At 46.4% G+C, this 57,671-nt stretch carries 50 protein-coding genes (1 of these 50 running past the window's edge); 30 read left to right on the top strand and 20 right to left on the bottom strand.

The window, feature by feature from the left end; genetic code table 11:
- The 4 genes from HMPREF0673_RS12785 to HMPREF0673_RS12770 form a co-directional block, all read right to left on the bottom strand.
- On the bottom strand, nt 1–2,969 hold the 5' portion of the coding sequence (locus tag HMPREF0673_RS12785) for an Eco57I restriction-modification methylase domain-containing protein (RefSeq protein ID WP_007903274.1). Its footprint begins 577 nt before the window's first position; the window shows 2,969 of its 3,546 coding nt (coding positions 1–2,969); its start codon is at nt 2,967–2,969; the stop codon falls past the left edge of the window.
- A 41-nt stretch (nt 2,970–3,010) separates the two neighbouring features.
- Complete coding sequence (locus tag HMPREF0673_RS12780) at nt 3,011–3,913, bottom strand: hypothetical protein (RefSeq protein WP_007903271.1); 903 nt, start codon at nt 3,911–3,913, stop codon at nt 3,011–3,013.
- Nucleotides 3,913–4,485, bottom strand: a complete 573-nt coding sequence (xpt, locus tag HMPREF0673_RS12775; RefSeq protein WP_007903264.1) for a xanthine phosphoribosyltransferase — start codon at nt 4,483–4,485, stop codon at nt 3,913–3,915. Before xpt ends, HMPREF0673_RS12780 begins: the two co-directional genes overlap by 1 nt.
- A gap of 98 nt (nt 4,486–4,583) precedes the next feature.
- Nucleotides 4,584–5,441 (bottom strand): GNAT family N-acetyltransferase, encoded by an 858-nt coding sequence (locus HMPREF0673_RS12770; RefSeq protein ID WP_172633669.1) that lies wholly within the window; start codon nt 5,439–5,441, stop codon nt 4,584–4,586.
- 226 nt (nt 5,442–5,667) lie between these two features.
- Here HMPREF0673_RS12770 and HMPREF0673_RS12765 point away from each other — a divergent pair, with 226 nt between their 5' ends.
- Entirely contained in the window at nt 5,668–6,438 is a 771-nt protein-coding gene (locus HMPREF0673_RS12765; RefSeq protein WP_007903259.1) for a Rossmann-like and DUF2520 domain-containing protein, read from the top strand.
- Nucleotides 6,439–6,470: 32 nt separating this feature from the next.
- Nucleotides 6,471–6,989 (top strand): KdsC family phosphatase, encoded by a 519-nt coding sequence (locus HMPREF0673_RS12760; protein ID WP_007903255.1) that lies wholly within the window; start codon nt 6,471–6,473, stop codon nt 6,987–6,989.
- A gap of 40 nt (nt 6,990–7,029) precedes the next feature.
- On the opposite strand, the gene HMPREF0673_RS12755 is transcribed toward HMPREF0673_RS12760, so the two are convergent.
- Complete coding sequence (locus tag HMPREF0673_RS12755) at nt 7,030–7,461, bottom strand: Fur family transcriptional regulator (RefSeq protein WP_007903253.1); 432 nt, start codon at nt 7,459–7,461, stop codon at nt 7,030–7,032.
- 152 nt (nt 7,462–7,613) lie between these two features.
- Here HMPREF0673_RS12755 and HMPREF0673_RS12750 point away from each other — a divergent pair, with 152 nt between their 5' ends.
- The 22 genes from HMPREF0673_RS12750 (at nt 7,614) to HMPREF0673_RS12645 (ending at nt 31,841) form a co-directional block, all read left to right on the top strand.
- Complete coding sequence (locus tag HMPREF0673_RS12750; protein WP_007903245.1) at nt 7,614–8,681, top strand: bifunctional 3-deoxy-7-phosphoheptulonate synthase/chorismate mutase type II; 1,068 nt, start codon at nt 7,614–7,616, stop codon at nt 8,679–8,681.
- A gap of 9 nt (nt 8,682–8,690) precedes the next feature.
- Complete coding sequence (locus HMPREF0673_RS12745; protein ID WP_007903243.1) at nt 8,691–9,263, top strand: Maf-like protein; 573 nt, start codon at nt 8,691–8,693, stop codon at nt 9,261–9,263.
- Between the two features lie 141 nt (nt 9,264–9,404).
- Entirely contained in the window at nt 9,405–10,400 is a 996-nt protein-coding gene (locus HMPREF0673_RS12740; protein WP_007903242.1) for an AAA family ATPase, read from the top strand.
- Nucleotides 10,401–10,410: 10 nt separating this feature from the next.
- Complete coding sequence (locus tag HMPREF0673_RS12735) at nt 10,411–11,283, top strand: DUF58 domain-containing protein (protein ID WP_007903241.1); 873 nt, start codon at nt 10,411–10,413, stop codon at nt 11,281–11,283.
- A 3-nt stretch (nt 11,284–11,286) separates the two neighbouring features.
- Nucleotides 11,287–12,357, top strand: coding sequence for a BatD family protein (locus HMPREF0673_RS12730; RefSeq protein WP_007903240.1), 1,071 nt, complete (start codon nt 11,287–11,289; stop codon nt 12,355–12,357).
- 35 nt (nt 12,358–12,392) lie between these two features.
- Nucleotides 12,393–13,391 (top strand): vWA domain-containing protein, encoded by a 999-nt coding sequence (locus tag HMPREF0673_RS12725; RefSeq protein WP_007903239.1) that lies wholly within the window; start codon nt 12,393–12,395, stop codon nt 13,389–13,391.
- A 65-nt stretch (nt 13,392–13,456) separates the two neighbouring features.
- A complete protein-coding gene (locus HMPREF0673_RS14950) occupies nt 13,457–14,476 on the top strand; it encodes a VWA domain-containing protein (protein WP_007903238.1) in 1,020 nt (339 codons plus the stop codon).
- A gap of 12 nt (nt 14,477–14,488) precedes the next feature.
- Complete coding sequence (locus HMPREF0673_RS14945; protein WP_007903237.1) at nt 14,489–15,160, top strand: tetratricopeptide repeat protein; 672 nt, start codon at nt 14,489–14,491, stop codon at nt 15,158–15,160.
- Nucleotides 15,161–15,185: 25 nt separating this feature from the next.
- The gene (locus tag HMPREF0673_RS12710) at nt 15,186–17,795 is read left to right on the top strand and encodes a BatD family protein (RefSeq protein WP_007903236.1); all 2,610 of its coding nucleotides are present in this window, start codon (nt 15,186–15,188) and stop codon (nt 17,793–17,795) included.
- A 16-nt stretch (nt 17,796–17,811) separates the two neighbouring features.
- Nucleotides 17,812–18,507 (top strand): phosphatase PAP2 family protein, encoded by a 696-nt coding sequence (locus tag HMPREF0673_RS12705; protein ID WP_007903235.1) that lies wholly within the window; start codon nt 17,812–17,814, stop codon nt 18,505–18,507.
- 390 nt (nt 18,508–18,897) lie between these two features.
- Nucleotides 18,898–20,118, top strand: coding sequence for an S-adenosylmethionine:tRNA ribosyltransferase-isomerase (locus HMPREF0673_RS12700; RefSeq protein ID WP_007903233.1), 1,221 nt, complete (start codon nt 18,898–18,900; stop codon nt 20,116–20,118).
- A gap of 100 nt (nt 20,119–20,218) precedes the next feature.
- Nucleotides 20,219–21,421 carry a DUF2027 domain-containing protein gene (locus HMPREF0673_RS12695; protein WP_007903232.1) on the top strand — a complete coding sequence of 401 codons (1,203 nt, stop codon included), beginning with the start codon at nt 20,219–20,221 and terminating at the stop codon, nt 21,419–21,421.
- Nucleotides 21,422–21,513: 92 nt separating this feature from the next.
- The gene (locus HMPREF0673_RS12690) at nt 21,514–23,442 is read left to right on the top strand and encodes an NAD(+) synthase (protein WP_040597042.1); all 1,929 of its coding nucleotides are present in this window, start codon (nt 21,514–21,516) and stop codon (nt 23,440–23,442) included.
- A gap of 9 nt (nt 23,443–23,451) precedes the next feature.
- Nucleotides 23,452–25,374: a dipeptidyl-peptidase 3 family protein gene (locus HMPREF0673_RS12685; RefSeq protein ID WP_007903230.1), complete on the top strand. Its 1,923-nt coding sequence runs from the start codon at nt 23,452–23,454 to the stop codon at nt 25,372–25,374.
- Between the two features lie 20 nt (nt 25,375–25,394).
- Entirely contained in the window at nt 25,395–26,009 is a 615-nt protein-coding gene (locus tag HMPREF0673_RS12680; protein WP_007903229.1) for a DNA alkylation repair protein, read from the top strand.
- 47 nt (nt 26,010–26,056) lie between these two features.
- Nucleotides 26,057–26,554: a Fur family transcriptional regulator gene (locus HMPREF0673_RS12675; RefSeq protein WP_007903228.1), complete on the top strand. Its 498-nt coding sequence runs from the start codon at nt 26,057–26,059 to the stop codon at nt 26,552–26,554.
- Nucleotides 26,547–27,821: an adenylosuccinate synthase gene (locus HMPREF0673_RS12670; protein WP_007903227.1), complete on the top strand. Its 1,275-nt coding sequence runs from the start codon at nt 26,547–26,549 to the stop codon at nt 27,819–27,821. Before HMPREF0673_RS12675 ends, HMPREF0673_RS12670 begins: the two co-directional genes overlap by 8 nt.
- A gap of 81 nt (nt 27,822–27,902) precedes the next feature.
- On the top strand, nt 27,903–29,264 hold the full coding sequence (gene hisS, locus HMPREF0673_RS12665; protein ID WP_007903226.1) for a histidine--tRNA ligase: 1,362 nt from the start codon (nt 27,903–27,905) through the stop codon (nt 29,262–29,264).
- Between the two features lie 58 nt (nt 29,265–29,322).
- Nucleotides 29,323–29,952 (top strand): deoxynucleoside kinase, encoded by a 630-nt coding sequence (locus HMPREF0673_RS12660; protein WP_040597041.1) that lies wholly within the window; start codon nt 29,323–29,325, stop codon nt 29,950–29,952.
- An 8-nt stretch (nt 29,953–29,960) separates the two neighbouring features.
- Entirely contained in the window at nt 29,961–30,575 is a 615-nt protein-coding gene (locus HMPREF0673_RS12655; protein ID WP_007903215.1) for a deoxynucleoside kinase, read from the top strand.
- 215 nt (nt 30,576–30,790) lie between these two features.
- Entirely contained in the window at nt 30,791–31,144 is a 354-nt protein-coding gene (locus HMPREF0673_RS12650) for a CidA/LrgA family protein (protein ID WP_040597046.1), read from the top strand.
- A 4-nt stretch (nt 31,145–31,148) separates the two neighbouring features.
- The gene (locus HMPREF0673_RS12645; protein WP_007903213.1) at nt 31,149–31,841 is read left to right on the top strand and encodes an LrgB family protein; all 693 of its coding nucleotides are present in this window, start codon (nt 31,149–31,151) and stop codon (nt 31,839–31,841) included.
- Between the two features lie 201 nt (nt 31,842–32,042).
- On the opposite strand, the gene rlmH is transcribed toward HMPREF0673_RS12645, so the two are convergent.
- Nucleotides 32,043–32,513, bottom strand: coding sequence for a 23S rRNA (pseudouridine(1915)-N(3))-methyltransferase RlmH (gene rlmH, locus HMPREF0673_RS12640; RefSeq protein ID WP_007903212.1), 471 nt, complete (start codon nt 32,511–32,513; stop codon nt 32,043–32,045).
- Nucleotides 32,503–32,811, bottom strand: a complete 309-nt coding sequence (locus tag HMPREF0673_RS12635) for a DUF4491 family protein (protein WP_007903211.1) — start codon at nt 32,809–32,811, stop codon at nt 32,503–32,505. The genes rlmH and HMPREF0673_RS12635 overlap by 11 nt, the downstream gene beginning before the upstream one ends.
- A gap of 150 nt (nt 32,812–32,961) precedes the next feature.
- Between HMPREF0673_RS12635 and infC the strand changes: the two genes are divergently transcribed.
- From infC to rplT, 3 genes are all read left to right on the top strand, one after another.
- On the top strand, nt 32,962–33,651 hold the full coding sequence (gene infC, locus HMPREF0673_RS12630) for a translation initiation factor IF-3 (protein WP_007903210.1): 690 nt from the start codon (nt 32,962–32,964) through the stop codon (nt 33,649–33,651).
- Between the two features lie 87 nt (nt 33,652–33,738).
- Nucleotides 33,739–33,936, top strand: a complete 198-nt coding sequence (gene rpmI / locus HMPREF0673_RS12625) for a 50S ribosomal protein L35 (RefSeq protein WP_022430121.1) — start codon at nt 33,739–33,741, stop codon at nt 33,934–33,936.
- Nucleotides 33,937–33,973: 37 nt separating this feature from the next.
- On the top strand, nt 33,974–34,318 hold the full coding sequence (rplT, locus tag HMPREF0673_RS12620) for a 50S ribosomal protein L20 (RefSeq protein ID WP_007903208.1): 345 nt from the start codon (nt 33,974–33,976) through the stop codon (nt 34,316–34,318).
- Between the two features lie 115 nt (nt 34,319–34,433).
- Here rplT and HMPREF0673_RS12615 read toward each other — a convergent pair whose 3' ends face one another.
- The 3 genes from HMPREF0673_RS12615 to ispE form a co-directional block, all read right to left on the bottom strand.
- Nucleotides 34,434–35,123 (bottom strand): DnaJ domain-containing protein, encoded by a 690-nt coding sequence (locus HMPREF0673_RS12615; RefSeq protein WP_007903207.1) that lies wholly within the window; start codon nt 35,121–35,123, stop codon nt 34,434–34,436.
- Between the two features lie 99 nt (nt 35,124–35,222).
- Nucleotides 35,223–36,119 (bottom strand): RluA family pseudouridine synthase, encoded by an 897-nt coding sequence (locus HMPREF0673_RS12610; RefSeq protein ID WP_007903206.1) that lies wholly within the window; start codon nt 36,117–36,119, stop codon nt 35,223–35,225.
- An 86-nt stretch (nt 36,120–36,205) separates the two neighbouring features.
- Nucleotides 36,206–37,051 (bottom strand): 4-(cytidine 5'-diphospho)-2-C-methyl-D-erythritol kinase, encoded by an 846-nt coding sequence (ispE, locus tag HMPREF0673_RS12605; protein ID WP_007903205.1) that lies wholly within the window; start codon nt 37,049–37,051, stop codon nt 36,206–36,208.
- Nucleotides 37,052–37,249: 198 nt separating this feature from the next.
- On the opposite strand from ispE, the gene HMPREF0673_RS12600 reads away from it, so the two are divergent.
- Together HMPREF0673_RS12600 and HMPREF0673_RS12595 are read left to right on the top strand one after the other, a co-directional pair.
- Complete coding sequence (locus tag HMPREF0673_RS12600) at nt 37,250–38,767, top strand: DUF4301 family protein (RefSeq protein WP_007903204.1); 1,518 nt, start codon at nt 37,250–37,252, stop codon at nt 38,765–38,767.
- A 121-nt stretch (nt 38,768–38,888) separates the two neighbouring features.
- Nucleotides 38,889–40,898 carry an Ig-like domain-containing protein gene (locus HMPREF0673_RS12595; protein ID WP_007903203.1) on the top strand — a complete coding sequence of 670 codons (2,010 nt, stop codon included), beginning with the start codon at nt 38,889–38,891 and terminating at the stop codon, nt 40,896–40,898.
- Nucleotides 40,899–40,980: 82 nt separating this feature from the next.
- Here the strand turns inward: HMPREF0673_RS12595 and lpdA are convergent, their stop codons facing one another.
- The 10 genes from lpdA to HMPREF0673_RS12545 form a co-directional block, all read right to left on the bottom strand.
- The gene (gene lpdA / locus HMPREF0673_RS12590; RefSeq protein WP_007903202.1) at nt 40,981–42,342 is read right to left on the bottom strand and encodes a dihydrolipoyl dehydrogenase; all 1,362 of its coding nucleotides are present in this window, start codon (nt 42,340–42,342) and stop codon (nt 40,981–40,983) included.
- Between the two features lie 99 nt (nt 42,343–42,441).
- On the bottom strand, nt 42,442–43,902 hold the full coding sequence (gene gcvPB / locus HMPREF0673_RS12585; protein WP_007903200.1) for an aminomethyl-transferring glycine dehydrogenase subunit GcvPB: 1,461 nt from the start codon (nt 43,900–43,902) through the stop codon (nt 42,442–42,444).
- On the bottom strand, nt 43,899–45,227 hold the full coding sequence (gene gcvPA, locus HMPREF0673_RS12580; RefSeq protein ID WP_007903199.1) for an aminomethyl-transferring glycine dehydrogenase subunit GcvPA: 1,329 nt from the start codon (nt 45,225–45,227) through the stop codon (nt 43,899–43,901). Before gcvPA ends, gcvPB begins: the two co-directional genes overlap by 4 nt.
- A 59-nt stretch (nt 45,228–45,286) precedes the next feature.
- A complete protein-coding gene (gene gcvH, locus HMPREF0673_RS12575; protein WP_007903197.1) occupies nt 45,287–45,670 on the bottom strand; it encodes a glycine cleavage system protein GcvH in 384 nt (127 codons plus the stop codon).
- A 120-nt stretch (nt 45,671–45,790) separates the two neighbouring features.
- On the bottom strand, nt 45,791–46,879 hold the full coding sequence (gcvT, locus tag HMPREF0673_RS12570; RefSeq protein WP_007903195.1) for a glycine cleavage system aminomethyltransferase GcvT: 1,089 nt from the start codon (nt 46,877–46,879) through the stop codon (nt 45,791–45,793).
- Between the two features lie 31 nt (nt 46,880–46,910).
- A complete protein-coding gene (locus HMPREF0673_RS12565; RefSeq protein ID WP_007903193.1) occupies nt 46,911–47,888 on the bottom strand; it encodes a lipoate--protein ligase in 978 nt (325 codons plus the stop codon).
- Nucleotides 47,889–48,233: 345 nt separating this feature from the next.
- Nucleotides 48,234–51,077, bottom strand: a complete 2,844-nt coding sequence (gene uvrA / locus HMPREF0673_RS12560) for an excinuclease ABC subunit UvrA (RefSeq protein WP_007903191.1) — start codon at nt 51,075–51,077, stop codon at nt 48,234–48,236.
- Nucleotide 51,078: 1 nt separating this feature from the next.
- A complete protein-coding gene (gene rho / locus HMPREF0673_RS12555; RefSeq protein ID WP_007903189.1) occupies nt 51,079–53,100 on the bottom strand; it encodes a transcription termination factor Rho in 2,022 nt (673 codons plus the stop codon).
- 232 nt (nt 53,101–53,332) lie between these two features.
- Nucleotides 53,333–55,105, bottom strand: a complete 1,773-nt coding sequence (gene rpsA, locus HMPREF0673_RS12550) for a 30S ribosomal protein S1 (RefSeq protein WP_007903187.1) — start codon at nt 55,103–55,105, stop codon at nt 53,333–53,335.
- Nucleotides 55,106–55,225: 120 nt separating this feature from the next.
- Entirely contained in the window at nt 55,226–56,428 is a 1,203-nt protein-coding gene (locus HMPREF0673_RS12545; RefSeq protein ID WP_007903186.1) for an MltF family protein, read from the bottom strand.
- 110 nt (nt 56,429–56,538) lie between these two features.
- Here HMPREF0673_RS12545 and HMPREF0673_RS12540 point away from each other — a divergent pair, with 110 nt between their 5' ends.
- Nucleotides 56,539–57,567 carry an aminotransferase class I/II-fold pyridoxal phosphate-dependent enzyme gene (locus tag HMPREF0673_RS12540; RefSeq protein ID WP_040597045.1) on the top strand — a complete coding sequence of 343 codons (1,029 nt, stop codon included), beginning with the start codon at nt 56,539–56,541 and terminating at the stop codon, nt 57,565–57,567.
- Nucleotides 57,568–57,671 lie beyond the last annotated feature (104 nt).

Here is a 57,671-nt window from a genome sequence, read left to right as displayed (position 1 = left end):
GCTTTCACCTTGTGAATGAGCGAGAGCGCACCATTGTTGCGCACGAAGATGTTGAATTCGTCGAGTTTGCGAGGCAGTGTGTTGGCGTTGCCACCAAAGTGGTTCGTAAACTGGCAGGTTGTCTTGTGCTTCGCGTCCCACAGGAAATAGCTTACGCCTCCGGAGATGTCTACGGTAGGGAAGCAGTCCTTTGAGTCTACATAGTCGAAGATGGCGCGTATGCGTGTGTCGCCAAGCATTGATTGACGGAACTGATCGAGTCCGCGTCCGCCCGTGAACCATCGTGAAGGGGTAATCATTGTGATGAATTGTGGGCGCATCTGACGGGCGATATCTACAAATTGGTTGTAGAGAGGTATGCCGTAGTTGTCTTTCTTCTCACCGATGTTCATCTGATATGGTGGATTGCCAATGATTGCGTCGAATTTCATTTGCTGATTGGTGCTTAAATTGGGATAGTTTTGTGGGTCGCTGATGGTGCTTGCGAGCTTCGCTTTGTACACAATTACCTGACTGTTGAGGTCGGGTATGGTGAGTATGTTTGGTCGTACATTGCTATCGAAGCCAACGAGAGTGCGGCGTGTTATGCTGGCTGCCATAGCAGTCTTGCAGACAGCAAAGATGTTATGCTCAACGATTTCCTTCCACATCGAGCACGACTCTTGGTCGGACAGCATGTCGAACAGACCTTGCGACTGACTGCTGCGCACCTTATATAAAGAATAAGCTACGTAAAGCGAGTAAAGACCAGTTTTTGAGCAGATGTCGAGTATCTGTGCGTTGGGGTTCATCAGCGTGCGGTTGGTCACGCCTTCGTTGTAAACAAAGCGTGGTTGAGCAAGTGGCTTCGTAAACTTATCGTCAAAGAAGCAGTAGCCACCGAGTGTGTCAGAGAGATGACGATTTACGACATTCCATGGTGTGAGGATAGTTTCGCGATCTGGGTAAGAGAAGTCGGAGAGGATGCTCGCAATCTCAGCAATGCGGTTGTCTGGGGGAAGTGTATCGGCATGACGCAAGCGTGCAACAATAGCCTTGGCTGTTGCTACAAAGATGTCCTCGCGATAGAGATGCTTAAGGCGCTTGAACAGCTGAATGGTGATGCCACGTGGCATGAAATGACGCCACGACTCTGCATCGATGTTGCGCAAGAATGAGTCGATAGTCAATCCTTCGATATTATCCACCGTGCCATATATCATGATAGGGAAGCGAGTGGATATCTGACTGAGTATGGCAATGGCACGCTGACGCGGTGTGAGGCGAGTTATGCCTGCATTTTCTCTTGCCTGCGTGTTAGGAATGTCATTCTGCTTTGCCGCATCTTCAGCCGTCTTGTCTTTTGCTTTCTTCGTCTGTTTCTTGGCAGACTGTATGTCGTTATTCCTCTGACGACGCTCTTCAAGTACTGCATTAGCCATAGCTTCTGCCACCTCGTCGAGCAGACGGAGGTCGTTTTTGCCGAGATTGTTCAGGTCGGTGTACAGACAATCGCCGTGGAAACCATTGCGGATGAGGCTTGTAGAGTAAGAGGTGTTGATGTGTCGGATGAATGTATCCGTGTCCATTCGGTTGCGTTTGCCACCATCGATAACGATAGTAGGGCAGTAGTGCAGGAATTCAGTGAGCTTCTGCACACGTGCTTCGTGCTCAGTAGATGCAAGATTGTTGCTGATATATTGGTCGATGGCGGTGAGTGTTCGTGTCGGTGAGAAGTCGAATGTGTAACACTCTGCTTTTATGCCCTCGCGATACGGACTCTGGCAGCGGAAGATTGTCTGGAAGTAATGAGCGCAACCAGTGTCGGCAGAGCCAGCGAGCATGAATACGGCAGTCCATTCTGGTACAGAGACACCAGTAGTGAGTCGTCCGCACGATAATGTTATTGTGCGTTCATTAGTGCTGATAGCGGTTCTTACCTCCTCAAGAGGAGATGTTTGAGAAGAAACGCTATCACCGGCAACATTTACGACCTTATAGTTACGGAACGGATTATCTGCAGTTGGCTCAGCGAGTATCTGTGCAAGACAATGAGCCGCGTTGACACCAGGCACATACCAAAGAGTATGGCATAACGATTGGCCCATCGCTTCATCGGCGAATGGATACAGCGGAGCGGTTGCGAGAAGGTTTACGAATTTTCTTACGTCGGCTTCGTGCACAAAGCACGTCTGCGCCTCGTCAACACGAAAGAACTCGGAAAAGTTAAAGCCTTCGTTGTCTGTAAGGAAATAAGGTGCGAAGGTGTTGCGCAGATTATAAGTGACGATGTTCATACGTGCCATATTTGCATACGGGTTGGCTGCACCGCTGTTAGAGATATCCCACTGCTCCTTTGCACGTTGCTCCATGCAATAGTCCCAGTTGTACACGTCTGTGGTGTCGAAGGTCTGGCGGATGCTGTAGGGTGTGCCCGAGAGATAGAGCGTGCGCAGACTACGGCGTTTCTGTAGTTCGGCGATAACGTCGTTGCCAAGGCGTGTTGTGATACCCTCGTGTGCTTCGTCAACAATAAGAAAATCCCACTTTGCAGAGAATACATCATCGTTCTTCACAATACCTTTCTGCTGGTTCACGCGCTTTGAAGAGCGTAAGTCCTGCATTGATGCGAAATAGACGTAGTGGGTTGCAGGGTCTTTGGCTATGTCTTCAAGTTCGGCAAACGACGCTCCGCGACGTTTGCGTTCCTCTTCGGGCATAGCAGATGTTGTCTTGCTGCCGTACAGCCAGCCTTCAAGCTGCAGTTTTTCAATAGAGTCAAACCACTCTTGTCGCACAGCAGGGCGATGAGTGAGCACGAGTGTGCGTCTGTACCCAAGACGATGTGCTGCTTCGATGGCGCAAAGCGTTTTACCGAAGCGCATCTTTGCATTCCAAAGTACCTTACGTGAGCGTTTTAGTGTCGTCACGGTGAAGTTGATAGCTTCTTCTTGTTCGGTTCGGAATACTATGTTTTCTGTTGATATCATTCTTGTTTTGTATTTTAGTTGTGACTATTATAGTCGTAAGCCTATTTCATAATGTCTTTGTAAGTCATTTTCTTGCCACTCAGTGGTTCGGTATTGTGCCATTCCATGATTATGGCGTAATGGTCGGAGTTGGGAACGTTGAAGTTCAGTCCATCCATTTGCCAAATGTTCCACGAAATGATTTCTGCAGCCTTCAATACGGCATCGCGGTGTGGGTGTCGATGCCAACGTTCGGTGTAGTATTCACAGAACGAAAGGAATAGTGACTCACGTGTAAGAAAGACGTTGTCGCCCTGACTGTCGAAGCCATATATCGACTGAAGTGCTTGGTAAGCTTTGCGTATCCATTGACGTTTGTTAGCCTTTGTCGGCTCGGAAGGGGTATTCTCGTTTATTATGCGAAACTTGCGGTCCAACATACCAATACGTTCGCTGATAGGAATTAGTCGACCAGTGGTGGCATCATAGCGCGAAATAAGATACGGCCCTTCTCCGCAAGTTATCTCCATGCGTCTTGCCCTCACGTACGACATCCATGAGCGTTTTGCCGGAAACACGATAGGTGGCTTGGATGTTAGCCATCTGTGTTCGCCTTCCTCATTTATATATTCGGTATTGAATACATCTTTTCTGCCAAACCATTGTTCGTCGATAAGGTTGTTCTGTGCATTACATATCCATGCAGGAGTGAACACTTCAGCACGCGACTTCGAGCGAGAAGTCTGCATGGATGGTTGCTTCTTTATACGTGGTTGTATAAGATCCGGGTGGCTACTGATTAACTCAGGAGTGATTTGTGCGTTAAACGCAAATGGGCTATTGTCGTCCATCTCGTCAGTGACGCAATAATCGTCAGTTGCCCATGAAATATATGTGTTTTCATTGGGCAAACTGAGCGATTGGTCTTTTAGGAGCAGTTCGAGGAGTTGGATGTCGTTCCTCATTATGCGTTTTTAATCTTTATCTCGCAGTTCTCAAGCGATTCGATTATAGCAAGCGACTCTACACGCACACCTTGTTCGCGCAGATATTGTCCACCGTCCTGGAATGCTTTCTCGATAATGAATCCCATGCCCTCGAGTGTGGCTCCCGACTGCTTGCAGAGGTCGATGATACCCTTTGCTGCGTTGCCATAAGCAAGGAAATCGTCGATGAATATGACATGGTCATCGGGGCAAAGATAATCGCGTGAGATAACCACGTCGTAGTCGCGCTGCTTAGTGAACGAAGTGACCTTCGTGGCAAGCATGTTGTCAAGCGTGTTAGGCTTTTTCTTCTTTGCAAACACTACGGGAAGGTTCATCAGAAATCCCATCATTATAGCTGGTGCAATGCCCGATGCCTCAATAGTAAGAATCTTGTTCACCTTTGTGCTTGCAAAGCGACGTATGAACTCTACGGCGATGTCCTTCATTAAGTTAGGATCCATCTGGTGATTAATGAATTTGTCTACTTTGAGGATGCCACCAGGGTAGCATTTGCCATCTTTCAGAATTCTGTCTATGAGTGCTTTCATTGTTATTGAGTTTTTATTTTTGTTTATCTAATTGATTATATTTAAATGTTTCAAAGTCGATGGTGTTATCGTATAGTACAACGAGCTCTTTGCTCTTGCTACTCGTTGTAGAACCAATCCATGAATTTTCCAATCCAAGGAATCTGTATTCGGAACCAACGATATTCTGCAACTTGTTTGCCACCGAAGTTTAAGATGAACTCTCGCATAGGGTTGCGTTTGAAAGGCAGACCGGCATCGAGGAAGTACATATGTGCAAAGCCTTGTTCGTGTGCATACTTCAGCGCAGACCATACCGTATATGAAGCAGGGTAGAGCATCATAAAGCTCTTACGGAGTGAAGCCAACTGCCACATATAGGCGTTGCCGCCGAAAAAGAAGCATACGCAGGTGCCTATGACGCGATTTTTGTATTTAGTTGCGAATATCTTGCATTGCTTGCTTGTAGCTAAATGCTCGAAGAGTTTTGAATTACGCACCGTGCGGCGAGGTTTTAGTCTGAAATAATGGCGCATGAGTTTCACTGCTTGTTGCAGCTCTTTGCTATCTGAGTTTACGATTTCGGCTTTCGCACCTCGTTGTTCGGCTATAGATAGCTTGTCGCGCAATTTCTGCGGTAGACGCTTGTAGGGGGATTTGGAGTGTAGCGAGTTGTGTATCTTTTGCCATTGTATAGGAAAATATCCATTCTCGCGCAGTTTGGCATATCCGAACATCTTACTACTCAAGTCGCTTATTTCAATAAAAAGGCATAGCTTATGAGTAAGTTCGTCGGTTATCGCCTTCACGAACAGCGAGAAAATTTCCTCTTTATTTTCCACTTCTGGTGCATAAACACCTTCGCCATATATGTGACAATGTGAATAAGCAAATGGGGGTAATAGCAAGTGGTGATAAGACACTACTGCCAAGAGATGTGCCACGATACGTCCTTGCCCGTCAATTGCTAATGCCATGTATGGTTTCTGTTTTGGCGTGACTTCAAGTATCTTGAATAGCTCCACGCTGTGAAAGAAATCATCGCATATAATGTCGGGCAAATCGGATGCTTTAGTAATCAGACTAACACTTACCTCTTCTTTCATGTGGCAAAAATAGCAAATCTTTTTTAAAAATCGACTCGTTTGCTGTGCTTTTTCTGCGAGTTTGTTTACTTTTGTAGCTACAACAGGAAAAGAACTTATGAAAATAGTAATGATAGGTGCTGGCAATGTGGCTACCAATATTGCCAAGACTCTTGCCAATATAGGTGAAACACCGGTGCAGATATGGAGCAGAACGCTTGCTTCTGCAGAAACACTTGCAAATGCTGTAGGTACTTGTGCAACAAGTGATTGGGACTCTGTGGTAAAAGATGCCGATGTATATATCGTGGCGGTTAAAGACGATGCTATGCTTAATGTGATAGATTTGCTTTGTGCTCATTGCAAGCATGGGGTTTTTGTTCATACCGCAGGCACAATGTCGATGAGTATGTTCACGGGTAAAGCGGAACATTATGGCGTGCTTTATCCGATGCAGACATTCTCGAAGCAAAAAGAGGTGGACTTCCGGACTGTTCCGTGTTTCGTTGAGGCTTCCGACAAACATACTTTGGACATAATAATGGAGTTGGCGCGACTTCTCTCTGATAATGTTCGAGAGCTTGCGGAGTCTGAACGCAAATGGCTTCATATAGCAGCAGTTTTCTCCTGCAACTTTGCCAATGTGTGCAACGCTATGGCTGCACAAATACTTGAACGTCACGGACTTAGCTTTGATGTGATGCTTCCACTTCTCGACGAAACGGTGGCAAAGCTTCACCGACTCCATCCAAGGGAAGCGCAGACCGGTCCGGCTTCAAGAGGAGATGTGGGAGTGGTGAGCAAGCATCTTGCTATGCTCGAAGACAACAAGGAACTGAGCGAGGTCTATAGCGTTCTGTCGAATTATATCTTGAAGAATAGAGAATAGGCACTTTGTGTTTAACTATTTAGGTTAGAAGAATGATTGATTACGATTTGAAAAAGATACGTGCTGTAATATTTGATGTAGACGGCGTGTTATCTTGCGATACTGTTACCGTCGATACTACGGGCGAACCTCTGCGTACTGCCAATCTGAAGGATGGCTATGCCATACAGTATGCTTGCAAGATTGGTCTGATTGTCTGCATCATTACGGGTGGAAATACCGAGGCTGTGCGCAAACGTTATGAAATGCTCGGCGTGAAGGAACTGTATATGGGTTGTAGCGTGAAGGTGAAAACCTATAAAGAATTCAAGGCTAAATATTCACTATCTGATGATGAGATTATATACGTCGGCGATGATATTCCTGATTACGAGGTGATGTCGCTTGTAGGTTGTCCTTGCTGCCCGGCGGACGCAAGTGTGGAAATAAGGTCGGTAAGCAAGTATATAAGTCAGCGTCGCGGCGGTTGCGGAGTGGGACGTGATATCATAGAGCAAGTACTTAAGGCACAAGAAAAATGGATGGCAGACAATAGAGCTTTCGGTTGGTAAAACCAGTGATCTTTATCACATAAAGTTATAGTCGAAGCCTTTACTTGCGTCTGCTGCATTCTGGACATTCGCCCTTAATGATAAATGACAAGGAGTTGGCTTTGAACCCATCGGGTAGGTCAACATGCTCCACAGGAATGTCGTTCAAGCAAAAGGTGCGTGTGCATTTCTCGCAATAGAAATGAGCATGGCCGGCAGTATGGTCGTGCGAGTCGTGATGGGAGCAAAGTTCGTAGTTGAGTGCGCCTTTTCCGTCTTCGAAGGCATGGACAATGTCGTGTTCGAGAAAGAGTGTCAGCACGCGGAAGATGCTCGACTTGTCCATAGGCAACAATATAGTCTCCATTGTCGAAAGACTCATGGGGCGATGCTCGTTGTGTAGCGTTTTCAAAATGAGAATGCGGTTAGCTGTTGGGCGCACGCCCTTTTGCTTCAGCATTTCTTCGGCTTTATTACTATCTATACTATTCATGTTTGGATATTGCGAAACGAAATATTCTTATTATTAAGGCGCAAAGTTACAATGAAAAGATGTAAATGTAGCAATTAATCATAATTTATTTGTAGGATAGAAATAATTGTTATACATTTGTTTGTAAAATAACAACTTTTAAACTGAAAACGATGGATTTGTCTTTAATCCCTCTAAATATAAAAGGCTGTGGGCTGCGTCCTTTTGTTATAGCTGGTCCATGTTCGGCAGAGACAGAAGAACAAGTTATGTCTACTGCCCGACAACTCGTTTCGCTTGGTTGTAACGTGTATCGTGCTGGTGTTTGGAAACCCCGTACCAAACCAGGCGGTTTCGAAGGACACGGCGAGAAAGCATTGCCGTGGCTGAAGCGTGTGAAGGAAGAAACAGGAATGTCTGTGGCTACAGAGGTTGCCACCCCCGAGCATGTAGAACTTGTGTTGGAATATGGTGTCGACATTATTTGGATAGGAGCACGCACCTCTGCCAATCCCTTCGCTATGCAGGCACTTGCCGATTCGCTTAGTGGTGTAGATATTCCCGTACTTGTGAAGAATCCCATAAATCCAGACCTCGAATTGTGGATTGGAGCGATGGAACGTCTCAATCAGGCAGGCATCAAGCGCTTGGCTGCCATTCATCGTGGCTTCTCGAGTTACGACAACAAGATATATCGCAATGCTCCGATGTGGCAGATACCTATAGAGTTGCGCCGCCGCATACCGGAGTTGCCGATAATCTGCGACCCCAGTCATATTGGTGGTCGACGTAACCTGATAGCTCCACTTAGTCAGCAGGCTATGGATCTTGGTTTCGATGGCTTGATTGTGGAGACGCATTGCTCTCCGAACGAAGCGTGGAGCGATGCTGCACAACAGGTTACGCCCGACGAACTCTATAATATATTGTCGCAACTTACAATTCGCGACGGACATATTGACATAGAAGGCATACACGGCTTGCGTGAGCAGATAGATGCTCTCGACAACAATCTTGTTGAACTTCTCTCCAATCGTATGAACATCTGTCGCAAGATAGGCTGCTATAAAAAAGAGCATAATATGACAGTTCTGCAGGCTAATCGATACAAAGAGATAATAGACAAGCGTGGAGCACAAGGCGAACTGTTCGGTATGGACTCGGAGTTTGTCAAGCATATATTCGAACTCGTTCATGAGGAGTCGGTACGTCAACAGATGGAAGTAATCAACAAGCAATAGTACACAAAGATGAAGATTATATTATCAAGCAATTCGCCACGACGCAGAGAGCTTCTTGCTGGTCTTGGCATCGATTTTGAAGTGAAAGTAATAGAAGGTGTTGACGAGTCGTATCCCGATACACTACCGTCAAAGGATGTTGCAGAGTATATAGCGCGTGAGAAGGCTGCTGCGTATGAAGTGGCTGACGACGAACTCGTGATAACTGCCGACACGATTGTGATTGTTGGTGACGACATACTCGGCAAACCGCATGATGCAGCTGAGGCTCATGTTATGTTGCGCAAGATAAGCGGACGCACTCATCATGTCGTTACTGGTGTTTGCATGAAGACAAAACGGGAGCAGCATAGCTTCTCGGTTGTGACGGGGGTTACGTTCAAGGAGCTGACAGATGCCGAGATAGATTATTACATTGAGCACTATAAACCATTCGACAAGGCAGGAGCCTACGGCATTCAGGAATGGATAGGATATATCGGTGTTACAGGATTGGATGGTAGCTATTATAATGTAATGGGTTTCCCCGTTCAACGCGTGTATGCAGAATTGACAAATCGATTTAAGATTGTTCAATATTAGTGAAATGTTTCGACTATTTAATATATTTTAGTCTATATATTTCGCCTCTGTTTTATTATTTCTGTAATTTTGCGCTTAATTTATGGTGCGGCTGTAATGGTCGTGCAAGATTTAACGAGTAAATATTAAACATAAACTATTATGTCAGAATCAATAGATATCCGCCAGCTTAACGCTCGGATAGAACAGCAAAGCAGTTTTGTCACCAACTTGGTGACTGGTATGGACCAAGTGATTGTTGGACAAAAACACCTCATCGAGTCGTTGCTTATTTCGCTCCTTAGCGATGGCCACATCCTTCTGGAGGGTGTGCCCGGTTTGGCAAAGACTCTCGCCATAAAGACTCTCTCACAGCTTATCGATGCCGACTACAGCCGCATCCAGTTTACCCCCGACTTGTTACCAGCCGACGTTGTTGGTACGCTTATCTATTCGCAGAAAGACGAGAACTTCCAGGTGAAGAAGGGTCCGGTGTTTGCGAACTTCGTACTTGCCGATGAGATCAACCGTGCACCGGCTAAGGTTCAGAGCGCCTTGCTCGAGGCTATGCAGGAGCATCAGGTAACAATCGGCGAGCAGACATTCAAGCTTCCTAATCCGTTCCTCGTAATGGCTACGCAGAACCCTATTGAGCAGGAGGGAACCTATCAGTTGCCTGAGGCTCAGGTAGACCGTTTCATGCTTAAGGTGGTTATCGGCTATCCTACACTTGAGGAGGAGAAACTCATTATTCGCGAGAATCTGCGAGGTGAGGAGAAGAAGGTGTTGCCCGTAACTACAGCAGAGGAAATATTGAAGGCTCGCGAGGTGGTTGAAGAGGTATACATCGACGAGAAGATTGAGCAGTATATTGCTGACATCGTTTTCGCTTCACGTTATCCTGAGAAGTACGGTTTGGGCGAACTGAAAGATATGATTACCTTCGGTGGCTCGCCACGTGCAAGTATCTCGCTTGCAAAGGCAGCGCGTGCCTATGCTTTCATCAAGCGTCGCGGCTACGTAGTGCCAGAGGATGTGCGTGCCGTTGCACACGACGTGCTGCGCCATCGCATAGGTCTCTCATACGAGGCTGAGGCAAGCAACATCACAAGTGAGGAGATCGTATCTAAGATAATAAATAAGGTAGAGGTGCCTTAAACATAAGACAATGGAAACGTCAGAGATACTTAAAAAGGTTCGTAAGATAGAAATCAAGACGAAGGGTCTGAGCCAGAACATATTCGCAGGCCAGTACCATTCTGCCTTTAAGGGTAGGGGTATGGCGTTTGCCGAGGTTCGCGAGTATCAGTTTGGCGATGACGTTCGCGACATAGACTGGAATGTCACAGCACGTTTCCGCAAGCCTTACGTGAAAGTGTTTGAGGAGGAACGCGAACTCACCGTTATGTTGTTGATTGATGTCTCGGGTTCGCTCGACTTCGGCACACGCAAGTGTATGAAGTCGGTGATGGCTACCGAGATTGCTGCTACCATCGCCTTCAGTGCCATGCAGAACAACGACAAGATTGGTGTGGTGTTCTTCTCCGATCGCATTGAGAAGTATATTCCGCCAAAGAAGGGACGTAAGCACATCCTGTATATTATACGAGAGATGCTCGACTTTCACCCACAAAGTACCAAGACAGACATAGGCGAGGCGGTGGCTTACTTCACACGTATGATGAAGCGTCGCACAACAGCGTTCGTAATCAGCGACTTCTACGACAACAAGGACTTCCTAAAGCAGTTTCAGATAGCCAACAGCAAGCACGACCTTATGGCTGTGCAGGTGTACGACCGATGGGCAAAGCAACTGCCTGACGTAGGACTTATGAAGGTGCAGGATGCAGAAACGGGTAGTGAGATGTATATCGATACCTCAAGCAAGAAAGTGCGTGCTGCTCATGCACGCTATTGGAAGGAGCGTGAGGCAATACTTCGTGAGACATTCTCTCAGGCAAACGTCGACTGGATGTCTGTGGCTACCGATGAGGATTTCGTGAAAGCGATGATGACTTTGTTCTCATCAAGAAACAGTTAAGCAATGAAAAGATTAATAACTCTCATATTGTTCGTGTCATCACTCACGATGGCTGCCGCCCAGCAGGTAGGTGTTGAGGCTAAGATCGATTCTGTGGCGATAATGATTGGCGAACAGGCACATCTTCAACTTACCATCACGGCTCGCCAGGGTGCAAAGATTGTGTATCCACACTATAAGCGGTCGCAATATCTTGTGCCAGGCGTTGAGGTGTTGGATGATACAAAGGGTGATACGGCAGTTGTCGATGGTTATTGGAGTGTGAAAAAGATACTCACACTTACGAGCTTCGATGAGCAATTGTATGCTATACCAGGCATCACTGTAAAGGTAGACGGCAAGAGCTACAAGTCGAACCCCGTAGCACTTAAGGTAATCACTTGCGATGTCGATACTCTCAATATGGATAAGTTCTTTCCACCGAAGTCTGTACAGGACAATCCGTTCCTTTGGGCAGAGTGGATGCCGCTTATTTGGATGACGCTTATTGTGTTGTTACTTATTGCGTTAGGCTCATGGGTTATAGTACGTCTGAAGCAGAACAAACCGATTATTGCCCGCATACGTATCGTGAAGAAAGTGCCGCCACACAAGAAGGCATTGGACGAGATGAACCGCTTGAAGGGCGAGTCGCATACAGCCGATTACGACCAGAAGGCTTACTATACGCAGCTTACAGACACTTTGCGCCAGTATATACGCGAGCGTTTCGGTTTCAACGCTATGGAGATGACTTCTTCGGAGATTCTCGAAAACCTGCGTAGTGCCGGCGACGAGAAAATGCTTGCAGAGCTAAGCGAGTTGTTCATGACTGCCGACCTTGTGAAGTTTGCGAAATATTCGGCACTTCTCAACGAGAAAGACATGAATCTTCTGAACGCCATCAACTTTATAGACCAGACCAAGCGTGAGGATGCTCCTACAGAAGAGCGTATAGAACCGACACTTAGTGAGGAAGAGGTGCGTACACGCAAGACACGCGTCATGCTTAATGTGCTTCTTTGCGCTATTGCTGTCGCTATCGTCGGACTTGCAGGTTATGTGATTTATCGTGTGTGGTTGCTCCTTATGTAGAGTCTAACGATACGTAACGAAAGTAATATACAACAATGGAATTTGTAAATAAAGAATACTTTATACTGCTCACGTTGCTGATACCTTATATAATATGGTATTGGCGCAATCGTAAGCATAGCGAACCTACGATGCGTGTCAGCACAGTGGTGGCTTACTACAAGGTACCTAAAAGTTGGCGACAGCGCATCGTGCATACACCGATGTTTTTGCGTTGCCTTGCTTTTGTGATGATTGTGTGCGTCATGGCACGTCCTCAGACACGCAACTCTTGGGACAATAAGTCGGTAGAAGGCATCGACATCATGCTTGCTATGGACGTGTCGACATCTATGCTGGCAGAAGACCTTAAGCCCAATCGCCTTGAGGCTGCTAAGAATGTAGCTGCAGAGTTTGTGGCAGGTCGTCCGAATGACAACATCGGTCTAACAATCTTTGCAGGTGAGTCGTTCACCCAGTGTCCAATGACTACTGATCATGCTTCGCTTCTCAATCTGCTTGGTTCTGTTCGCACCGACATTGCCGCACGTGGCATCATTTCAGATGGTACTGCCATTGGTATGGGACTTGCAAACGCCGTGTCGCGATTGAAGGAATCGAAGGCAAAGAGCAAGGTGGTCATCCTGCTTACAGACGGCAGTAACAACATGGGCGACATCTCGCCAATGACGAGTGCGGAGATAGCGCACAGTCTTGGTGTGCGTGTATACACCATTGCTGTAGGAACTAACAAGGTGGCACCTTATCCCGTGCCAGTAGCTGGAGGCATTCAGTATGTGAATATGCCGGTAGAGATAGACACGAAGACTCTGAGCGAGATAGCACAGATAACGAATGCCAACTCTTATCGTGCTACCAACAACCGCGAACTGTCGCAAATATATAAGGACATCGACAAACTCGAGAAGACAAAGATGGACGTGAAACGCTTCTCCAAGCACTACGAGGCTTATCAGCCATTTGCCATCGTAGCATTGTTTCTGCTTGTGGCAGAGTTTCTGCTGCGCTTTACTGTTCTTCGCCGGATACCTTAAGGTTCTTTGTTGGCGTAGCCTTTGGTTTTTGCCCATATTAAAACTCAAAATTCAAAGTTAAGAAAATGTTCAGATTTGAGAGCCCCCAATATTTATGGTTGCTATGGCTTGTAGTAGTGCTCGTAGCGGTCAGATACTATAGCCTATGGCGCAGGCAGAAGAAGATAATGCGCATTGGCGACAAAGATCTTGTACGTCAGCTTATGCCCGACGCTTCGACCATGCGTCGCCGTGTGAAGTTTTGGCTTACGATGGCAGCTGTAGCTGTGCTTGTGGTTGTTATTGCTCGTCCACAGATGGGCTCCAAGATAAGCAACGAGAAGCGCAACGGAATAGAGACAATCATTTGTCTCGATATTAGTAATTCGATGTTGGCACAGGACGTAGCACCTTCGCGCTTGGATAAGAGCAAGATGCTTGTAGAGAATCTTGTTGACAACTTCACTAACGATAAGATTGGTCTTGTGGTATTTGCTGGCGATGCTTTTGTTCAGCTGCCAATCACGAGTGATTATGTTTCAGCAAAGATGTTCCTTCATGGCATAAGTCCGGCACTAATCTCTACTCAGGGTACCGACATTGCACGTGCCCTTTCCGTAGCAGCAAGCAGTTTCACTCAGCAGCAGGGTGTAGGCAAGGCTATCATACTCATCACTGATGGCGAAGACCATGAAGGCGGAGCATTGGAGGCAGCAAAGGAAGCGCGTAAGAAAGGCATCAATGTATTCATTCTCGGCATAGGTAGCACAAATGGTTCTCCGATACCCGTTGGGGGTGGTGAGTATATCCGCGACAACACCGGTAACATCGTTATGTCGGCACTTAATGAGGATATGTGTCGTGACATAGCCCGTGCCGGTAGTGGCACATACATCCATGTAGACAACACCAACGACGCTCAGGAGAAGCTGAACGACGAGCTTTCGAAGCTCCAGAAGGGTGAGACAGAGAGCGTAATCTACAGCGAGTACGCCGAGCAGTTCCAGTCGTTCTGCATAGTGTTGCTCGTTTTGCTGATAGTGGAGGCGTGCATCATGGAGAAGAAGAATCCGTTGTTCAAACATTTTAGACTATTCAAGAAATAAACGATATTCAACATGAAGAAGTTTTTAGTTCTTTCAATCTTGATGATTCAGGCATTGGTAGGCTTTGCGCAGACCGACCGCCAGCACATACGCTACGGCAACCGTTGGTTCAAGCAGGACAACTATGTAAAGGCAGAGGCAGAATACCGCAAGGCAGTAGACAAGAATCCGTCCAATCCGCAAGCGCTCTACAACCTCGGTTGCGCATTGCTCATGCAGAAGAAAGACTCGGCAGCCATCCAACAGTTTGAGCATGCTGGCAAGATAGAGACCGCCCCGAAGCGTAAGGCTATGGCATACCACAACATCGGATGGATATGCCAGTCGTTGAAGATGTACGGCGAGGCTGCGGAGGCATACAAGGAGAGTCTGCGCAACAACCCGTCTGACAACGAGACCCGCTACAACCTTGCGCTCTGCATGCGCCAGCAGAAAAAGAACAAGCAGGACAAGGACAAGCAACAGCAAAAGAAGCAGCAGAACAAGGGCGAGAACAAGAGCAAGGAAAAGAAAGAACAAGACAAGAACCAAAAGCAACAGCAGCAGAAGCAGCAGGAAAAGATGAGCAAGGAGAACGCCGAGCAGATGCTTAACGCCGCCATGCAGCAGGAGCAGCAGACACAGCAACGCATAAAGGACGCCATGCGTCAGAACAGATCGCGCAAGTTGCAGAAAAACTGGTAGACCACATAAAAATACATCATTCAGAATGAATAAGAAGATAACCACACTATTACTGACATGTTTTGCGTATGTACTCTCGGTATGTGCGCAAAACATTTCTGTTTCTGCCCCCACACACGTTGCAACTGGTGAGAACTTCCGTGTGTCGTACACTATAGCTAATGTGTCGGTAGACGAGTTCCGTTCGGCTTCCATCCCTTCCGGTCTGGAAGTGATAGCTGGTCCGTACACATCGCAGCAGTCGAGCTATCAGATTGTGAACGGACATACCAGCCGCTCGTCGTCGATAACATATACCTACACGCTCTATGCGGAGAAAGCTGGCTCATACACCATAGGTGCAGCACACGCCAAGGCAGGCGGCAAGACAATCGCCTCGCGGCCATTCCGCATACAGGTGTCGGGCGCCACACGCAACAACGGTTCGTCGGCTCCCAATATGCACGATGACGCAGTTTCGCCTTCGCACAGTTCGGGTGGCAGAATATCTTCGGAAGACCTCTTCGTGAAGGTGACTGCCAACAAGAAACACGTACACGAGCAAGAGCCTATTTTGCTTACGTATAAGGTGTACACTCTCGTTGACCTTACTTCTCTTGATGGTAAGATGCCCGACTTGAAAGGCTTCCATACTCAGGAAATACCATTGCCACAGCAGAAGAGTTTTCACATTGAGAAGCTGAACGGCAGAAACTATCGTTGTGTAACGTGGAGCCAGTATGTTATGTATCCGCAGATGACGGGCAAGATGACGATACCGAGCCTTACGTTCAAGGGCGTTGTGGTTATGCAAAACCGCAATGTAGACCCGTTTGAGGCGTTCTTCAACGGCGGATCTGGATACATAGAAGTAAAGCGCAATATCGTAGCACCAGCTATTGATATACAGGTAGACCCACTGCCGCAGAAGCCAGCCGACTTCTCGGGTGGTGTAGGTCGCTTTTCAATATCTTCGCAGCTGTTGAATAACACAGTGAAGGCAGGCGCACCAGTTACATTGCGTGTAGTGGTAGGTGGCAACGGCAACCTGAAGCTCATCAAGCAGCCCGTGGTTACCTTCCCGAAGGACTTCGACAAGTACGACCCGAAGGTGACCGACAAGACAAAACTCACAACCAACGGATTGGAAGGCAATATGGTGTACGACTTCCTCGTTGTGCCTCGCAATCAGGGTAACTACACCATCCCTGCTGTGTCGCTTACTTATTACGACACATCGAGCAACATGTATAAGACAGTGAAAACTGCGCCGTTTACCATTAAGGTGGAGCCAGGCGACGGCAAGGGCACTTCTGTTACCGATTATTCGGCTGTTCAGCAGACTGATATTAAGCCGATAAAGCAGGGCGGTTATGATACAATTGACACCGAGAAACTATTCTTTGGTTCTACTTCATTCTTGTTATGGCTACTTCTGCCATTTGTTTTGTTTGTAGCTCTTGTGGCTATTTTCCACAAGAAGGCGGTAGAGAACGCTGATATCGTGGGTAAACGTGGTAAACGCGCCAACAAGGTGGCTACCAAGCGTCTTAAAACTGCCTATAAGTTGCTCACCGCTGGCAAGCAGAACGAGTTCTATGATGAGGTATTGCGTGCACTTTGGGGCTATGTAGGTGACAAACTGAACATGCCTGTAGAGCAACTCTCACGCGAAAATATAAGTGAGCAACTTGCTGCACACAATATTAATGCAGAGATAATAGAAAAGTTCATCTCTGCTCTTGATGAGTGTGAGTACGAACGTTATGCCCCAGGTAGTGCCGAGGGCAATATGACTAAGACATACGATAGTGCAATGATAGCTATTACGGAGATTGATGGTGTCTTGCGTGACAAGATGGTGAAGAGAAACAGTGGTGATACGGTGAGAATAATCTTGCTGTTTGTGGTTTTGTGTTTTAGTGGCTTTGTAAATGCTTCTGTAGACACCGCAAAGTCTCAACAGGGCGATAGCAGTGAAACTGCCGCAGCTGCTTATGCAAAGGGCGATTATCAGCAAGCTGCAGAGTGCTATACCAAACTGCTGAAGGTAGGGGAGAGCGCAGAACTCTATTATAACCTCGGCAACTGTGAGTATCGTTTGGGTAATATCACACAGTCGATAATTGCCTACGAACGTGCTTTGCGCCTTAATCCAGGCGATAGCGATACTCGTTACAATCTTCAGTTTCTTCGTGGTAAGACCATCGACAAAGTAGTGCCTGTTGATGAGATGTTCTTCGTTACGTGGTATCACTCGCTGCAGAATCTTATGAGCATTGATGCTTGGGCTATCCTCGCTGTTTCAGCCTTTGTGCTTGCTCTCATTCTGATATTGGCATATCTCTTCGGCAGTAATATTCTTCTGCGTAAGATTGGTTTCTTCGGAGCACTTGTCGGACTTCTGATTTTTGTGTTAGGACTCCTATTCGCTTATCAGCGCAAGGTTGCCCTTTCAGAACATAACATCGCCATAGTTCTCACGCCAACGCTCAATGTAAAGGCAACGCCTGCGGAGAGTAGTTCAGATGCCTTCGTTATCCATGAGGGCACACGTCTCACCATTACCGATAGTTCGATGAATGCCTGGTATGGTGTACGCCTTGATGACGGCAAAGAAGGCTGGTTGCCAAAGAACTCAGTAGAAGTAATTTGATAAAAACTCAGCGAAAATGAATATGGATACCCTCTTACAGGCCGACACCGACCTCCTTCTCGCACTCAATGGCAGCAGTTCGCAGTTTGTTGACGGACTGATGATAGCTCTTACTTCGGGCTTCACTTGGATACCTATGTACGTTGCCTTGCTGTATCTTGTGGTAAAGAACCGCGAGACGATGGGACAAATCGTACTCGTTGTGGCATGTGCTGCGCTCTGCGTTTTGCTTGCTGATGGTATTGCTGACGGCATTGTTAAGCCCAGTGTAGAACGCTTTCGTCCTTGTAATGACCCTTCGCTATGTAATCTTGTGCAGCTTGTTGATGGATATTGCGCCAATGGTAAGTATGGTTTTTTCTCAGCACATGCAGCCAACACTTTCTCTATTGCAGTGTTCTTCTGCTTACTTGTGCGCAGTAGCATATTGAGTATTTCCCTTCTTGTGTGGTCGCTCGTCTGCTGTTACACACGTATGTATCTTGGTGTTCATTATCCGCTTGATATCGCTGTTGGATTATTATGGGGTGGCACGGTAGGATGTGTTGTCTATTTTGTTTATTATAAGTTCAGAGAGAAACTCTCTCAGTCGAAACGCTTCGTATCTACACAGTACACATCAAGTGGTTTTAGCCACTCTGATGTTGATATTGTTATGCTTGTGATAGTTCTCACATTAATCTACGCTGTTCTACGTGGAGTGCTGCATTAAAATCAATTGTCTTTTGGTCTTCGCATTGTAGGCCAATATGATTATATAAATAGAGCGAAATCAATGCAAAAGTCATTCTTCTCCGAACGCAGTCCGATCCGTTCGCGTTCGCAATCCGATTGGGCTGCGTTCGCAATCTGATCGGACTGCGTTCGGAGAACGATGACAAAAGTTTAGTTTTAAATACCCCTTTGTAGCAGTTGTATGCAATAATAGAGCATGATGCGCATTCGTATAAGTTCTGTTATGTCGACAATGTTGTGCATTATGCGTGTATGAATTTTGCAAAAATATTGTGCTATAGGATATGTATGTCAGAATTTATAATTAACTTTGTGGGATTTAGATAGTATTGCCTTATTTTTAGGGCTGTAGACAAAGAAAACGATTATGGAGACAAAACACATACATATCAAGGATTATAATTATGCGTTGCCGGACGAGCGTATTGCTAAGTTCCCGTTGGCGCAGCGCGATCATAGCAAACTATTATTGTATAAGCACGGTGAAGTGTCGGAAGACACGTTCTGCAACATAGCTAATCATCTGCCCGAGGGTGCTCTGATGGTTTTCAACAATACCCGTGTTATTCAGGCGCGTATGCACTTCCGCAAGGCTACTGGAGCACTGATAGAGGTATTCCTGCTTGAGCCGTATGCTCCGGCTGACTACGAGCAGATGTTCCAGACGCGAGGCGAATGCGAATGGCTGTGCATGATTGGCAATCTGAAGAAGTGGAAGGGTGAGGTGCTTCAGCGCACATTCGATGTGAACAGCGAGTCGGTGACGCTCAAGGCCGAGCGTCTTGAGGACGTGGGCAAGAGCTACAGAGTGCGCTTCACTTGGGACAACGCTGAGGTGTCGCTTGCAGAGTTGTTGGACGCTGTGGGCGAGCTACCTATTCCGCCGTACTTGAACCGCGAGACGCAGGAGAGCGACAAGATGACATATCAGACAGTTTACTCGAAGGTGAAGGGTTCTGTGGCAGCTCCAACGGCAGGTCTGCATTTCACACCAGAGGTATTGGCGGCAATCGACCGTCGAGGCATCGACCGCGAGGAACTGACACTGCACGTTGGTGCTGGTACGTTCAAACCAGTGAAGTCGGAGGAAATTCAGGACCACGAGATGCATACCGAGTATGTGTGTGTGCATAGAGAGACGCTCGAGAAACTGATAAAGCATGGAGCGAAGGCGATTGCTGTGGGCACGACAAGTGTGCGCACGCTGGAGAGCCTCTACTATATGGGCGTGAAGCTGGAGCAGAACATGGACCTCTCGGAGGAAGAGCTGCACGTGAATCAGTGGGAACCGTACGAGAATGAGGCTGCGAAGGGCGTGACACCGATGAAGGCTTTGGAGAATATCGTGGCTTATTTGGACAAGCACGGATTGAGTGCTCTGCACTCGAGCACGCAGATCATCATTGCGCCGGGCTATGAGTATAAAATCGTGAAGATGTTGGTGACGAACTTCCATCAGCCACAGAGCACGCTTCTGCTGTTGGTGAGTGCGTTCCTGCATGGCGACTGGCATAAGGTGTATGACTATGCGCTGGCGCACGATTTCAGATTCTTGAGCTATGGCGACAGTTCGTTGCTGATACCTTAGTTAAAAGGAAAAGAGTAAAAAAGTAAAAGTAGGAGGTATGGGCATCCTGCTCATGCCACGCACCCTATGAAGATGTCTAAAAGTAAAGAAGTAAAGTAAAATGAAAATAGGAGACAAAGTACAATTCCTTAGTGATATCGGCGGCGGACGCATTGCCGGTTTTCAAGGTAAAGATATAGCGTTGGTGGAGGACGAGGACGGTTTCCAGATTCCGACACCTATATCAGACCTCGTAGTGATGAGCAGTAGCGACGACTACTCGATATCGAAGTCAATACAGAAGAAGAGTGGGGCAGAGGAGCCGACGGCAGCCGACCCCGATACGTTCAACATGTCGGTGAAGGCGAAGATAAACCAGATGGACGAGGACGTGCTGGAAGACGAAGACGAGTATGACGCAGCGGACAGAGAAATCACGTACAAGGCGAAGGTGGAAGAGCGCAAGGGCGGCAACGTGCTGAACGTTTACTGTGCGTTCGTGCCAGAAGATGTGCAAAACTTCTCTAAGACCAGTTTCGCCTGCTACCTTGTGAACGATAGCAACTACTACGTTCACTATCTGTATATGAGCGTAGAGGGAGGTTCGTACAAGTTGCGTGGCGAAGGAGAATTGGAGCCGAACATGAAGATGTACGTGGAGAGTTTCGCTCTTGAAGACCTGAACGAGATAGACCGCGTGCGCTTCCAGCTGCTTTCGTTCAAGCGTGACAAGGAGTTTGTGGCTAAGCCGGTTTGCGACGTGCAGTTCCGCATCGACAAGGTGAAGTTCTACAAATTGCATACCTTCCAGAAGAACGATTTCTTTGAGACTCCGGCGTTGCTGTACCCCGTTGTTAAGAACGACGGTGTTGCACAGCTGAAGCCAGTTGATGCCGAAAAGCTGATATACGTAGACGAGGAGAAGGACGAGAAGAAGCTCGAGAACAAAGGAGGCGAGGCGATGAAGAACGCTATGGAGAAGTTGAAGAACAGCAGTCTGAACACTTCTGCGTCGCATCGTAACAACCGCGCTAATGGCGACGATATTCTGGTGGTAGACCTTCATGCCGACGAATTGTTGGAGACTACGGTAGGCATGGGCTCGGCAGATATCCTCAACTACCAACTCGACTACTTCCGCCGTACGCTCGAGGAGAACAAGCATAACAAGGGCAAGCGTATCGTATTCATACACGGTAAGGGCGAGGGCGTGTTGCGCCATGCTATCGTGAACGAACTGAGATACAGATATAAGAACTACAGATACCAAGATGCTTCGTTCCAAGAGTATGGATATGGAGCAACGCAGGTAATGATACGATAAAAGTAAAAGAGTAAAAAGTAGGAGGTATGGGCATCTTGCCCATACCACGCAGCCACAAAACTTTTGAAAGTAAAAGAGAAAAAAGGGCTTTTATGAATTACGGATATATAACTGTTGCTTCGGCGATACCTCAAGTAAGGGTTGCCGATGTAGACTACAACGTAGAGCAGATAGAACGCTTTGTTGTAGACGCAGATAAGCGCGGTGTGGAGATCTTGGTATTCCCCGAACTGTCGGTTACGGGTTACTCGTGTCAGGATCTCTTTGCACAACAGGCTTTACTTGATCGTGTGGAAAAGAAGATTGCCGACCTGCTTGAGGCTACAGAGCGCTGTGATGTGATAAGCGTTGTTGGCGCGCCGGTATGCATTGGCGGCGGCGTGTACAACTGCGCCGTGGTATGTCAGCACGGCAAGGTGCTGGGTATTGTGCCGAAGCGCTTTCTGCCCAACTACGGCGAGTTCTACGAGAAGCGATGGTTTGCCTCGTCAGACGACCTTACAGAATCTGTTGTGATTGGCTACGCCGGCAGTTGGGTGAGCGTGAGTGGCGAAGAAACGTTGTTCAAGACGGCACGCGGCGTGAAGTTCGGCATAGAACTTTGTGAGGACGTATGGTCGCCATTGCCCCCGTCGAACAACCTCGTGCTGTCGGGAGCCGACATCATATTTAACCTCTCGGCATCCGATGGTCTCATCGGCAAGAACGCCTACCTTAAGAGCCTGCTTGCGCAGCAGAGTGCCCGACTGATATGCGGCTACGTATATAGCTCGTGCGGCTTCGGCGAGAGTACGCAAGACGTGGTTTATGGCGGCAATGCGTTCGTCTACGAGAATGGTACCCTGGTGGCAGAGTCGAAACGCTTCTCGTTGGAAGAACAGCTCGTGGTGAGCCAGATAGACGTGGACAAGCTTCGTACAGAGCGCAGAAGAAACACTTCGTTCGTACATGCCCAGCGTGGACATAAAGCCAGAGTGTTCGATGCAGACGAAACAGACGAAAGAAGATTCGAACTGTTTCGCTATGTCGACCCACATCCGTTTATACCGGAGAACGACGATATGTACGCTTCGTGCGACGAGATATTCAGCATTCAGGTGTGTGGCTTAGCAAAGCGCCTGGTACACACTCATTGCAAGTGTGCCGTGATTGGCATCAGTGGCGGTCTTGACTCTACACTCGCCCTGCTTGTCTGCGTTAAGACCTTCGACAAACTGGGTTACGACCGCAAGGGCATTGTGGGTGTTACGATGCCAGGCTTCGGAACAACAGATCGTACATACAACAACGCCATGACGCTTATGAAGGGTTTGGGCATCACTGTACGTGAGATAAGCATACGCAAGAGCGTGATGCAGCACTTCGAGGATATCGGTCACGATATAAACGTACACGACGTGACATACGAGAACGGACAAGCACGCGAACGCACGCAGATACTCATGGATCTCAGCAACGAGTTGGGCGGCATGGTTATCGGTACGGGCGACTTGAGCGAGCTGGCACTCGGATGGGCAACATACAACGGTGACCACATGTCGATGTATGGTGTGAACGTAAGCATACCGAAGACCCTCATACGTTATCTCGTGAGCCATGTGGCAGAGAACAGCGTAGACGAGCAGTCAAGAGCAACCTTGCTCGACATCATTGACACGCCTATCTCGCCTGAGCTGATTCCAGCCGATGAACATGGCAACATAAAGCAGAAGACAGAAGACCTCGTAGGTCCGTACGAGCTGCACGACTTCTTCATCTACCACTTCATGCGCTTCGGTTTCAGTCCGGCAAAGATATACATGCTTGCACGCCATGCGTTCAGCAAAGACCTCTATTCTGACGAAGTGATAAAGCATTGGCTGAAGACATTCGTAAGAAGATTCTTCAACCAGCAGTTCAAGCGCTCGTGTCTGCCCGACGGTCCGAAGGTAGGCAGCGTGAGCCTTAGCCCGCGTGGCGACTGGCGTATGCCTACCGACGCATCAAGTGCGTTATGGCTGGCAGAATGTGAAAACCTCTAAACGTAAACAATGACAGAACAATTCAGATATACCGACGAGCGGTTTGCCGACATACAGATGCTGCGCTATCGTCTCGATGGTTTTGAGGCACTGACCCTGCGTCAGAAGCTATACATATACTACTTGGCTAAGGCAACGCTCTGCGGTCGTGACATAACTACCGACCAGTTCGGACGTTATAATCTGCGCATACGCAAAGTGCTTGAGACCATATACAAACGCTATGAAGGCGACCGCACGACCGAAGAGTACAAAGCATTGGAGACATATCTCAAGCGAGTGTGGTTCTCGAACGGCATACACCACCATTACGGCTGCGAGAAGTTTGTACCAGCTTTTACTGAGGAATACTTCAGACAGGTTGTGGATTGTTGCGGTTGCGAAGACGAGAATATCGATGAGCTTTGCAAGGTGATATTTGACCCGATGGTTCTGCCAAAGCGCGTGAACCAGAAGGCCGGTGACGACCTCGTGCAGACATCTGCATGCAACTACTACGATGGAGTGACGCAGCAGGAAGCGGAACGCTTCTACGACGCCATGCGCGACGAGAACGACCCGATGCCGATTTCGTATGGGCTTAATTCCACGCTCCGAAAGACTGCCGACGGTACGCTGAAAGAAGACGTTTGGCACGAAGGCGGACTCTACGGCGAGGCAATAAAGCACATCACGTACTGGCTGGAGAAGGCATCGGAAGTGGCTGAGAACGAACTTCAGACGAAGATAATCGGTATGCTCGTAGACTACTACCGAACAGGCGACCTCAGTAAGTTTGATGCCTATTCGATAGAATGGTTGAAAGAGCACGAAGGACGCATCGACTTCATCAACGGCTTTATTGAAGTGTATGGCGACCCGCTTGGTATGAAGGCATCGTGGGAAGGCATCGTGACGTACAAAGACCTGGTGGCAACTCAGCGCACGCAGACAATCAGCAAGAATGCGCAATGGTTTGAAGACCACTCGCCTGTAGACCCACGTTTTCGCAAGTCGCAGGTAGTAGGTGTGACGGCAAACGTGGTGTGCTCGGCTATGCTTGGTGGTGACGAATATCCGTCAACGGCGATAGGCATCAATCTGCCCAATGCCGACTGGATAAGAGCACAATACGGATCGAAGAGCATAACGATAGGCAATCTGACACACGCATACAATCAGGCGGCGAAGGGCAATGGATTTCTGCAAGAGTTCGTGGCTGACGAAGCGACACGCGCCATGATTGAGAAATATGGTGACGTGTGCGACGACCTGCATACCGACCTGCACGAATGTCTCGGACACGGATCGGGACAACTGCTCGCAGGAGTGTCGGCAGACGCACTCGGTTCGTACGGTAGCACAATAGAGGAAGCACGTGCCGATTTGTTCGGCTTGTACTACATAGCCGACGCAAAGCTCGTCGAACTTGGGCTTGTGCCAGATGCAGAAGCATACAAGTCGCAGTACTACACATACATGATGAACGGTCTGCTTACTCAGCTCACACGCATTCAGCCGGGAAACGAAATAGAAGAAGCGCATATGCGCAACAGAGCACTCATTGCCCGCTGGACGCTGAAGCACTATCCATCGGCAGTAAGACTCGTGAAGCACGATGAGAAGACCTACGTGGAGGTGAGCGATTACGAGATGTTGCGCGAGGCGTTTGCTAAGTTGCTCGCAGAGATACAGCGCATAAAGAGCGAAGGTGACTTCGAGGCGGCAAAGCAACTCGTAGAGCATTACGCAATACACGTGGAGCCGAAGCTGCACGAAGAACTTCTGGTACGTTACAAGTCGCTCGGCATAGCACCGTACAAGGGCTTCCTGAACCCGAAGATGGAGATTGTGAGCGACAGCAAAGGCAACGCTACAGATGTGCGCCTCGACTATATGGAGGCTTATGACGAACAGATGCTGCGCTACTCAAACGAGTATGGCTTTCTGTAGATATATAATAATGTGAGAATATGGAAACAACCGAACAGGTAAAACAGATAAAGCGTTCTTTCCGTCTGTATATGAACGGCATAACGTCGACATCAATGCGACAGAAAGGACTCGACTATAAGATAAATTGGGGAGTGTCGCAGATGGACCTGCGACACATGGCTGAACAGTATGGCAAGGACAAGGCTCTTGCTGCGGCTCTGTGGCAGGAGAACATACGCGAGTGCAAGATACTGGCAACACTTATAATGCCCGCAGACGACTTCACGGCAAGTGAGGCTATGGAATGGGCTGCTACTTTGTTGACAGTAGAGATGGCAGAGATGGTGGTATTCAACCTCTTCCAACACATGAATGAGGCAGAAAAACTCTCACTTATGTTATTCGAAAACGACGATAAGTTAGTGCGCATATGTGCGTACAATCTTGTATGCCGTCTTTTGAAACGCAATAATGAATGTGCGTCGCAATTATATGCTACGTTGTTCGAAAAAGCAGCTATTGACCTTAAAAGTGCCGACCGTCAACTGCTTCATCCACTTGTCAACAGTCTCGATTATGTTTCGTCAACTGATAGAGAACAGGCTAAAGAGGCTGTACAATTGTTGAAAGCGGCTGGATTTGACGCTTTTTAGTGTTTCTTTTTGGTCACTTTCGCAAAATAATGTAACTTTGCATACTGATGAAAAATGATAAAAAGGTAGCAGCACGCGCCGCACTGACCAAATACATAGAAGAGAACAATTGTAGAAAGACTACAGAGCGTTTTGCGCTCCTTGATGCTATGTACGATATCGATGGACTTTTCACTATTGAAGAGCTTGCAGAGCGAATGGCGGTGCAGAACTTCCACGTCAGTAGAGCAACGCTGTACAACTCGCTCAATCTGTTTGTGAAGTTATGTCTTGTTGTAAAGCATCGCTTTCAAACAGAGACAAAGTACGAAGCGTGTTGCGATACTTCCAATCATTGCTATCAGACGTGCACCATTTGTGGCAAGGTGACAGAGATTGATTTGCCAGAAATAGGCAAGGTGCTTGACAGTGTGCGCTTGAAGCGTTTTCGCAGAGAGTACTACTCTTTGTATTTCTATGGTGTATGTCAAACGTGTCAGGCTCGCAGTAAACGTAAGAAGAACTTAAAAGGAACGAAGAAATCAAATATTGATAAAAATGAATAAAGGTAAAGTTGATGTCCTGCTCGGATTGCAGTGGGGCGATGAAGGCAAGGGTAAGGTAGTAGACGTACTGACCCCTAAGTATGATATTATCGCACGTTTCCAGGGTGGTCCAAACGCTGGTCATACCCTTGAGTTTGAAGGTCAGAAGTATGTCCTCCGTAGCATCCCGTCAGGCATCTTTCAGGGTGGTAAGGTGAACATAATTGGCAACGGCGTTGTTCTTGCCCCCGACCTTTTTATGAATGAGGCAAAGGACTTGGAGAAGAGTGGTCACGATTTGAAGGGTCGTTTGCATATCTCTAAGAAAGCTCACCTTATCATGCCAACACACCGCGTACTCGATGCTGCTATCGAAGCTTCAAAGGGTAAGAACAAGGTAGGCACAACAGGTAAGGGTATCGGTCCGACTTATACGGATAAAGTTTCGCGCAGTGGTCTGCGTGTGGGTGATATTCTCGACAACTTCCAGGAGAAGTATGAGGCGCATAAAGCTGCTCATCTCAAACAGATTGCAGCACTCGGTTACACCGACTTCGACATTACAGAGGTTGAGAAGGTATGGATGGAAGGCGTTGAATATCTTAAGCAGTTCCAGATTGTGGATAGCGAGCACGAGATAAACAAGATTTTGCGTTCGGGTAAGGATATTCTTTGCGAGGGTGCTCAGGGCACAATGCTCGATGTTGACTTTGGTTCTTATCCGTTTGTTACTTCTTCTAATACCATCTGCGCAGGTGCTTGCATCGGCTTGGGCATTGGTCCGAACCGCATTGGCAATGTATATGGTATAATGAAGGCTTACTGTACACGTGTTGGTGCAGGTCCGTTCCCAACAGAACTCTTCGACGAGACAGGTGCAAAGATACGCGACCTCGGACATGAGTATGGTGCTGTTACCGGTCGTGAGCGTCGTTGCGGTTGGTGTGACCTCGTTCAGCTGAAGTATTCTATCATGATTAACGGCGTAACAGAACTCATTATGATGAAGAGCGACGTTCTTGATGGTTTCCCCGTAGTGAAGGCTTGCGTGGCATACGAGCTTCCTGACGGCACACAGACCACCGATTTGCCTTACGAACTCTACGATGCTAAGCCCGTGTACAAGGAGTTTAAGGGTTGGAATACGGATATGACAAAGTTTACATCTGAGGATCAGTTCCCACAGGAGTTCAACGATTACGTTAAGTTCATTGAGGAGTATCTTGAAACTCCTATCCGTATCATCTCTATCGGTCCGGACCGCGCACAGACAATTGTAAGAAAATAAATAACAGAACTAAAGAAGTTAAAGTGATAATCTTTGCTTTAACTTCTTTAGCTTTTTTAAATTCCATAACTTAAAATATTAATGGCAAAACCAAGTATACCAAAGGGTACACGCGACTTCTCGCCAGTTGAGATGGCAAAGCGCAACTATATATTCGACACAATTCGTAGCGTTTATGCTCTTTATGGCTTTCAGCAGATAGAGACTCCAGCAATGGAGACATTGCAGACTCTTATGGGCAAGTATGGTGAAGAGGGTGATAAACTTCTCTTCAAGGTTCTTAATTCGGGCGACTGTCTCGCGAAGATTGATGACGAGGAGCTGCTCGGTCGCAACTCGCTGCATCTTGCTTCGAAACTTTGTGAGAAAGGATTGCGCTACGACCTTACTGTGCCGTTTGCGCGTTACGTCGTTCAGCACCGCGAAGATATCCAGCTTCCGTTTAAGCGCTATCAGATTCAGCCTGTATGGCGTGCCGATCGTCCGCAGAAGGGTCGCTATCGCGAGTTCTATCAGTGCGATGCCGATGTCGTAGGTTCCGACTCGTTACTCAACGAGGTAGAGCTGATGCAGATTGTAGACACCGTGTTTACAAAATTCGGCATCCGTGTAGCTATCAAGATTAACAATCGTAAGATTCTTACTGGTATTGCCGAGGTGATAGGCGAGGCAGAAAAGATAGTTGACATTACTGTGGCTATCGACAAACTCGACAAGATTGGCATCGACAATGTGAATGAGGAGCTTCGTCGTGTAGGCATCTCTGAGGAAGCCATCGAGAAACTGCAGCCGATTATCGCCCTTGTCGGTACCAACGATGAGAAACTTGCTACTATTGCAGAGGTCTTAGCTGGTTCTGAAGTTGGTTTGAAGGGTGTTGAGGAAACACGTTTTATCCTCGACACGCTGAAGACTTGTGGTTTGCACAACCAGATAGACCTCGACCTTACACTTGCACGCGGTCTGAACTACTATACTGGTGCTATTTTTGAGGTGAAGGCTCTCGACTATGCTATTGGTTCAATCACAGGTGGCGGTCGCTACGACAATCTTACAGGCATCTTTGGATTGCCAGGACTTAGTGGTGTAGGCATATCGTTCGGAGCAGACCGTATCTATGATGTGCTCGGTGGTCTCGACCTCTATCCAAAGGAAGCCGTGAACGGAACGCAGCTTCTCTTCATCAACTTCGGTGAGAAGGAGAGTGCATATTGTTTGCCTGTTCTGCGCCAGTGTCGCGAGGCTGGTATCCGCACAGAGATTTATCCGGATAGCGTAAAGATGAAGAAGCAGATGGCATATGCTAATGCAAAGCAAGTGCCGTTTGTGGCTCTTGCTGGTGAGTCGGAGATTGCTGAGTGCAAACTCACATTGAAAAATATGACCACTGGTGAGCAGACTCTCGTAACACCTGAGGAACTGATTACTACAGTGAAGGCGTAATACGAGTATACCTCTTTGCACTACTTAAATAATTTACTAAAACTTTAGATTTCAACAAGTGTATATAGGAATAGCAGGAAATATTGGTTCTGGTAAGACAACACTGACAGAAATGCTTGCAAAGCATTACCAATGGGAACCGCGGTATGAGTCTGTAGTGAACAATCCATATATGGACGATTACTACAAAGACCTGCAGCGATGGTCGTTTGCTATGGAGGTGTTTTTCCTGAAGGAACGCTTTAAGGATGTTCTCGAATTCTCACAATCGACGAACATTGTTATTCAAGATCGCACGCTTCAAGAAGGAGTATTTGTGTTCACGGCTAACAACTACTTGCAAGGCAATATGTCCGACCGCGACTTTGAGACATATATGGAACTCTATGAGATTATGGTGGAGAAGGTGAAACTGCCAAACCTTATGATATATCTTCGAGCTTCAGTTCCTCATCTTGTGGAGAATATCCAGAAGCGGGGACGTGAGTGTGAGCAGAAGGTTCCCATCGAGTATCTGCAGGGACTCAACGATCGCTACGACGACTTTATCCTTAACAAGTACAAAGGGAAAGTCCTCGTTGTCGATGTCGACAAACTCGACTATAAAACACGCCCGGAAGATTTCCAATTCATTACAGATAAGATTGACACAGTCTTTCCTTTCTCTCTTACCAATTCTAAAAAATAGGAACAACGATGCACATAGCAGTAGCCGGAAACATCGGCAGTGGCAAGACCACACTGACCAAGATGTTGGCAAAAAGATACAACTGGTCACCCCGTTTCGAGCCCGTAGAACATAATCCCTACCTCGACGATTTCTATCGTGATATGTCGCGGTGGTCGTTCAATCTGCAGATATACTTTCTCAACAAACGCTTTAAAGAGGTGGTCGAGATAAACCAAAGTGATAAGGATATAATACAGGACCGCACCATTTTCGAAGATGCTTGTATCTTTGCACCGAACCTTCATGGACAAGGATACATGTCCGACCGCGACTTCAACAACTATTCAGACCTCTTCGATACAATGATGACCCTCGTTAAACTTCCCGATCTCATGATTTACATCCGTTCTACGGTGCCTAATCTCATCAATCAGATTGGTAAGCGTGGACGTGAATGCGAGCAGACAATCCGCATCGATTACCTTACAGGATTGAACGAGCGCTACGAGCAATGGATTAAAGGATACAAAGGTAAACTCATCATTGTTGATGGCGACACCATGAAGTTCGAGTCGGATACAGAAGCCTTCCGCAGCATTACAGACAAGATTGATGCAATGCTCTTCGGACTTTTTAAATAGTCTTATACATTAGTGTCCCGATTTTAACGGGACACTAATGATTATAAATATAAACCTATAGTATTAGTTCCGTTAGCTATAAAACAGGAACAAGGGCAAAAAAGTTACTTTTGCCAGAGAAAACAGCCGCTTTTGTTGTGTCATGTTATTAAAAAATCTTAACTTTGCAGTCGATTTAGAATAACATTTAGGTTTAAAGGTTTTCAGGTATTATGATGATTAGACAGTTGGCAATCCTTTTCGGTTGCCTTGCCTTGGGTGAGCTTGTCATCTATCTCACCCACATTCCGCTTCCGTCAAGTATTCTCGGAATGTTGCTTTTGACTTTGCTTTTGAAGTTGAAGGTGATACGACTTGAGTGGGTGCGCAGTATTTCAGACTTCCTCGTTGGTAATATCGGTTTCTTCTTCGTTCCGCCAGGAGTTGCCATCATGCTCTATTTTGATATTATCAAGGCGCAGCTTCTGCCAATAGTTGTGTCTACGGTGGTGTCAACCATACTTGTGTTGGCTGTTACGGGTTGGGTACATCAGTTTTACGGTAAAGCAAAAGACAAATTGAAAGGATAGGGATATGGAATATTTTTCAAACGAGTTTTTTCTCATAGCACTCACGTTTGGCACATATTTTTTTGGTAAGCTATTGCGTCGTTGGACAGGTTGGGTGGTGATGAACCCTATACTCGTGTCGATATGCTGTCTTATAGTGTTTCTGAAGGTAACGGGCGTGAGTTATGAAACGTACAATCAGAGTGGAAAAATGATTGAATTCTGGCTGCGTCCGGCCGTTGTGGCACTCGGCGTGCCTCTCTATATGCAGCTCTCTACGATAAAGAAGCAGCTCACGCCGATACTTCTTTGCGAGTTTATCGGATGCGTAGTAGGTATCGTGTCTGTAGTGTACATCGCTAAAGCGATGGGAGCGTCGCGCGAAGTGATACTCTCGCTTGCATCGAAATCGGTAACTACGCCGATTGCAATGGAGGTGACAAAGAGTATAGGTGGTATTCCTCCGCTTACGGCAGCTGTAGTGGTCTGTGTTGGTTTGATGTGTGCCGTGTGTGGCTATCGCACGATGGGTTTTGCGCGTGTGAAATCGCCCGTAGCACAAGGCTTATCTATGGGAACGGCAGCTCATGCTGTGGGCACGGCTACAGCGATGGAGAAGAGTCCAGTACACGGAGCATACGCCAGTCTCGGACTGACGCTTAATGGCATCCTTACATCGTTGCTCACGCCGTCTATAATCCCATTGCTGGGCGTGTAGACCGCCTGCGAATTATAAAAGTAGAAAGTATAAAATGTAAGAAGGGCGTGTCAAAAGCCAATAATCATAGGCTGCGAGCATCTGCATCGACCGTTACGAGCATCCGCATCGGCCGTTACGAGCATCCGCGTCGACCGTTACGTATGATGCTCAAGGTCATTTAGGCACACTCTTCTTGTTCTTTTGTCTGTTGCTGTCGGGTTATTCGTGATGGTAGCTCTCGCCCTTTATGATAGTGCAGGCGCGATATAGTTGCTCGGTGAATATCAGTCGCACCATTTGATGAGAGAATGTCATTCGTGAGAGTGAAATCATTTCGTCCGAACGTTTGTACACGGCATCGGAAAAACCATACGGTCCGCCGATGACGAAGATAAGTCGGCGGGCTGTCTGCTGCTTCTTCTGAAGCCATGCACCAATCTCCATACTTGTGCGCTCAGTTCCGTGCTCGTCGAGCAAAACAACCGTGTCAGACGGCTGTATGAGTCGCAGGATCTGTTCGCCTTCAGCCTGTTTCTGCTGGTCCTCGCTGAGGTTCTTCGTGTTCTTAAGGGCAGGGATGGTGGTTATGTTGAAAGGCATGTAGTGCGAGATGCGCTCCGTGTAGTCCTTAATGCCGTTTATGTAGAGTTTGTCGTTGGTCTTGCCGACAAGTATCAGCTCAGTCTTCATACTCCTCCTTTCTCTTGGGGTTCATAGGAAACCAGCCCTTCTTCACGCGTTGCTTCTGCTCGAACAACTCGCCTATGCTCCACAGGCAAGAAGCTCCGAGCACGCCAAGAATCGAAGAAGCTATGACATTAGCCATAAGCATGGAACCTACTATGAATGCGATGCCTGCAAGGAGGAAAATCCACCAAAGGCGGACACCGAAATAGTATTCTACTTTAATGACAATGGGGTGGAACAGTCCGATAACCAAGAACGTGCTGATAGCTATCGAAAGTCCCGTAAAATGTACATTCTCCATATTTTTATACGTGTTTTGATGCAAAATTATAAAAATTATTGAAGATGTGCGTGTTGTATGACAAAAAAGCGCCAAAAATATTTTGCAGGTCGGCTAAAAATAGGTAACTTTGCACCCGCTTAAAAGAATTAGCTTATCAAAAATAGTTTAATGAAGAATGACAAAATGAAAAACCAGTACCGCGTGAATGAGCAAATTCGCGTTCGGGAAGTACGTGTAGTAAGTGAAGGTGGTTCAACCGTTATGGCAACTCGCAGTGCTCTTGAAATGGCACGCGAACAAGGCGTAGATCTCGTGGAGATTTCTCCTAACGCACAACCTCCTGTTTGTCGACTCATTGACTATAGCAAGTTCCTCTATCAGCAGAAGAAACATGCGAAAGAGATGAAAGCTAAGCAGGCTAAGGTTGAAATCAAGGAGATCCGTTTCGGACCGCAGACTGATGAACACGACTACAACTTTAAGTTGAAGCACGCACAGGAGTTCCTTTCAGAAGGTAATAAGGTTCGTGCTTACGTTTTCTTCCGCGGTCGTTCAATCCTCTTTAAGGAGCAGGGTGAGGTGCTTTTGTTGCGCTTTGCTAACGATCTTGAGGAATATGCAAAGGTTGAACAGCTTCCGAAGCTCGATGGAAAGAAGATGTTCCTTTATCTCGCACCAAAGAAAGCTGGTGTTGTAAAAAAGAGTCAGCAAAAGATGGATCGCGAGAAGCGTGAGGCTGAAGCTCGCTCTGCAAAGGAAACGGAGAACGGAGTAGAGGAGATGCCGACAAACGGTGGACTTCTTGCTAACGCTAAAGTAAGTGCAGAGGCTCTCAAAGCTCTCACAGGCGAGGAATAAGCAAACAGAGACAACATGATAAATGTGCGTAACGCCTTGGTATATGCGTTGCCACATATAATAAATAACAATTTAAAATTAACAAAAATGCCAAAAGTAAAGACTAACTCCGGTGCAAAGAAGAGATTCCGCTTTACCGGTACAGGTAAGATTAAGCGTCATCACGCTTATCACAGTCACATTCTGACTAAGAAGACAAAGAAGCAGAAGAGAAATCTGGTTCATCAGACAATCGTAGACAACAGCAACCTTAAGCAGGTTCGTGATTTGCTCTGCCTCCGTTAATTTTATTAGTCAAAACATTTAAAGGAAAGAAAAAACTATGCCAAGATCAGTCAATCATGTTGCTTCAAAAGCAAAGAGAACAAGAATCCTGAAGCTCACCAAGGGTTACTATGGTGCAAGAAAGAATGTTTGGACAGTAGCGAAGAACACTTGGGAAAAGGGTCTCACATACGCATACCGCGATCGTCGTAACAAGAAGCGCACATTCCGTGCATTGTGGATTCAGCGTATCAACGCTGCTGCTCGTCTTGAGAATATGAGCTACTCTACACTTATGGGTGCTCTTCACAAGGCTGGTATCGAGATTAATCGCAAGGTACTCGCTGACCTCGCTGTTAACAACCCAGAGGCTTTCAAGGCTATCGTAGAGAAGGTAAAGTAAATCGAAACCTCATAGGTAAGATTTAATTATCTCAAAATATAATAAGGGTGACAATGTTTCGCACATTGTCACCCTTATTGCTTTTTCTTCATTTATGAAGAATGGGTTTCTGTATCTAACTTTGTTGCATTTCTTTAAGCAGCTGTTTTTGTCGTTCGCTGAGGTTTGTGGGCAGCTTCACATTGTATGTGATGATGAGGTCACCCATAGTGCCGTCGCCTCGGTCGTATCCCTTTCCACGCAAGCGAACCTTCGTACCATTTTGTGTTTCTGGCTTTACTTTCAGTTTTATCTTTGAACCATTACCAAGTTGTATAATAACCTCGCCGCCGAGTAGGGCTGTGTATAGATCGATATTCACGTTGGCGTTCATCTCGCCCGTATTCTGTCGTGCCGAGCTGCGTGTGCGGCTATGTGTGCGACCTGCTTTTGCGCCGAACAAGTCTTGGAAGAAGCTTGAGAAGCCTCCTCCGCCTTCGCCGAAACTTGAGAAGTCGAAGCCCTCGAATGGCGAACCGCCACCGTTGCTGCTCCAATACTGCTGACCGCCAGCTCCGCCTTGTTGTGCATAAGCGTCGGCTTCGCGCCAGCGTTCGCCATATTGGTCGTACTTTTTGCGCTTTTCAGGGTCAGAAATAACGTCATACGCCTCGTTTAGCGCTTGGAACTTTGCCTTTGCTTTCGGGTCGTTAGGGTGCAGATCCGGATGGAACAGCTTAGCTCTTTTGCGGTAAGCTTCGCGCACTTGGTCTTGTGGAATGTTGCGGTCTACGCCAAGTATTTTGTAATAATCAATAAATGCCATAGTCTTTACCTCCAATTGTATATGTGTTTGTTGTTATTGTTCATAAGTCAATATGCAAAATCTGTGCCTAATTTATTAGGCACAGATTTACTCATATGATTAGAACAAACTTCTGAATATGGTTGGGATAGGGGTAGAGAACTCCATTGGTTCGCCAGTCACCGGATGTGTGAAGCAGAGCATGTATGCATGTAGGCATAAGCGGTGCAATGGGTCGTCTCCGTTGCCATATTTCACATCTCCACAAACAGGATGCCCCATGTCGGCAGAATGTACACGTATCTGATTCTTGCGACCAGTCTCGAGCTTATACTCTACGAGTGAGTGTTCGGTAGTACGATTGAGTACCTGGAAATGTGTGACAGCATATTTGCCACCATTGTCAGTTGGTGACGAATAGGTTATGTATGCCTTGTTGTCCTTCAGCCAGTTGGCAATGGTACCATTCTCTTGCTCCATCTCGCCACTTACAACAGCTACATAACGGCGGTCGTAAACAATTTGGTGCCAGTTGTGCTCCAATATCTGTTCTGTATCAATGTCCTTAGCGTAGACCATAAGTCCGCTTGTGTCGCGGTCGAGTCGGTGAACAACGTGAGCGCGGCACTTCTGGCGCGACTTGAGGAAGTAGTCGTCGAGAACAGACTTCACATTGAGCGAAGAATGGCCTGCTGCCATCGACAGGATGCCGATATTCTTCTCTACAACTACGAGCCATCTGTCTTCGTATACAATCTTAACGTAGCGACTCTTGAACTGGTTCTGCTTCTTGTGGCGACTGATTGTAATCTTGTCGCCTGCCTTAAGCTGGTAGTCGAACTGAGTTACCATTCTTCCGTTCACGGCAATGCCACGACCTTGCAGCGTTGCCTTCAGCTTGGAGCGGCTCTCGCTCACGTTATTGATGAGATATTCGAGCAGGGGAGCGTTCTCCTTCACGTTGATAACGAGATTGTCGCCACCTTGTGTCTTGTATGTCTTGTTTGTATTGCGCATTTATTTTGAATTTATATAGTTTCTATTCCGTTTGTATGTCAGCTACAAATATATGTATAGACTTGAATTACTGCGTTCTGCAATCATTAAATGTCAAGGACAAAGACCTTGCAGTCGGGGAATTGCTTATCGAATACCGATTTGTCTACCTTTTCCTTGAATATGCCGAAGAGACTGCTGCCGCTTCCGCTCATCTGTGCGTATGCCGCTCCCATGTTATACAGAGTCTTTTTGATGTTTGCCAGTTCGGGATGGTTGGGGAATATGCTGTCTTCGAAGTCATTTGTCAGTCGGTTGCGCCATGTTTCAATCGGTTGTGCAACTATTTCTCTACATGAAATGCTTGGCTTGTGAGGGCGTATGTGAGCAAATGCCTCTTTTGTTGATATTGCCAATGATGGTTTTACTACAACTATATAATAGCCTTTAAGGTTGTTTTCTGCAATATTAACCGGTAATAAAATCTCGCCAATTCCCTCAGCGTATGCAGGTTCTGCTGTGATGAAGAAAGCACAATCTGCTCCCAATTTGGCAGCGTATTTTTCCATATCCTCTCTGCCGAGTTTTAGCTTGTACATGTCGTTCAAGATTTTTATCATGAACGCAGCATCGCTCGAACCTCCACCAAGTCCAGCTTCTGTTGGAATGTGTTTATATAGATGTGCATGAACTCGTGGTAGATCGAAATCGGTTGCAAGAAGGTTGTATGCTCTTGTTATGAGATTGTCTTCCTCGTTGCAACATACACCGTTACCAGTCACTTTCAAATCACAATTAAGTGTTGACGGAAACGCTTTGTTCATATCCTGTACCTCCAAAGCATCGCAGAGTGGGATAGGGAAGAATACGGTTTCGAGGTTGTGGTAACCATCAGGGCGTTTCTCAGTGATATTGAGTCCGAGATTTATTTTTGCACAAGGAAAATTAATCATAATTTATAATTTAAATTGCATTATTCAATACCTTTATATATAGGTTCTATCATTGTTGAGACATTAACACTACAAAATTATAAATAATAATCCTAAATCATAAAATATTACGTGTTTTTTTCCCTCGTTTGAGAAAAAGTCCTTACATTTGTATGCGTTAAAACAAAGCTTGATTTTAATTCTAAAAACTACGATATTATGTTTTCTAACCAAGATTTAAATCAGATAGCACAGCGGGGTAATACACCTGAAGCTATCAAACATCAACTCACAGAGATAAAGGAGGGATTTCCGTTTTTGAAGATAGAAGCAGCTGCAGCTGTTGGTAATGGTATATTATCGCTTGATTCTGCACAAGTAGAGAAGTTCGTTAACGAATGGGCTACTTATCTTAGTGATCAGCACACCATTGTGAAGTTCGTACCAGCGAGTGGTGCTGCGAGCCGAATGTTCAAGAATCTCTTTGCGTTCCTTTCTGCTGACTATGATGAGCCGACAACAGATTTTGAGAAATACTTCTTTGAAAATATAAAGAAGTTTGCTTTCAAGAAGGCTCTTTGTGCTAAATGTAAGGAGAACGAAGGCGAGTGTGTTTGTGATCTTATCAAGCATGACAAGTATAAGGCTGTTGTTGCCAACCTGCTTGAGGCAAAGGGTTTGAACTATGGTCAGTTGCCAAAAGGCTTGTTGTTGTTCCATCAGTATGAGGATGGTCCGCGTACCCCAATGGAAGAGCATCTCGTGGAAGCAGCACTTTATGCTTGTTCTGACGGTAAGGCAAACATTCATTTCACAGTTTCGCACGACCATCTTGAACTCTTCAAGAAGAAAGTTGAGGAGAGTCTTCCTTATATGGAAAAGAAGTTCAATGTGCAGTTTAATGTGAGCTTCTCTGAGCAGAAACCAAGTACTGATACTATCGCAGCAAATCCGGATAACACGCCTTTCCGCAACGAAGACGGCACATTGCTGTTCCGTCCAGGCGGTCATGGCGCACTCATTGAGAACCTCAACGAGATTGAGGCTGACGTTGTATTCATCAAGAATATCGACAACGTTGTGCCGGATAGAATCAAGGACGAGACTGTTTTGTACAAGAAGCTTATTGCTGGCGTTCTTGTTGACACACAGAAGAAGGTGTTCGAATATCTGCGCGAACTCGAGGCTGGCGTGCCTTCTCGCGAGAAACTTGGAGAGATGTTGCGTTTCGTTGAGACAACATTGTGCTGTAAGAAGGCTGGCGCTGCAGAACTAACAGATGCCGAATTGGCTGAATACCTCAAGATAAAGTTTAATAGACCTATTCGCGTTTGTGGTGTAGTTAAGAATGTTGGTGAGCCAGGTGGCGGCCCGTTCCTCTGCTATAATAGTGACGGTACTGTTAGTCCACAGATTCTTGAGTCGAGTCAGATTGATACGAAAAATGAGGAGTATGTACGTATGTTCAAAGAAGGCACTCACTTCAATCCTGTTGATCTTGTTTGTGCAACAAAGGACTATAAGGGCAATCGTTTCAATCTGCCAGAGTACGTTGACAAGAAGACTGGTTTTATTTCTTCGAAGAGCAAGAATGGCAAGGAGTTGAAGGCTCTCGAACTTCCAGGTCTTTGGAATGGTGCGATGAGCGATTGGAGCACCATCTTTGTAGAAGTGCCAATCGGAACATTTAATCCAGTGAAGACCGTTAACGATTTACTGCGTGAGCAGCATCAATAATCAATGTGTCACGATCGATGCGTATGTGCGTATCGGTCGTGGCGTATTATGAAATGATGAAATGCGCTCTGTTCCCGTTGGAGTTTGCTTCATCAAATTTAAATTTAATCATAATTATTAGATGAATATCAATTTAAGGATATTAAATTATTTGTTTGTGCTTGTTTGCCTGATTGCAGGAACAAGTGTGTCTGTGCGTGCAGAGGAACGTACGTTTACTCGAATCAATAGTATTTCGGAGTTGGAAAGTGCTGAAGGTTTCATTGTCGTTAATGAGTATTATAAACGTGCTCTTTCGGAATGGGAAGGAACAACGGGTTTTAATTCTGTAGGTGTAAATTTAGACAATGGAATTGTAACGGCAAGTGATAAGGTTACAACTCTTAAGGTTGAAAAAAATGGTAATTACTATTATTTGAAAACTGCAGATGGTCTATATTTGTCAAATGCGTCAGCAGGTACTGCAAATGCTTGTAAATTGAAGGATGTACCAGATGAAACTTCCAAAGTTGAAATAACATTTTTCACAGATTATGTTAATGTCTTTTTTGCAAAAAATGTAAAAAGATCTCTTCTTTATAGTGACAATTCTAAATTATTTACTTGTTACAATTCTGACTATTATAAGCAAGATGTTCGAATGATATCATTATATAGAAGTACTGGTGAAGTAGTTCCTCCTAATCCTCCTGAACCTCCAACTTTACAACCAACTTCAGTCAAATTTAGCTCAACATCCTTGACGATACTCAAAGGCAAGCAATATACTTTACCTACAGCTACGGTTCTGCTTGATAATGGTGCTGAACTTACTGATGCACAACTTGCATATTCAAGTAGTGATGAGAATGTTGCATCTGTAGATGCGTCAACTGGAGAAGTGACGCTAAAAGATTTTGGAACGACAACTATAACTGCTAAGTATGCAGGTTCTGATATGTATAAAGGATCAGAAGACTCCTATACCTTGATATATAAAGACAGATTAGGTAATCCTACAATTGTATTCTCGGCTTCTGACGGAGCCTTTGCTGCTGTTACTACCAAAATACCAGAAAACTCAGATCTTACTTGGAGAAACTATCAATTTATTTCAACTAATGGGGATGCTTATCCTTTTAGGCTTAAAATGAGTTATAGGGATAGTCATGGCTTTTTAACGAAGAGAGAAGGAGGATCCGACTTTCTTAAAACACCAGATTTTGATGCAGACGATGGTTTTATTGTTAGAGTTACCTTTGATCAAAAGAGTACAGCAACAAGACCTACTATTGCTGGTATAGATAACACAATATATACGGAAAATGGCAAAGGAGAGGTCGATGGCACAAGCGAGTACGAATTTACAGAACGTATTGGGGCTACATCTTTCTGTCTAAGTGCAGCAAGTATCTTTTTTATTAAGAAAATAGAGATATTTATCAGTTCAATTCCACCTCTTGATATTGATGAGAAGGATACAAAGACTGTTGAGACACTGAAGCAGAACGATGACAAGCTTGTACAATTCAAGTTAAATAGACGTTTTGTCAATGATGGAAAGTGGTACACGATATGTCTGCCTTTTAATATCAGTCAGCAACAATTAGCAAAGGCATTCGGGGTTGACTGTGTAGACTTGCGAACATTCGATCACATGGAGGGAACAACAATGTTTTTTAAGACAGAAGAGAATATTGAGGCAGGTGTACCATATCTTATAAAACCTAATACGGATATAGACGGAGTAGTGTTTGATGACGTTAAAATAGCTATGAAGGCTAATCCTACACTTCAGGTAGGTAAGGATGGATATTACATGCAAGGCGTGTACGAGCCTACCGACTTGTACATTGATGGAACACACGTGTTTCTTGGCAGCGAAAATAGATTCTTCCGACCATCTGAAACTAATCATACGATGAATGGCATGAGGGCATACTTTGTTATTCCAAAGGATGCGGTGAATAAGATATTAAGCTACAATGCTGATTCAGAAGCTACCGATGTTATTGCTATAGATGCTAACTTACAACCAAAGGACCATAAAGTGTATAATATAAGTGGTATGTATGTAGGCGATAGCAATTGCGACCTTATGCCAGGTACGTACATTGTTGACGGTAAAAAGGTTTTAATATCAAACCAATAGTTTTAGATATCAGTAAATAAAGAAATGGGGCTATAGAACAAACTGTCTATAGTCCCATTTCTTATGTCTTTTGTTGGTTGCATTATAGTGCTATGTCATGCAAAATCTCTCCAATGGTTGGGTGGATATGGATTGCATTTGCAAGGTCAGTGATGGTTGCACCTTTACTCATCAGAGCGGAAATCTCCTGCACCATGTCTGACGAGTGTGCTCCAAAGGCATGACAACCGAGGATTTTTCCGTCCGCTTTATTTACAAACAACTTCACCATGCCGTCTGTCTCGTTCATGGCGAGTGCCTTGCCGTTAGAACGGTGGAAGCCCTTACGGCATTCGTATTCGCATCCCTCTGCTTTCAGTTGGTCTTCGCTCTTGCCTACGCTTGCTGCTTCAGGATAAGTGAAGATTGCTGACGGCATAACATCAAAATTGATTTCGTCCTCTTTGCCGAGAATCTTGTTTACGACATGCAGCCCTTGGAAGGTTGCTGCATGAGCGAGCATACAGCGTCCATTTACATCGCCGATGGCATATATGCTTTCAACGTTTGTGCGGAAATCATCGTCTACAGCGATTCCCTTCGGCGAGTATTCAACGCCTGCGAGTTCGAGGTCAAGACCTTCGATGTTCGGCTTGCGACCGGTTGCAATGAGCACAACGTCTGCATCCACCTGCGCAGGCTTGCCCTTCTTCTCGTACGTTACTGTGAGCTGGCGCTTGCCGTCCTCTGTAGTTGTCTCTGCGATTGACTTGACAGCCGACTGCATAGAGAACTCTACGCCGCGTTTGCCGATAGTCTGGCGCAGACGCTTTGCGATGTCCGAATCGAGAACCGGCAAACACTCCTTAAGGAACTCAATCACACTCACCTTGCTACCGAAGCTGCTGAACACGGAAGCGAACTCCATACCGATAACTCCTGCACCGATGATGCACAAACGCTCAGGAATATTGTCGATGTCGAGAAGTTCTGTAGATGTGATAACGCCCGGTAATGTTGTGCCTTCTATTGGTGGACACTTCGAGTCGCTGCCGGTAGCTATCATAATGTTGTCGGCTGTGTACTCTTCGTCGCCAACAACAACAGTCTTGCTGTCCTTGAAGTGAGCGAAACCACGAACGAAGGTAATGCCCGGAGTCTGCATCAGAGTCTCGATGCCACTGCGCAGCTGTTCTACAACCTGCTGCTTGCGCTCCATAACTTTCGGGAATTGAAGTTGGAAACCATCAAGTACCACGCCGAAGACATCAGCATGTTGCATGGTGTCTATAACTTCTGCGTTTCGACAGAGAGTCTTTGTCGGTATACAGCCGCGGTTCAAGCATGTGCCTCCAGCCTCGGCTGCTTCAATGATGGTCACGGTGAGTCCATGTTGTGCAGCATAGTGCGCAGCACGATAGCCTCCGGGTCCCGAACCTATAATGATAAGATTTGTTTTTGTCATTTTGTTTATAGTTGATATTAAAAAGGTGTGCCAAAATAGAATTTATCGGGCTGAGCCTATATGTATAATGTTCTATTTTAACACACCCTTTATGGTTAATTAGTTGGAAAGCTGCTTCCAGGTAAGTATCGGTTGCTTGGCAGCCAGTACATCATCAACACGACCGGTTGGAGTGTTATGCGGAGCTGTCTTCACATCTTCCGGAGTTGCCTTTGCCTCCTCTGCAATCTTACGCAGAACAGCGATGAACTCGTCGAGCGTTTCCTTGCTTTCGTTTTCTGTCGGCTCAATCATCATTGCCTCGTGGAACAGTAGCGGGAAGTAAATTGTAGGAGCGTGATAGCCGTAGTCGAGCAAGCGTTTTGCTACGTCCATTGTTGTCACACCCGTTGACTTGTCCTTCAAACCGTTGAACACGAACTCGTGTTTGCAGACTGTTGGTATTGGCAATTCATATACATCCTTCAATGCTTCCTTGATGTAGTTAGCGTTGAGTGTAGCAAGCGGACCAACCATGCGTATATGTTCCTTGCCGAGAGTGAGGATGTAGGTGTATGCGCGGAGCATAACTGCGTAGTTGCCAAAGAACTCACCAACATGCACGTTGAAGTTCTGATCGTTTGAAGTTACGATGCGATAACGATCGCCTACCTTCTCAACCTTCGGTACAGGCAAGAACTGCTCCAATCCCTTACGTACGCCGACAGGACCAGAACCAGGACCGCCACCGCCGTGAGGTGTAGAGAATGTCTTGTGCAGGTTGATGTGCATAACGTCGAAGCCCATGTCGCCAGGACGGCAAACGCCGAGCATCGGGTTGAGGTTTGCTCCGTCGTAGTACATCAAGCCACCACACTCGTGAACGAGTTTCTGTATCTCAGGTATCTCGCGCTCGAAGAGTCCCAACGTGTTCGGGTTAGTCATCATCACAGCAGCTACGGTGTCGTCAAGCAGACCGCGAAGGTCGTTAACGTCAACCACGCCCTGAGCTGTAGACTTCACTTCCACAATCTCTAAGCCGCAGACAGCTGCTGAAGCCGGGTTTGTGCCGTGAGCAGAGTCGGGTACGATAACCTTTGTACGCTTCAAGTCGCCACGGCTCTGATGATATGCACGGATAATCATCAAACCGGTAAGCTCGCCGTGAGCACCTGCAAACGGATTGAGTGTGAACTCCTCCAAACCGGTTATTGCAGAGAGAGCCTTCTGCATGTCGTAGTACACTTGCAATGCGCCCTGGCATGTATCCTCAGGTTGCAATGGGTGTAATGCTGCGAACTGCGGCAAAGCAGCTATCTCCTCATTGATGATAGGATTGTACTTCATTGTACAGCTACCGAGAGGGTAGAAGCCGTTGTTGACACCGAAGTTGTTTGCGCTAAGATTGGTGTAGTGGCGTACCACTGTCAGCTCGTCACACTCCGGCAATTTGGCATCTTCGTTGCGACGCATTTTTGCCGGCACCTCGTGATGTCCGAACTCGTTCTTAGGGAGCGAGTAGCCACGGCGTCCGGGTTTAGACAACTCAAAAATCAAGTTTCCATAAAGACGATTGTTCATAGCTTTTCCTCCTTTGCAATATTAACGAGTTTATCAATTTCTTCCTTAGTGCGCTTTTCGGTAACGGCAAACATCAATGTGTCTGTGTCAACCTTCACACCGCCTAAGATGCCGTTCTCGATGAAGCGCTGCTGCAAGCGGTCAACGTCGCCGTTGTACTTAACGCAGAACTCATTGAAGAACGGACGCTCGTATTTGTTTGAGAACAAATCGGTTGCAATCAAAGCGTCGTGCAGATAATGAGCACCATCGTATGATATCTGAGCAGCCTCCTTCACACCTTCCTTGCCCATTACAGACATATAGATGGTGACGAAGAGAGCCATCAGCGACTCGTTAGAGCAGATGTTCGATGTAGCCTTCTGACGGCGGATATGCTGTTCGCGGGCCTGCAATGTAAGGACGAATACGCGTTGTCCGCGATTGTCTACAGTCTTGCCGACGATACGTCCCGGCATCTTGCGCATGAGCTTTTCTGTGCAGCACATATAGCCTACAGACGGTCCACCGAATGCCATCGGAATACCCACCGACTGTCCGTCGCCTACTGCTACGTCAGCACCCCATTCGCCTGGAGTTTTTAGCAATGCGAGGTCGGCAGCCACGCTGTTCACGATGAACAACGATTTCTGTGCATGACATGAATCAGCAAAGCCCGTGAAGTCTTCAACAATACCATGATAGTTAGGCTGTTGAACGATTACGCCAGCTACGCCGCCCTTTTCCAAGCGTGCGTCCATATGTGCCTTGTCTGTAGCACCGTCGTTCTCTGGGATAAGCTCCACGTTGAAGCCGTGGAAGTGAGCGTATGTCTTCACTACATTAAGTACCTTCGGGTCTACAGAAGCAGAAACGAGCACCGTGTCGGTCTTCTTTGTAGAAGCAAGAGCCATGATTGCAGCCTCGGCTGTAGCGGTAGAGCCGTCGTACATGGATGCGTTTGATACGTCCATGCCGGTGAGTTCAGCCATCATGCTCTGGTATTCGAAGATGTAGTGGAGTGTACCCTGCGAAATCTCTGCCTGATACGGAGTGTAGCTTGTGAGGAACTCAGAGCGCGAGATGATGTTCGGCACTACAGCTGGTGTGTAATGGTCGTAGCATCCTGCTCCTGCAAACACAGTCAATCGGCGATTCTTCTCGCCGAGTTTCTCGAACAATGAGCGAATTTCTGTCTCGCTCATCGGTTCGGGTAAATCGTATTCACCACGGAAGCGAATCTGCTCAGGCACGTCGGCATAGAGATCGTCGAGCGAATTCATGCCGGCCTGCTTGAGCATCTGTTCTATTTCTTCCTTGGTATGTGGAAAAAATTTGAAGTTCATAGTTTGATCGGTTTATTGCCAGCTGTTAAGCTGACACTGGGTGATTTGATGTGCTTCGGTTATTCTTTGTTGCACAACTCCTCGTATGCAGTAGCATCCATAAGAGCGTCGAGCTCAGACTTGTCTGACAGCTGAACCTTCATGATCCAGTTCTCGAAAGCATCCTCGTTGAGAAGCTCTGGTTTGTCCTCGAGAGCTTCGTTCACTTCAACAACAGTACCCGAAACCGGAGAGATAAGGTCGCTGGCAGCCTTCACGCTTTCTACAGCACCGAAGTCCTCATCGGCTTCAACCTCGTCGTCTACCTCAGGCATGTCAACGTAAACCACGTTGCCCAATGCGTGCTGAGCATAGTCTGTGATACCTACATAAGCGAAATCGCCTTCAACCTTTACATATTCGTGTGACTCTGAATAGAAGAGTCCTTCAATTACTTTTGCCATAATAGATTTGTTTTTTAATTGTTATTTAGATTAAATTTTATTCTTGTATTATAGGGGTGCGTAGATAGGGGTGCGTGGGTATGGCAAGGATGCCATACCCTCCTATGAATTGTTATGTGATTACTTCTTGTAGTGCTTGTCGTAGAACTTCTTCTTTACGACAACGCCAGGGAAGGTCTTCTTTCTGATCTGAATCTCAAGCTCTGTGCCGAGCTTTGCGAAGCGTGCGTCGATGAGGGCCATGCAGACCGACTTGTCTGAAGAGATGGTGTGGTAGCCGGTAGTTACCTCACCAATTTCTTCACCCTCATGGAGCACCTTATATCCGTGACGTGGAATAGCGCGGTCGCTGAGCTCGATGCCTACCACCTTCTGCTTTACGCCTTCAGCCTTTTGTGCAGCAAGAGCCTCCTTGCCGATGAACTCAGGTTTGTCGAGTTTGCAGAACATGCTCAAGCCTGCCATTACCGGCGAAATCTCGCTTGAGAGTTCGTCGCCGTAGAGCGGCAGACCAACCTCGAAGCGAAGGGTGTCACGGCAACCGAGTCCGCAAGGCTTGCAGCGACCTGAAGCCATGAGCTTATCCCACTGCTCGTTGATGAAAGCGTGTGAAGCATAAATCTCGAAACCATCCTCACCGGTATAACCGGTGCGGCTGATGATGACTGTTTCGCCTGCAACGTCAATAGTCTTTGTTGTATAGAACACGAGGTCCTTGCACTCCAATCCGAGCACTTCCTCTACTACTTGTTCTGCCTCCGGACCCTGCACTGCGAGCTGCCCGTAGTATTCTGAGCGGTTCTCGAACTCTACGTCGAAACCTTCCAAGTGGCTTTTCATCCATTCTACATCCTTGTCAATGTTTGCAGCATTGATAACGAGGAAGAAGTCGTTTTCAGCCATCTTGTAAACCAAGAGGTCGTCAACGGTGCCACCGTTCTCGTAGCACATCATGCCGTAGAAAATCTTGCCTGGCTCAGCTCCACGCACGTCGTTAGTGAAGATATGGCTTACGTAGCGTTCTGCGTCAGGACCCTTAACTGTAACTTCGCCCATGTGCGACACGTCAAAAACGCCACAATGCTGGCGCACAGTGTTGTGCTCGTCGGTGATGTTCGAGTACTGGATTGGCATGATAAATCCGCCAAACGGTTGCATCAAAGCTCCGAGAGCTACGTGCTTGTCATAGAGACATGTTTTCTTTTCCATATTAGTAGTGTTTAGGTTTATTTCTTATACATTATTTATTAAGTAGAAGCTCAACAAAGTCGGTTTTCTTCAGATTGAGTATAACATCGTCGAGTCGGTCGGGTAGGGCTGCTTCAACATCTTCTTTAGTGAGATGCTTGTCGATGAGTGGGGCTATCACTTGCTGACCGATATCGCCTACGAGGAAGTAGTCGCCCTTGATGTCCACGTCCTTTATTACGTCGTTCTTCATCTCTATGTTCACGACGAAGTCGCCCACACCTTCTATTCTGCCTTGGCGCTGAATGTTGTATCGTGGGTTGTTGCCGTAGATGAATTCTGGCGTCAGGTATTCCTCTTCGATGCGCGAAATCTCGTCCATTGCAGCCTTGTCGAGCACCACCTCTCTACTGCAGAGGTCGTTCTTGACGAATGCCTTGAACGCCTCAATGTCCATCTCGATGTGGTCTTTAAGCAGCGTGATGTGCTGTCTGACACTGTTTATGCCCTTCGATACGAGTTTCTCGTCCGAAGGTGTTATGGCTCCGACCATGTTCTGCATATTGGTATCGTAGAGCATAGTGCCGTGTACGATGCTTCGACCGGGTATGTGGTAGAACGCATTGCCCGACACTTTGCGGTCGCCAATCATTATATCGTTGCGTCCGCTTGCTGTTGCCGGCACTCCGAGTTTGCGGAGCATATCTACGACCATACCTATATATTTGCTGAACGTGAGGTTTACGTTCTCGTCATGTGTGATGTATGAGAACATAATGTTGCTCTTGTCGGCATATACGCAGCCTCCACCGCTTTTTCTACGGAATGTGTTTATGCCATGTGCGCGGCAGTATTCCAAGTTTACTTCGCTCTGAATTAGCTGGTTACGACCAAATATAACGGTAGGGGTCACTTGCCACATGAAGAAATAATCGTCGCTATCCATGTGTCGTGCAACGTATTCCTCCATAGCAAGATAGTACGTTAATCGCTTTTCTTCCGTGGTAGTAGGTAAGGTTACGTATATCATAGTTTTAGGTTTATTGTTTGTCGTATGCAAACTTACATAAAATTCTTTATTTGCAAGTGTTTTTAAGAATGTTTTTTCGGATGTTGTAGTAGTTTTTTAACGTTTATTTCCTTTGCGACTGAATATTATCTCGTTGTTAGTTGCTTGTTTAGTGCTTTTAAAGTGGTAGATGTATGATAGACCCCGACCGCAACCTAATCAAGTTGCGGTCGGGGTCTATGTCGGTTGCGTACGGAACTCGGATGGGTTGCGTTCGGTACACCATGACTTGAGTTCTGCTTTAATGTTACATTTGTTCAACTTTAGCGTTGCGAAACAAGCACTTTAGCGCAATGAAACAAGCGTTTAAACATTGTTATTGGTGAGCTTCTCGCGCAGATAATATCCGGTTATACTTTCTTTGCAACGCACGATGTCCTCCGGAGTGCCACAACAAACAATGTTTCCACCTTTGTTGCCTCCTTCTGGACCTAAGTCGATGATATAGTCGCCGCACTTGATGACATCAAGGTTATGCTCGATGATTACAATGGTGTGTCCACGTGTTATGAGGGCGTTGAATGAGTCAAGCAAGCGATGAATGTCGTGGAAGTGCAAGCCGGTTGTTGGCTCATCGAAGATGAACATCGTGGGCTCCTGACGTTCCTGACTGATGAAGTAAGCGAGTTTTACACGCTGGTTCTCACCACCGGAGAGGGTCGAGGAGTTCTGTCCAAGTTTGATGTAGCCCAAGCCGACATCTTCCAACGGCTTCAGACGCGTAACGATGTTGTTGTTGCCATGCTCGGTGAAGAACGCGATTGCCTCCGAGACGGTCATCTCAAGCACATCATATATATTCTTGCCGTGATATCGAACGTCAAGGATTTCCTTCTTGAAACGATGTCCGTGACATGCGTCGCACTTCAATACCAAGTCTGCCATGAACTGCATCTCAACCGTCACCACTCCTGCGCCTTTACATTCCTCACATCTACCGCCTTCGGCGTTGAATGAGAAGTATTGCGCCGTATATCCCTCTTGCTTGGCAAGTGGCTGGTCGGCAAAGAGCTGGCGTATTGCATCGTAGGCTTTCACGTAAGTGGCAGGGTTCGAGCGTGTGCTTTTGCCTATCGGGTTCTGGTCTACGAACTCTACGTGCGAGAGTTTGTTCCAGTCGCCTTCGAGTGAAGAGTAGTCGCCAGGCATGTCAGCCACCTCGTTGAGATGGCGCTTGAGGGCAGGGTAGAGGATACCTTTTATCAGCGACGACTTGCCAGAACCGCTCACACCTGTGACTACGGTCATCACGTTCAGCGGTATCTTCACGTCGATGCCACGCAAGTTGTTCATGCGTGCGCCTTTTATGTCTACCGACATGTTCCAAGGACGGCGCGATTGTGGAACAGGAATAATGTCCTGTCCGGTAAGATAGCGCACCGTGTGGCTGTTGGTTTCTGGTTTGTCGGATCGCTGATCAGCGCTTTGGTTGAGAATGTCCTCAATAGAACCTTCAAACACAATTTCGCCACCAAGACGTCCGGCATCAGGACCAACGTCGACAATGTAGTCGGCTGCACGCATTATCTCTTCGTCGTGTTCCACAACAATTACTGTGTTATGCAGTTTCTGCAGTTCGCGTAACACGTGTATGAGTTTGTCGGTGTCGCGGCTGTGCAGACCGATGCTCGGCTCGTCAAGAATATATACCGATCCGACGAGCGAACTGCCAAGATTTGTTGTGAGGTTAATGCGCTGACTCTCGCCACCACTCAATGTGTTTGATGGGCGGTTGAGTGTGAGGTAGCCCAAACCCACATCCTGCAAGAACTGCAGGCGACTCGTAATCTCGTGCAGCAGTCGCTCGGCAATCTTCTTCTCGTTTCCTTCCAATACAAGGTTGTCGAACCACGCCTTCAGATTGTCTACCGATTTCTCGATAAGTTCGGTGATGCTCATGCCTCCAATCTTTACCCATGTGGCTTCCGGGCGCAGTCGGGTGCCATGACATTTGGGGCATATTGTTTTGCCACGATAACGGCTGAGCAGTACGCGGTATTGTATCTTATGCTGATTCTCCTTCACCATTTGGAAGAAGGCATCAATGCTCACTTGCTCTCTTTGACTTAAGTGCTTGTCAGACGGCAGACCATGCCACAACATTGCCTTCTGTGTTGCGGTCAGCTCGAAGTAGGGGGTGAAGATAGGGAAGTTGTCGTTGGCTGCTCGTCGGCAGAACTCCTTCATCCACATGCCGAGCTTCTCGCCATGCCAGCATTGCACACAACCGTCATATACACTGAGCGAGGAGTTGGGTATAACGAGGTTCTCGTCTATTCCAATCACTTTGCCATAGCCCTCACATTCCGGACAGGCACCGGCAGGCGAGTTGAACGAGAACATATTGTCGTTTGGTTTCTCGAAAGTCATGCCATCGGCTTCAAACTTTGTAGAGAAGTCGTAGACGAGGTTGGCTGGGAAGAAAACAATGCGGCAACTGCCATTGCCTTCATAGAAAGCCGTCTCTACAGAGTCGGTGAGGCGTGAGATTGTATCTTTGTTGTTGCTGACACTCATTCGGTCGATGAGGATGAAGATGTCTGCAACATTTGCTGATTGCAATACTGTTGTATTAGCGATGAAATCGTCAATTCTTACAAACTCGTTTTTGTAGAAGATGCGCGAATAGCCTTGCTTTATCTCCGAAGAAAGTTGTGTGGCTATATCTCTGCCTTCGACCAACGTAAGTGGACTGAGCACTGCAAACTTGGTGCCTTCGGAATATTGGCGTGTACATTCAATCACATCCTCTACGGTGTGGACCTTCACCTCGTTGCCGCTAATAGGTGAATAAGTGTGGCCTATGCGTGCAAAGAGCAGGCGCAGGTATTCGTAGATCTCGGTTGTGGTGCCGACTGTGCTTCGCGGATTGCGTGATATTACCTTCTGTTCTATGGCTATAGCCGGTGGCAACCCCTTTATGAAATCGCACTCAGGCTTGCACATTCTGCCCAAATACTGTCGGGCATAAGACGATAGCGATTCAACATAACGTCGCTGACCTTCGGCATACAATGTGTCGAAAGCCAGCGACGATTTACCGGAGCCAGAGACTCCGGTAATAACGATAAACTTATCGCGTGGTATCTTAAGGCTCACGTTCTTTAGGTTGTTGACACGTGCACCTTTGATTTCAATGTATTTCTCCATCTTAAGAATTCATAGATAATAGGAATTCCTCGTTGTCGCGGGTTTTGCTCATGCTGTCGTGGATGGTGTTCATCGCCTCTATCGGGTTCATGTCGGCAATGTACTTGCGCAGTATCCACATACGGTCGAGTGTGGTTTTGTCCTGAAGCAGATCGTCGCGGCGTGTGCTTGAAGCAACAAGGTTGACAGCCGGGAATATACGCTTGTTGGAGAGTGAGCGGTCGAGCTGCAACTCCATGTTGCCCGTACCCTTGAATTCCTCGAAGATTACTTCGTCCATCTTCGAACCTGTATCGATGAGTGCTGTTGCAATGATTGTAAGCGAACCGCCACCTTCAATGTTACGTGCTGCACCGAAGAAACGCTTCGGCTTCTGAAGAGCATTAGCGTCCACACCACCAGTAAGCACTTTGCCTGATGCTGGCGATACGGTGTTATATGCACGCGCAAGGCGAGTGATTGAGTCGAGGAATATAACGACATCGTGTCCACATTCTACCATACGCTTTGCCTTCTCAAGTACTATGCCTGCAATCTTTACATGGCGTTCTGCAGGCTCATCGAATGTAGAGGCGATAACTTCTGCATTCACGGTGCGAGCCATATCGGTAACCTCCTCTGGACGTTCGTCGATAAGAAGCATCATCAGATATGCCTCGGGGTGGTTGGCTGCAATGGCGTTGGCGATGTCCTTCATCAAGATTGTCTTACCGGTTTTTGGCTGAGCCACAATGAGGGCGCGCTGACCCTTACCGATAGGTGAGAAGATATCTACAATGCGAGTGCTAAGATTTGTTGTAGCCTTGTCGCCACAGAGATTGAACTTCTCGTCTGGGAAGAGTGGGGTGAGGTGTTCGAAAGCGATGCGGTCGCGCACTTCCATGGGCTCTCTGCCATTGATAAGGTCAATACTTGTAAGTGGGAAGTATTTTTCACCATCATGCGGTGGACGTACATGACACTCGACAACGTCACCGGTCTTGAGACCGTAGCACTTGATTTGCTGTGTAGATACGTATACGTCGTCAGGGGAAGACAGATAGTTGTAGTCGCTTGAACGCAAGAAACCATAACCGTCCGGCATCACTTCAAGCACACCGTTAGCTGTGATAAGGTCGGTGAAGTCGAAAAGCGGCTCTGCAGGTTCCTGCTGTTGATATGCTCCTGCCTGATCCTGTGGCATATTGTTGTTGGTAGGATTGTCGAACATGTCGTATGTTGGTACAACACCTTGGTCTTCAATAGGCAAATCAACTACGGTGATGAAATCGGTGCCGTCAGCAGGATCTTCATCCCAATACATGTCGTGAGGCATCTCTGACTCTTCTTCATTTGAAGAGTTGTGAGCATTTATCTTTGCCTGCAACTGCTCGATTAAACTTGTATCAGGAAGTTGATTTTCTGGATGGGGCTCACCATGGAAGGCTTCTTCTGGTATAACATCATTTGTATTGATGTTATTTGTATCCGTATCGTCTTTATTGGTGTCTTCTATGTCAGTGCTGTCTGCTACATAGGGAAGAGGCTCGTCGGTATTAGTTTTTGATATTTCTGATGGAACGGCATCTTCTTGTTCGTCCGTAGGCATCTGCTGCTTGCGTGCCTCTATAGCCGACAACAATTCGAGTTCTTTCTTAGATTTGCGTCCGCGATGTTTAGGAATTGCTTTGAGCAACTCTTCGGGTGATAAAGTTTCATCGTTTGAAGTTGTAGTTTCGGGTTCTACAACTTTTGTTGGTTCGGTATTAGTTGCTGCTACTTTATTCTTCTTAACATCGAAATTTTCTCCTTCAGAACCATTTACTGTATACACTTTGTCGGTGTCTTTCTTGACAATGCGTGTACGACGGCGTTTGGTACCTCCTAAAGGATTCTTATTGCCTTCTACTTCTGCTTGTCTGTCAAGGATTGCATATACTAACTCTTCATTATTGGTGTTATCTTGAACATCAATGTCTAAGTTGGTTGCAATGTCCTGCAATTCGGAAGTATTCTTATCTGATAGTTCGTCTTTGCTATACATAAATAAAATTTTAATTGGAAAGCTACGTTTCAGAACAGAAACGTAAGTGTTTTGGATTATTGTTTTGCAAAGTTACTGATTTTATTTGAAATATGGCGATAATTATTTGTTGTATTTTTGTTCGTTAACACGCATTAACATAGAGGTTGTCTGATTTGAATGGCAATTAAAAAAGGCGACTGCTATGAGCAATCGCCTTCTTATTAATTGTATTTATGGATGCAAATATCAATTATTCGCCCTTCTCCATCTTAGCCTTGAGCTCTGCAAGAGCGTCGAGGTCACCGAGAGTTGTGCTTGCAGCTACATTGTTGATAACTGGAGCAGCCTCCTTCTTAGCAGTGTTGTGCTTGCGTGGAGCCTTAACCTCGTCCTTAGCAGCCTCAAATGTGCGGCTATGTGAAAGAATGATACGCTTTGTCTCCTTAACGAACTCAATTACCTTGAACTCGAGCTCCTCACCAAGCTGTGCCTGTGTGCCATCCTCCTTAACGAGGTGCTTAGGAGTAGCGAAACCCTCACCACCCTCGTTGAGAGTGATAACAGCACCCTTGTCCATCATCTCTGTAATCTTGCCTGTGTGTACAGAACCCGGTGTGTAGAGAGTCTCGTATGTATCCCAAGGATTCTCCTCAAGCTGCTTGTGACCAAGGCTGAGACGACGATTCTCCTTGTCGATTTCGAGAACAACAACGTCGATGCTTGCACCTACCTGTGTGAACTCTGAAGGATGCTTTACTTTCTTTGTCCAAGAGAGGTCGGAGATGTGGATGAGACCATCAACACCTTCCTCAAGCTCTACGAAGATACCGAAGTTGGTGAAGTTGCGAACCTTAGCAGTGTGCTTGCTGCCTACCGGGTACTTAACCTCGATAGCCTCCCATGGATCTTCCTTAAGCTGCTTGATGCCGAGAGACATCTTGCGCTCTGCGCGGTCGAGTGTGAGGATAACTGCCTCTACCTCGTCGCCTACGTGGAGGAATTCCTGTGCTGAACGGAGGTGCTGGCTCCAGCTCATCTCTGAAACGTGGATAAGACCCTCAACGCCCGGAGCGATCTCAACGAATGCACCGTAATCAGCGATAACAACTACCTTACCCTTAACGTGATCGCCTACCTTGAGGTTCTCGTCGAGAGCATCCCATGGGTGTGGAGTGAGCTGCTTCAGACCGAGAGCGATACGCTTCTTCTCGTCATCGAAGTCGAGGATAACAACGTTAATCTTCTGGTCGAGTGCTACAACCTCGTGCGGATCGCTTACGCGGCCCCAAGAGAGGTCTGTGATGTGGATGAGACCGTCAACACCACCGAGGTCAACGAATACACCGTAAGATGTGATGTTCTTAACTGTACCCTCGAGGATCTGACCCTTCTCGAGCTTGCCGATGATCTCCTTCTTCTGTGCTTCCAACTCTGCTTCAATAAGAGCCTTGTGAGAAACAACTACGTTGCGGAACTCCTGATTGATCTTAACAACCTTGAACTCCATTGTTTTGCCTACGAATACGTCGTAGTCGCGTATTGGGTGAACGTCAATCTGGCTTCCTGGGAGGAATGCCTCAATTCCGAATACATCAACAATCATGCCACCCTTAGTGCGGCACTTGATGTAACCCTGGATAACTTCTTCGTTCTCAAGAGCTGCGTTAACACGCTCCCAGCTCTTGCTAAGACGAGCCTTCTTGTGAGAGAGTACGAGCTGACCCTTGCGGTCCTCCTGGTTCTCTACATAAACCTCAACCTTGTCGCCTACCTTCAGCTCCGGGTTGTAACGGAATTCAGATGCAGGGATGATACCGTCGCTCTTGTAACCGATGTTTACGATAACCTCTTTCTTGTCGATAGAGATTACAGTACCCTCAACTACCTGATGCTCAGATACCTTGTTAAGTGTTTCGTCATAAGCCTTCTCAAGCTCCTGCTTGCTTACGTTCAAGCTACTTCCATTCTCAAACTCGTCCCAATTGAAGTCTGCCAATGGCTGTACGTTCTTTAAATTTGACATAAAATTAGTAAAAATTGAAAATTAATAAAGTTAGACTTTATGTGAATTATTAAATCGAGTTGCAAAGGTACGCATATTTTCTCGTAACGATACAATTATATATAATATGTGTTTGTTTTATTAATTATCTTTAACGTTTTTGAGTCTGAAACGGTGCTTCTTACTTGCCTTGTGTGGCTCATAAACGGTTGGAACATCATCGGTTGGGGCTAATGACGATGCATTTCTGACGCCTCGATACTTCTGCCAGCGGCTATATATGGCACTAACGTAGTTGGCAGTCTCGCTACCACGCATATATCCGTATTTTACAACAGGGTCATTATAGTATTCCGGAGTGCTGAGCTTGAGTACATATTCAGCTACGTGTATCCATTTGCGTGGGTTTTTGCCGTTCTTTTTTGCCAACGCCATGGCATCACGTATATGGAAAAAGCCACCATTGTAACTCGCAAGGATGAAGAATTTGCGCTCTTCAGGGTTTCGTATGTCCGTAAAGCGTGTGTTTAACTCGTTGATGTAACGCGCTGCTGCATAAATGTTTAGATCTGGTTCATACACGTCACTCTCTGCAAGTCCAAGGTGTTTCGCTGTTTCGGGCATAATCTGCATCAGTCCTTTTGCGCCTGCCCACGAATAAGCCTTCGGGTCGAAACACGACTCTTGGTAGCATTGGGCTGCAAGAAGACGCCAGTCCCATCTTGCAATTGGTGCGTAACGCTTGAAAAGGTGGTCATAGTTAGAGATAATGCCTGCTTGTGTGTTCAGCATTGGGGCATATACACGACGATGAATGCTTTGTGTAGAGAAAAGTGCTTTCTCTTCCCGTTTTACACTTTCTGCTATTTCTGGCTTATACCAACTCCTTAGGCTGTCTGCCAATTCGGTGTTGTCAGTCCTCACCGCCCATGCTAACTTTCCGTTGTTTGTACTATAGCCACATGGTATTGTGCCTTTTGTGGATGTCGGTATCTGATATACAATAATATCTGCATCGCCTGCGTTGAATTTTTTGATCATTTCATCTATGCTTTTGCAAACTTCCACACGTAGCGATACACCGATTTTCTGTGCGAATTTCTCGCATAGAAGATATTGTGTACCCATTTGTTTGCCTCTGTATTCGTAATAAGTATTAGGGCCGCTTATTGTTAAAACGACCATTTCGCCGCTTTCCAGAATATCTCTGAGCGAGAAAGCGTTCGATGATACAGTGTCTGTGCCGAATGTGTCTCCCCATGGGGTTTGCGTGGATTGTTGTCTTTCAGTACAAGCACTAATGCTTAATATAAAAAGAAGGGTGACGATTAATTTTGCCTGCATATAAACTTGTTCTCAATAGTCTACAAAAGTACAATAAATCTTGCATAATACCTAAAAATAACTTACTTTTGCGTGTTAATATTTGGGTTAAACTTTTTGAATTGTTGTTTATGAAACCATTAAAGGAATTGGTACGTACAAATGTGTTGAATATGCAAGTCTCAGACAATGATAGTCGGGTGCGTACAGAATCGTGTGTATGGCTCGATAGAGACGAGAACCCATATAATTCACCATATAATCGCTATCCAGACTCTTCGATGGCTGTATTGAAGGCGTCAATAGCTAAAATTAAGAATGTTCAAACTGCGAATGTGTTTATTGCAAATGGGCGTTATGCTTTGGTGGATTCCATGTATCGTTGCTTCTGTACGCCAGGTGTTGATAATGTTGTGATTGTTGAGCCTACGTATGATGTATATAGGACGATGGCAGAGTTGAATTGTGTTGAGAATAGAAGTGTACTTTTGGATGCCGATTTTCAATTGAATGCTGATCGAGTATTGGAGCAATGTGATGAGAAGACAAAACTTATTTGGCTTTGTTCACCGAATACACCGACAGGTATTGCTGCAAATCCTGCAGAGGTTGAAGTACTGTTAGAGATGTTCGACGGAATAGTTGTTGTAGACGAATCGTATGTTGACTTTAGTAGTCAGTTATCATGGCGTACACGGTTAGGAAAGTTTGATAATCTTGTTGTCTTGAATACAATGGATAATTCATGGGGATGTGCCGCTATTGGCGTTGCTATGCTTTATGCAAGTAGCGAACTCGTGAATATGTTGAATAGGGTGGCGTTGCCGTTTGGTTTGAATTCATTGTCACAAAAGGTGGCTATAGATCAATTGCGCGATACTTTTGAAGCTGAGAAGCGTGTACGCTTCATCATCCTTGAACGCCAGCGTATGATTTCTGCCTTTATGGATTTGTCTATATGTGTTCAGGTATATCCTTCAGAAACAAACTTTTTGCTTGTGAAGTTCGAAGACGCTCAAGCTGTATATAAATATCTGTTAGATAAGGGAATCGTAGTTAAAAATTGTGCAGATATGCCTTTGTGTGAGAATTGTCTGCGCATAACAATTGGTGCAAAACCAGAAAATAACGAGTTGCTTTCTGCTTTGCGTCAGTACTAAGTTATAAGATGGTGTCGTTCGGATGTGTTATTATATTCTGATGATACCTAGGTTGTTACCATCGGAAAACAATAGTGGATCAAATAATATTGTTGTGTTTTTAA

This window comes from Leyella stercorea DSM 18206, assembly GCF_000235885.1.
Taxonomy (GTDB): Bacteria; Bacteroidota; Bacteroidia; order Bacteroidales; family Bacteroidaceae; genus Prevotella; species Prevotella stercorea.
This window is presented reverse-complemented; position numbering and strand designations above follow the sequence as displayed.

Excerpts from the sequence above, each read along its gene's own strand:
- HMPREF0673_RS12780 (WP_007903271.1), bottom strand. The coding sequence starts at position 3,913 with ATGAGGAACGACATCCAACTCCTCGAACTGCTCCTAAAAGACCAATCG.
- xpt (WP_007903264.1), bottom strand. The coding sequence starts at position 4,485 with ATGAAAGCACTCATAGACAGAATTCTGAAAGATGGCAAATGCTACCCT.
- HMPREF0673_RS12770 (WP_172633669.1), bottom strand. The coding sequence starts at position 5,441 with ATGGCATTAGCAATTGACGGGCAAGGACGTATCGTGGCACATCTCTTG.
- HMPREF0673_RS12765 (WP_007903259.1), top strand. The coding sequence starts at position 5,668 with ATGAAAATAGTAATGATAGGTGCTGGCAATGTGGCTACCAATATTGCC.
- HMPREF0673_RS12760 (WP_007903255.1), top strand. The coding sequence starts at position 6,471 with ATGATTGATTACGATTTGAAAAAGATACGTGCTGTAATATTTGATGTA.
- HMPREF0673_RS12755 (WP_007903253.1), bottom strand. The coding sequence starts at position 7,461 with ATGAATAGTATAGATAGTAATAAAGCCGAAGAAATGCTGAAGCAAAAG.
- HMPREF0673_RS12750 (WP_007903245.1), top strand. The coding sequence starts at position 7,614 with ATGGATTTGTCTTTAATCCCTCTAAATATAAAAGGCTGTGGGCTGCGT.
- HMPREF0673_RS12745 (WP_007903243.1), top strand. The coding sequence starts at position 8,691 with ATGAAGATTATATTATCAAGCAATTCGCCACGACGCAGAGAGCTTCTT.
- HMPREF0673_RS12740 (WP_007903242.1), top strand. The coding sequence starts at position 9,405 with ATGTCAGAATCAATAGATATCCGCCAGCTTAACGCTCGGATAGAACAG.
- HMPREF0673_RS12735 (WP_007903241.1), top strand. The coding sequence starts at position 10,411 with ATGGAAACGTCAGAGATACTTAAAAAGGTTCGTAAGATAGAAATCAAG.
- HMPREF0673_RS12730 (WP_007903240.1), top strand. The coding sequence starts at position 11,287 with ATGAAAAGATTAATAACTCTCATATTGTTCGTGTCATCACTCACGATG.
- HMPREF0673_RS12725 (WP_007903239.1), top strand. The coding sequence starts at position 12,393 with ATGGAATTTGTAAATAAAGAATACTTTATACTGCTCACGTTGCTGATA.
- HMPREF0673_RS14950 (WP_007903238.1), top strand. The coding sequence starts at position 13,457 with ATGTTCAGATTTGAGAGCCCCCAATATTTATGGTTGCTATGGCTTGTA.
- HMPREF0673_RS14945 (WP_007903237.1), top strand. The coding sequence starts at position 14,489 with ATGAAGAAGTTTTTAGTTCTTTCAATCTTGATGATTCAGGCATTGGTA.
- HMPREF0673_RS12710 (WP_007903236.1), top strand. The coding sequence starts at position 15,186 with ATGAATAAGAAGATAACCACACTATTACTGACATGTTTTGCGTATGTA.
- HMPREF0673_RS12705 (WP_007903235.1), top strand. The coding sequence starts at position 17,812 with ATGAATATGGATACCCTCTTACAGGCCGACACCGACCTCCTTCTCGCA.
- HMPREF0673_RS12700 (WP_007903233.1), top strand. The coding sequence starts at position 18,898 with ATGGAGACAAAACACATACATATCAAGGATTATAATTATGCGTTGCCG.
- HMPREF0673_RS12695 (WP_007903232.1), top strand. The coding sequence starts at position 20,219 with ATGAAAATAGGAGACAAAGTACAATTCCTTAGTGATATCGGCGGCGGA.
- HMPREF0673_RS12690 (WP_040597042.1), top strand. The coding sequence starts at position 21,514 with ATGAATTACGGATATATAACTGTTGCTTCGGCGATACCTCAAGTAAGG.
- HMPREF0673_RS12685 (WP_007903230.1), top strand. The coding sequence starts at position 23,452 with ATGACAGAACAATTCAGATATACCGACGAGCGGTTTGCCGACATACAG.
- HMPREF0673_RS12680 (WP_007903229.1), top strand. The coding sequence starts at position 25,395 with ATGGAAACAACCGAACAGGTAAAACAGATAAAGCGTTCTTTCCGTCTG.
- HMPREF0673_RS12675 (WP_007903228.1), top strand. The coding sequence starts at position 26,057 with ATGAAAAATGATAAAAAGGTAGCAGCACGCGCCGCACTGACCAAATAC.
- HMPREF0673_RS12670 (WP_007903227.1), top strand. The coding sequence starts at position 26,547 with ATGAATAAAGGTAAAGTTGATGTCCTGCTCGGATTGCAGTGGGGCGAT.
- hisS (WP_007903226.1), top strand. The coding sequence starts at position 27,903 with ATGGCAAAACCAAGTATACCAAAGGGTACACGCGACTTCTCGCCAGTT.
- HMPREF0673_RS12655 (WP_007903215.1), top strand. The coding sequence starts at position 29,961 with ATGCACATAGCAGTAGCCGGAAACATCGGCAGTGGCAAGACCACACTG.
- HMPREF0673_RS12650 (WP_040597046.1), top strand. The coding sequence starts at position 30,791 with ATGATTAGACAGTTGGCAATCCTTTTCGGTTGCCTTGCCTTGGGTGAG.
- HMPREF0673_RS12645 (WP_007903213.1), top strand. The coding sequence starts at position 31,149 with ATGGAATATTTTTCAAACGAGTTTTTTCTCATAGCACTCACGTTTGGC.
- rlmH (WP_007903212.1), bottom strand. The coding sequence starts at position 32,513 with ATGAAGACTGAGCTGATACTTGTCGGCAAGACCAACGACAAACTCTAC.
- HMPREF0673_RS12635 (WP_007903211.1), bottom strand. The coding sequence starts at position 32,811 with ATGGAGAATGTACATTTTACGGGACTTTCGATAGCTATCAGCACGTTC.
- infC (WP_007903210.1), top strand. The coding sequence starts at position 32,962 with ATGAAGAATGACAAAATGAAAAACCAGTACCGCGTGAATGAGCAAATT.
- rpmI (WP_022430121.1), top strand. The coding sequence starts at position 33,739 with ATGCCAAAAGTAAAGACTAACTCCGGTGCAAAGAAGAGATTCCGCTTT.
- rplT (WP_007903208.1), top strand. The coding sequence starts at position 33,974 with ATGCCAAGATCAGTCAATCATGTTGCTTCAAAAGCAAAGAGAACAAGA.
- HMPREF0673_RS12615 (WP_007903207.1), bottom strand. The coding sequence starts at position 35,123 with ATGGCATTTATTGATTATTACAAAATACTTGGCGTAGACCGCAACATT.
- HMPREF0673_RS12610 (WP_007903206.1), bottom strand. The coding sequence starts at position 36,119 with ATGCGCAATACAAACAAGACATACAAGACACAAGGTGGCGACAATCTC.
- ispE (WP_007903205.1), bottom strand. The coding sequence starts at position 37,051 with ATGATTAATTTTCCTTGTGCAAAAATAAATCTCGGACTCAATATCACT.
- HMPREF0673_RS12600 (WP_007903204.1), top strand. The coding sequence starts at position 37,250 with ATGTTTTCTAACCAAGATTTAAATCAGATAGCACAGCGGGGTAATACA.
- HMPREF0673_RS12595 (WP_007903203.1), top strand. The coding sequence starts at position 38,889 with ATGAATATCAATTTAAGGATATTAAATTATTTGTTTGTGCTTGTTTGC.
- lpdA (WP_007903202.1), bottom strand. The coding sequence starts at position 42,342 with ATGACAAAAACAAATCTTATCATTATAGGTTCGGGACCCGGAGGCTAT.
- gcvPB (WP_007903200.1), bottom strand. The coding sequence starts at position 43,902 with ATGAACAATCGTCTTTATGGAAACTTGATTTTTGAGTTGTCTAAACCC.
- gcvPA (WP_007903199.1), bottom strand. The coding sequence starts at position 45,227 with ATGAACTTCAAATTTTTTCCACATACCAAGGAAGAAATAGAACAGATG.
- gcvH (WP_007903197.1), bottom strand. The coding sequence starts at position 45,670 with ATGGCAAAAGTAATTGAAGGACTCTTCTATTCAGAGTCACACGAATAT.
- gcvT (WP_007903195.1), bottom strand. The coding sequence starts at position 46,879 with ATGGAAAAGAAAACATGTCTCTATGACAAGCACGTAGCTCTCGGAGCT.
- HMPREF0673_RS12565 (WP_007903193.1), bottom strand. The coding sequence starts at position 47,888 with ATGATATACGTAACCTTACCTACTACCACGGAAGAAAAGCGATTAACG.
- uvrA (WP_007903191.1), bottom strand. The coding sequence starts at position 51,077 with ATGGAGAAATACATTGAAATCAAAGGTGCACGTGTCAACAACCTAAAG.
- rho (WP_007903189.1), bottom strand. The coding sequence starts at position 53,100 with ATGTATAGCAAAGACGAACTATCAGATAAGAATACTTCCGAATTGCAG.
- rpsA (WP_007903187.1), bottom strand. The coding sequence starts at position 55,105 with ATGTCAAATTTAAAGAACGTACAGCCATTGGCAGACTTCAATTGGGAC.
- HMPREF0673_RS12545 (WP_007903186.1), bottom strand. The coding sequence starts at position 56,428 with ATGCAGGCAAAATTAATCGTCACCCTTCTTTTTATATTAAGCATTAGT.
- HMPREF0673_RS12540 (WP_040597045.1), top strand. The coding sequence starts at position 56,539 with ATGAAACCATTAAAGGAATTGGTACGTACAAATGTGTTGAATATGCAA.